At 65.2% G+C, this 56,656-nt stretch carries 51 protein-coding genes, 1 other RNA gene and 1 pseudogene; 37 read left to right on the top strand and 16 right to left on the bottom strand.

Annotation, left to right across the window (positions count from 1 at the left end):
• Positions 1-32: 32 nt before the first annotated feature.
• The 4 genes and pseudogenes from XpruCFBP8353_RS24655 to XpruCFBP8353_RS16885 form a co-directional block, all read left to right on the top strand.
• Positions 33-314 (top strand): annotated as a pseudogene (locus XpruCFBP8353_RS24655) (hypothetical protein); the annotation flags it as partial.
• A gap of 269 nt (positions 315-583) precedes the next feature.
• Positions 584-1,084 (top strand): TspO/MBR family protein, encoded by a 501-nt coding sequence (locus XpruCFBP8353_RS16895; protein ID WP_101364225.1) that lies wholly within the window; start codon positions 584-586, stop codon positions 1,082-1,084.
• 587 nt (positions 1,085-1,671) lie between these two features.
• Positions 1,672-4,179, top strand: a complete 2,508-nt coding sequence (gene thrA, locus XpruCFBP8353_RS16890; RefSeq protein ID WP_101364224.1) for a bifunctional aspartate kinase/homoserine dehydrogenase I — start codon at positions 1,672-1,674, stop codon at positions 4,177-4,179.
• A 26-nt stretch (positions 4,180-4,205) separates the two neighbouring features.
• Positions 4,206-5,189: a homoserine kinase gene (locus XpruCFBP8353_RS16885; protein WP_101364249.1), complete on the top strand. Its 984-nt coding sequence runs from the start codon at positions 4,206-4,208 to the stop codon at positions 5,187-5,189.
• Positions 5,190-5,263: 74 nt separating this feature from the next.
• Here the strand turns inward: XpruCFBP8353_RS16885 and XpruCFBP8353_RS16880 are convergent, their stop codons facing one another.
• Positions 5,264-5,578, bottom strand: a complete 315-nt coding sequence (locus XpruCFBP8353_RS16880; RefSeq protein WP_101364248.1) for an EthD family reductase — start codon at positions 5,576-5,578, stop codon at positions 5,264-5,266.
• Positions 5,579-5,733: 155 nt separating this feature from the next.
• Here XpruCFBP8353_RS16880 and thrC point away from each other — a divergent pair, with 155 nt between their 5' ends.
• A complete protein-coding gene (gene thrC, locus XpruCFBP8353_RS16875; protein ID WP_207759655.1) occupies positions 5,734-7,044 on the top strand; it encodes a threonine synthase in 1,311 nt (436 codons plus the stop codon).
• A gap of 102 nt (positions 7,045-7,146) precedes the next feature.
• A complete protein-coding gene (locus XpruCFBP8353_RS16870) occupies positions 7,147-7,887 on the top strand; it encodes a murein L,D-transpeptidase catalytic domain family protein (RefSeq protein ID WP_101364223.1) in 741 nt (246 codons plus the stop codon).
• Positions 7,888-8,274: 387 nt separating this feature from the next.
• Here the strand turns inward: XpruCFBP8353_RS16870 and XpruCFBP8353_RS16865 are convergent, their stop codons facing one another.
• Positions 8,275-8,940: a Crp/Fnr family transcriptional regulator gene (locus tag XpruCFBP8353_RS16865; RefSeq protein ID WP_207759656.1), complete on the bottom strand. Its 666-nt coding sequence runs from the start codon at positions 8,938-8,940 to the stop codon at positions 8,275-8,277.
• Between the two features lie 202 nt (positions 8,941-9,142).
• Between XpruCFBP8353_RS16865 and hisS the strand changes: the two genes are divergently transcribed.
• The 11 genes from hisS (at position 9,143) to XpruCFBP8353_RS16810 (ending at position 20,288) form a co-directional block, all read left to right on the top strand.
• On the top strand, positions 9,143-10,552 hold the full coding sequence (gene hisS, locus XpruCFBP8353_RS16860) for a histidine--tRNA ligase (RefSeq protein ID WP_101364221.1): 1,410 nt from the start codon (positions 9,143-9,145) through the stop codon (positions 10,550-10,552).
• 472 nt (positions 10,553-11,024) lie between these two features.
• A complete protein-coding gene (locus tag XpruCFBP8353_RS16855; protein ID WP_101364220.1) occupies positions 11,025-11,351 on the top strand; it encodes a YerC/YecD family TrpR-related protein in 327 nt (108 codons plus the stop codon).
• A 9-nt stretch (positions 11,352-11,360) separates the two neighbouring features.
• Positions 11,361-12,275 carry an ATP phosphoribosyltransferase gene (gene hisG, locus XpruCFBP8353_RS16850; protein WP_064508804.1) on the top strand — a complete coding sequence of 305 codons (915 nt, stop codon included), beginning with the start codon at positions 11,361-11,363 and terminating at the stop codon, positions 12,273-12,275.
• Positions 12,272-13,567 (top strand): histidinol dehydrogenase, encoded by a 1,296-nt coding sequence (gene hisD, locus XpruCFBP8353_RS16845; protein WP_101364219.1) that lies wholly within the window; start codon positions 12,272-12,274, stop codon positions 13,565-13,567. The genes hisG and hisD overlap by 4 nt, the downstream gene beginning before the upstream one ends.
• On the top strand, positions 13,564-14,655 hold the full coding sequence (gene hisC, locus XpruCFBP8353_RS16840; RefSeq protein ID WP_101364218.1) for a histidinol-phosphate transaminase: 1,092 nt from the start codon (positions 13,564-13,566) through the stop codon (positions 14,653-14,655). The genes hisD and hisC overlap by 4 nt, the downstream gene beginning before the upstream one ends.
• On the top strand, positions 14,652-15,779 hold the full coding sequence (gene hisB, locus XpruCFBP8353_RS16835) for a bifunctional histidinol-phosphatase/imidazoleglycerol-phosphate dehydratase HisB (RefSeq protein WP_101364217.1): 1,128 nt from the start codon (positions 14,652-14,654) through the stop codon (positions 15,777-15,779). The genes hisC and hisB overlap by 4 nt, the downstream gene beginning before the upstream one ends.
• Positions 15,776-16,378: an imidazole glycerol phosphate synthase subunit HisH gene (hisH, locus tag XpruCFBP8353_RS16830; RefSeq protein ID WP_101364216.1), complete on the top strand. Its 603-nt coding sequence runs from the start codon at positions 15,776-15,778 to the stop codon at positions 16,376-16,378. The genes hisB and hisH overlap by 4 nt, the downstream gene beginning before the upstream one ends.
• Positions 16,375-17,109 carry a 1-(5-phosphoribosyl)-5-[(5-phosphoribosylamino)methylideneamino]imidazole-4-carboxamide isomerase gene (gene hisA, locus XpruCFBP8353_RS16825; RefSeq protein ID WP_101364215.1) on the top strand — a complete coding sequence of 245 codons (735 nt, stop codon included), beginning with the start codon at positions 16,375-16,377 and terminating at the stop codon, positions 17,107-17,109. Before hisH ends, hisA begins: the two co-directional genes overlap by 4 nt.
• Positions 17,103-17,879, top strand: a complete 777-nt coding sequence (gene hisF, locus XpruCFBP8353_RS16820; protein ID WP_101364214.1) for an imidazole glycerol phosphate synthase subunit HisF — start codon at positions 17,103-17,105, stop codon at positions 17,877-17,879. The genes hisA and hisF overlap by 7 nt, the downstream gene beginning before the upstream one ends.
• Positions 17,869-18,489, top strand: a complete 621-nt coding sequence (hisIE, locus tag XpruCFBP8353_RS16815; protein ID WP_101364213.1) for a bifunctional phosphoribosyl-AMP cyclohydrolase/phosphoribosyl-ATP diphosphatase HisIE — start codon at positions 17,869-17,871, stop codon at positions 18,487-18,489. The genes hisF and hisIE overlap by 11 nt, the downstream gene beginning before the upstream one ends.
• 212 nt (positions 18,490-18,701) lie before the next feature.
• The gene (locus XpruCFBP8353_RS16810; protein WP_101364212.1) at positions 18,702-20,288 is read left to right on the top strand and encodes a calcineurin-like phosphoesterase C-terminal domain-containing protein; all 1,587 of its coding nucleotides are present in this window, start codon (positions 18,702-18,704) and stop codon (positions 20,286-20,288) included.
• Positions 20,289-20,710: 422 nt separating this feature from the next.
• Here XpruCFBP8353_RS16810 and XpruCFBP8353_RS16805 read toward each other — a convergent pair whose 3' ends face one another.
• From XpruCFBP8353_RS16805 to XpruCFBP8353_RS16780, 6 genes are all read right to left on the bottom strand, one after another.
• Positions 20,711-21,781: a C13 family peptidase gene (locus XpruCFBP8353_RS16805; protein ID WP_101364211.1), complete on the bottom strand. Its 1,071-nt coding sequence runs from the start codon at positions 21,779-21,781 to the stop codon at positions 20,711-20,713.
• A gap of 184 nt (positions 21,782-21,965) precedes the next feature.
• Complete coding sequence (gene mtnC, locus XpruCFBP8353_RS16800) at positions 21,966-22,664, bottom strand: acireductone synthase (protein WP_101364210.1); 699 nt, start codon at positions 22,662-22,664, stop codon at positions 21,966-21,968.
• A 2-nt stretch (positions 22,665-22,666) separates the two neighbouring features.
• The gene (locus XpruCFBP8353_RS16795; RefSeq protein ID WP_101364209.1) at positions 22,667-23,233 is read right to left on the bottom strand and encodes a 1,2-dihydroxy-3-keto-5-methylthiopentene dioxygenase; all 567 of its coding nucleotides are present in this window, start codon (positions 23,231-23,233) and stop codon (positions 22,667-22,669) included.
• 35 nt (positions 23,234-23,268) lie between these two features.
• Positions 23,269-23,922 (bottom strand): methylthioribulose 1-phosphate dehydratase, encoded by a 654-nt coding sequence (locus XpruCFBP8353_RS16790; protein WP_101364208.1) that lies wholly within the window; start codon positions 23,920-23,922, stop codon positions 23,269-23,271.
• An 89-nt stretch (positions 23,923-24,011) separates the two neighbouring features.
• A complete protein-coding gene (locus XpruCFBP8353_RS16785; RefSeq protein ID WP_101364207.1) occupies positions 24,012-25,442 on the bottom strand; it encodes an amino acid permease in 1,431 nt (476 codons plus the stop codon).
• A 76-nt stretch (positions 25,443-25,518) separates the two neighbouring features.
• Positions 25,519-26,991: an amino acid permease gene (locus tag XpruCFBP8353_RS16780; protein WP_046962536.1), complete on the bottom strand. Its 1,473-nt coding sequence runs from the start codon at positions 26,989-26,991 to the stop codon at positions 25,519-25,521.
• A gap of 176 nt (positions 26,992-27,167) precedes the next feature.
• On the opposite strand from XpruCFBP8353_RS16780, the gene XpruCFBP8353_RS16775 reads away from it, so the two are divergent.
• Positions 27,168-27,716, top strand: a complete 549-nt coding sequence (locus XpruCFBP8353_RS16775; RefSeq protein ID WP_101364205.1) for an NUDIX hydrolase — start codon at positions 27,168-27,170, stop codon at positions 27,714-27,716.
• A gap of 188 nt (positions 27,717-27,904) precedes the next feature.
• Here XpruCFBP8353_RS16775 and serA read toward each other — a convergent pair whose 3' ends face one another.
• Positions 27,905-29,146 (bottom strand): phosphoglycerate dehydrogenase, encoded by a 1,242-nt coding sequence (serA, locus tag XpruCFBP8353_RS16770; protein WP_101364204.1) that lies wholly within the window; start codon positions 29,144-29,146, stop codon positions 27,905-27,907.
• Between the two features lie 209 nt (positions 29,147-29,355).
• On the opposite strand from serA, the gene XpruCFBP8353_RS16765 reads away from it, so the two are divergent.
• The 3 genes from XpruCFBP8353_RS16765 to XpruCFBP8353_RS16755 are packed head-to-tail and all read left to right on the top strand — an operon-like array spanning position 29,356 to position 32,955.
• The gene (locus XpruCFBP8353_RS16765; protein ID WP_101364203.1) at positions 29,356-30,774 is read left to right on the top strand and encodes an FAD-binding oxidoreductase; all 1,419 of its coding nucleotides are present in this window, start codon (positions 29,356-29,358) and stop codon (positions 30,772-30,774) included.
• A 34-nt stretch (positions 30,775-30,808) separates the two neighbouring features.
• Positions 30,809-31,108, top strand: coding sequence for a DUF2388 domain-containing protein (locus XpruCFBP8353_RS16760; protein ID WP_101364202.1), 300 nt, complete (start codon positions 30,809-30,811; stop codon positions 31,106-31,108).
• The gene (locus XpruCFBP8353_RS16755) at positions 31,105-32,955 is read left to right on the top strand and encodes a DUF7844 domain-containing protein (protein ID WP_101364201.1); all 1,851 of its coding nucleotides are present in this window, start codon (positions 31,105-31,107) and stop codon (positions 32,953-32,955) included. The genes XpruCFBP8353_RS16760 and XpruCFBP8353_RS16755 overlap by 4 nt, the downstream gene beginning before the upstream one ends.
• 228 nt (positions 32,956-33,183) lie before the next feature.
• On the opposite strand, the gene XpruCFBP8353_RS16750 is transcribed toward XpruCFBP8353_RS16755, so the two are convergent.
• The 5 genes from XpruCFBP8353_RS16750 to XpruCFBP8353_RS16725 all read right to left on the bottom strand — a co-directional run bounded on the left by XpruCFBP8353_RS16750 (position 33,184) and on the right by XpruCFBP8353_RS16725 (position 36,871).
• On the bottom strand, positions 33,184-33,570 hold the full coding sequence (locus XpruCFBP8353_RS16750) for a hypothetical protein (protein WP_101364200.1): 387 nt from the start codon (positions 33,568-33,570) through the stop codon (positions 33,184-33,186).
• Positions 33,570-34,136: an elongation factor P-like protein YeiP gene (yeiP, locus tag XpruCFBP8353_RS16745; protein WP_005993551.1), complete on the bottom strand. Its 567-nt coding sequence runs from the start codon at positions 34,134-34,136 to the stop codon at positions 33,570-33,572. The genes XpruCFBP8353_RS16750 and yeiP overlap by 1 nt, the downstream gene beginning before the upstream one ends.
• Before the next feature lie 135 nt (positions 34,137-34,271).
• Positions 34,272-35,042 carry an SDR family NAD(P)-dependent oxidoreductase gene (locus XpruCFBP8353_RS16735; RefSeq protein ID WP_101364199.1) on the bottom strand — a complete coding sequence of 257 codons (771 nt, stop codon included), beginning with the start codon at positions 35,040-35,042 and terminating at the stop codon, positions 34,272-34,274.
• A gap of 138 nt (positions 35,043-35,180) precedes the next feature.
• Positions 35,181-36,077: a hydroxymethylglutaryl-CoA lyase gene (locus tag XpruCFBP8353_RS16730; protein WP_101364198.1), complete on the bottom strand. Its 897-nt coding sequence runs from the start codon at positions 36,075-36,077 to the stop codon at positions 35,181-35,183.
• A complete protein-coding gene (locus XpruCFBP8353_RS16725; protein ID WP_101364246.1) occupies positions 36,074-36,871 on the bottom strand; it encodes an enoyl-CoA hydratase-related protein in 798 nt (265 codons plus the stop codon). Before XpruCFBP8353_RS16725 ends, XpruCFBP8353_RS16730 begins: the two co-directional genes overlap by 4 nt.
• 116 nt (positions 36,872-36,987) lie before the next feature.
• Between XpruCFBP8353_RS16725 and XpruCFBP8353_RS16720 the strand changes: the two genes are divergently transcribed.
• The 14 genes from XpruCFBP8353_RS16720 to recJ all read left to right on the top strand — a co-directional run bounded on the left by XpruCFBP8353_RS16720 (position 36,988) and on the right by recJ (position 51,409).
• Complete coding sequence (locus tag XpruCFBP8353_RS16720) at positions 36,988-37,236, top strand: FeoA family protein (RefSeq protein WP_010367126.1); 249 nt, start codon at positions 36,988-36,990, stop codon at positions 37,234-37,236.
• Positions 37,233-39,092, top strand: a complete 1,860-nt coding sequence (gene feoB / locus XpruCFBP8353_RS16715; protein ID WP_101364197.1) for a ferrous iron transporter B — start codon at positions 37,233-37,235, stop codon at positions 39,090-39,092. Before XpruCFBP8353_RS16720 ends, feoB begins: the two co-directional genes overlap by 4 nt.
• A gap of 1 nt (position 39,093) precedes the next feature.
• Entirely contained in the window at positions 39,094-39,348 is a 255-nt protein-coding gene (locus XpruCFBP8353_RS16710) for a DUF6587 family protein (RefSeq protein ID WP_101364196.1), read from the top strand.
• Between the two features lie 59 nt (positions 39,349-39,407).
• Positions 39,408-39,908 carry a hypothetical protein gene (locus XpruCFBP8353_RS16705; protein WP_101364195.1) on the top strand — a complete coding sequence of 167 codons (501 nt, stop codon included), beginning with the start codon at positions 39,408-39,410 and terminating at the stop codon, positions 39,906-39,908.
• Between the two features lie 59 nt (positions 39,909-39,967).
• Positions 39,968-40,043, top strand: a non-coding RNA gene (locus XpruCFBP8353_RS16700) — sX9 sRNA.
• A gap of 92 nt (positions 40,044-40,135) precedes the next feature.
• Entirely contained in the window at positions 40,136-41,338 is a 1,203-nt protein-coding gene (locus tag XpruCFBP8353_RS16695; RefSeq protein WP_101364194.1) for an aminotransferase-like domain-containing protein, read from the top strand.
• Positions 41,335-42,054, top strand: a complete 720-nt coding sequence (locus XpruCFBP8353_RS16690; protein WP_101364193.1) for an MOSC domain-containing protein — start codon at positions 41,335-41,337, stop codon at positions 42,052-42,054. The genes XpruCFBP8353_RS16695 and XpruCFBP8353_RS16690 overlap by 4 nt, the downstream gene beginning before the upstream one ends.
• Before the next feature lie 410 nt (positions 42,055-42,464).
• On the top strand, positions 42,465-43,181 hold the full coding sequence (gene dapB / locus XpruCFBP8353_RS16685; RefSeq protein WP_101364192.1) for a 4-hydroxy-tetrahydrodipicolinate reductase: 717 nt from the start codon (positions 42,465-42,467) through the stop codon (positions 43,179-43,181).
• A 239-nt stretch (positions 43,182-43,420) separates the two neighbouring features.
• The gene (carA, locus tag XpruCFBP8353_RS16680) at positions 43,421-44,554 is read left to right on the top strand and encodes a glutamine-hydrolyzing carbamoyl-phosphate synthase small subunit (protein ID WP_101364191.1); all 1,134 of its coding nucleotides are present in this window, start codon (positions 43,421-43,423) and stop codon (positions 44,552-44,554) included.
• Positions 44,551-44,907 (top strand): hypothetical protein, encoded by a 357-nt coding sequence (locus XpruCFBP8353_RS16675; protein WP_101364190.1) that lies wholly within the window; start codon positions 44,551-44,553, stop codon positions 44,905-44,907. Before carA ends, XpruCFBP8353_RS16675 begins: the two co-directional genes overlap by 4 nt.
• A 113-nt stretch (positions 44,908-45,020) precedes the next feature.
• Positions 45,021-48,263 (top strand): carbamoyl-phosphate synthase large subunit, encoded by a 3,243-nt coding sequence (gene carB / locus XpruCFBP8353_RS16670; RefSeq protein WP_101364189.1) that lies wholly within the window; start codon positions 45,021-45,023, stop codon positions 48,261-48,263.
• An 8-nt stretch (positions 48,264-48,271) separates the two neighbouring features.
• On the top strand, positions 48,272-48,736 hold the full coding sequence (gene greA / locus XpruCFBP8353_RS16665; RefSeq protein WP_010367104.1) for a transcription elongation factor GreA: 465 nt from the start codon (positions 48,272-48,274) through the stop codon (positions 48,734-48,736).
• Between the two features lie 16 nt (positions 48,737-48,752).
• Entirely contained in the window at positions 48,753-49,673 is a 921-nt protein-coding gene (locus XpruCFBP8353_RS16660) for a phosphoglycerate mutase (RefSeq protein WP_101364188.1), read from the top strand.
• The gene (recJ, locus tag XpruCFBP8353_RS16655; protein ID WP_101364187.1) at positions 49,670-51,409 is read left to right on the top strand and encodes a single-stranded-DNA-specific exonuclease RecJ; all 1,740 of its coding nucleotides are present in this window, start codon (positions 49,670-49,672) and stop codon (positions 51,407-51,409) included. The genes XpruCFBP8353_RS16660 and recJ overlap by 4 nt, the downstream gene beginning before the upstream one ends.
• 296 nt (positions 51,410-51,705) lie before the next feature.
• On the opposite strand, the gene XpruCFBP8353_RS16645 is transcribed toward recJ, so the two are convergent.
• Together XpruCFBP8353_RS16645 and XpruCFBP8353_RS16640 are read right to left on the bottom strand one after the other, a co-directional pair.
• Complete coding sequence (locus XpruCFBP8353_RS16645; protein WP_101364245.1) at positions 51,706-52,743, bottom strand: DUF1176 domain-containing protein; 1,038 nt, start codon at positions 52,741-52,743, stop codon at positions 51,706-51,708.
• A gap of 99 nt (positions 52,744-52,842) precedes the next feature.
• Positions 52,843-54,057 (bottom strand): acyltransferase family protein, encoded by a 1,215-nt coding sequence (locus XpruCFBP8353_RS16640; RefSeq protein WP_101364185.1) that lies wholly within the window; start codon positions 54,055-54,057, stop codon positions 52,843-52,845.
• Positions 54,058-54,216: 159 nt separating this feature from the next.
• Between XpruCFBP8353_RS16640 and XpruCFBP8353_RS16635 the strand changes: the two genes are divergently transcribed.
• Both XpruCFBP8353_RS16635 and prfB read left to right on the top strand, forming a co-directional pair.
• Complete coding sequence (locus XpruCFBP8353_RS16635; RefSeq protein WP_101364184.1) at positions 54,217-55,164, top strand: LytTR family DNA-binding domain-containing protein; 948 nt, start codon at positions 54,217-54,219, stop codon at positions 55,162-55,164.
• A 241-nt stretch (positions 55,165-55,405) separates the two neighbouring features.
• Positions 55,406-56,531 (top strand): peptide chain release factor 2 gene (gene prfB / locus XpruCFBP8353_RS16630; RefSeq protein WP_101364183.1). Its coding sequence is split into 2 segments (ribosomal slippage): positions 55,406-55,480 and positions 55,482-56,531, totalling 1,125 coding nucleotides; the frame shifts between segments, so codons are not numbered across the junction.
• The last annotated feature ends 125 nt before the right edge of the window (positions 56,532-56,656 follow it).

The following is a 56,656-nucleotide window of genomic DNA, read 5'->3' as shown; positions in this document are numbered from 1 at the left end:
GGCCCTGACCGCCAGCATGACCTACAGCAAGCCGCAGCATCAGCGGCAGCGCACTCAACGGCATCGGCGCACAGGGCGGCCTGAGCGGCCGTATCCGCCAGACCGCAGCAACGGTCGGCAGCCAGGCCGTGGCCGGCCGGGCCGCTGGCAGCGCCGGCAGCATCCGCGTTGCGACAGGCACCACCAGCAGCACCGGCACGCAAATCGGTGCCACGCTGGCCACCTCGGGCGGCATCGTCGCCATGTCGGTCGCACCGGTGATGTCCCGGAATAACGGGGTCAGGTTAACTTGTCAGTCGACGGTGTTCGGTTCGCGTGGCCGATGAGCAGGCATGACGCCCGCAAAAAGGGGGGCGAAGTGCCTGCGCTGGCTAGGTTAGCTAAGCATCTGGCCAAGTGACGACATCCCCCGATTTTGAGTAACGCATATGTCTGGAGTCCAATTCCCTATCCCGAGGAGATTGGACATGACGGCACGAATCCGTACGGTGTTAGCTGAGCGCGGACTCGCTTAAGTGCGTAGTCACGGCTTGCACAGAAGCTCTGCCACGCTGACGAACGCGGATCACAGGCCAAAGCAGTCATGACCCAAGGACGTTCAAAAAAGTCGCAATGGTTCGGCCTTCTGGGTTGGTTGGTGCTTTGCTATGCCGTCGCTGGGCTGGGCGCAATGGCATCGATCCAGGCGGCCAGCTTTTATGCGCTGCTGCAGCGGCCGGCGTGGGCGCCGCCGGGGTGGTTGTTCGGACCGGTGTGGACTGTGTTGTACGGGATGATGGCGGTGTCGGTCTGGTTGGTGTGGCGTCGCGGCGGCTGGACGGGGACGCGTCCGGCGCTGGGCCTGTTCGTGCTGCAGCTGATGCTCAATGGTGTGTGGAGCTGGCTGTTCTTCGCGTGGCAGTTGGGGGCATGGGCATTCGCGGACATCGTGGCGCTGTGGCTGGTGCTGGCTGGAACGATTGCCGTATTCGCGAAGCGGCAGGCGCTGGCGGCGTGGCTCTTGGTGCCGTATCTGGCGTGGGTGAGCTTCGCGGCGGCGCTCAACTTTTCGGTCTGGCAACTCAATCCCCAGGTACTCGGCTGATCTCCGCTGCTGATCTTGGTGGCCCGTACTCACCGGCGCGGCAGTAGCGACGATCTGTTGCTTGGTGCGAAGTCTGTTGCTTGATGCGAACTGATGCCGGCAGCGAAGCGACGCCTCGCCCGCAAGCGATCTAGTCAGTTGTATCGCGTCATCTGAGCGCATGACACTACCAATCGAGGTTCGAAACCTGCGCAGGACGACTCTCCAAAGTCGCTCCAAAAGTTTCCATAGCAATCAATTGCTTGCGCGCGCGATGCTTAAATCCCTGAGCAGCAAGGTTTTCTGTTCCGCGCCCCGAGCGCGTGCGCCTGCCCATTCACGCAATGCTTGACAGGCCTCGGCCCTGTGATGTCTTTTGCATGCATGGATAACGCCTCCGCCAGTGTTTCGCTTCTCTGCCAGCCGCACCTGCGGCCGGGTGCGGGCGTGGCCGGCATTATCACCACCATTACCACCGTCACCATTCGCCCGGTGCGGCCCGTCGTCTTCGCGTAACTTCCGAAAACAACGGCCCCGCACCCGGATCAGGATGCGGGGGCTTTCCTCCCTCATCTGATGCGGACGGGGCCTCCCAACGAGGTCTGTCGATGTCATCGCTCGCCGTTTCGCCCAAACCCGCCGCTGTTGCCGCCTCTTCCGCACGCACGGTCGTGCACAAATTCGGCGGCACTTCGGTGGCCGATGCAGAGCGTTATCGGCATGTGGCGCAGCTGCTGCTGGCACGCGACGAGACGGTGCAGGTCACCGTGGTCTCGGCGATGAAAGGTGTCACCGATGCCTTGATCGAGCTGGCCGAACTGGCCGCACAGGATCGGCCAGAGTGGCGCGAGCGCTGGCATGAAACGCGCGCGCGCCATCGCGGTGCGGCCGTGGCCTTGCTCGGCGAACATTCGGGGCCAACGGTGGAATGGCTGGACGCACGCTTCGAGCATCTGGCGCAGATCCTGGGTGCTTTGGCGGTGATCGGCGAGCTGCCGCGCGAGGTGCTCGACCGTGTGCAGGGCCTGGGCGAGGTGTATTCGGCGCAACTGCTTGGCGATCACTTCCGCGCCATCGGCGAAGACTGCGCGGTGTTGGATGCGCGCGATGTGCTGGTGGTCAATCGCGGCGAACTCGGTGTGGATGTGGACTGGGACGCCAGCGCGCAGCGCCTTGCAACCTGGCGCCAGGCGCATCCGCAGACGCGTGTGGTGGTCACCGGTTTCGTGGCGCGCGACCGTGCCGACCGCATCACCACGCTGGGGCGCAACGGCAGCGATTATTCCGGCGCGATCTTCGCGGCCTTGTTCGATGCCGATGAGCTGCACATCTGGACCGATGTCGACGGCGTGCTGTCGGCCGACCCGCGTGTGGTGCCCGAGGCGGTGCAGCTGGAAACCTTGAGCTACGACGAGGCCTGCGAGCTGGCGTACTTCGGTGCCAAGGTGGTGCATCCGCAGACGATGTCGCCGGCGATCGAGCGCGGCTTGCCGATCATCATCCGCAACACCTTCCAGCCCGAGCACCCGGGCACGCGTATCACCGCCAGCAGTGCAGTGAGCGGGCCGATCAAGGGGCTGACGCTGAGCCCCGGCCTGGCCGTGCTGAACCTGGAAGGCACCGGATTGATCGGCGTGCCCGGCACCGCCGAGCGTGTGTTTGCGGCGTTGCGCACGGCGCAGGTATCGGTGGTGATGATCTCGCAGGGCTCGTCGGAGCATTCGATCTGCTGCGTGGTCAAACAGCACGAGTCCGAGCGCGCACGCAACGCCTTGCTGCAGGCGTTTGCGCATGAGCTCACGGTTGGCCAGGTGCAGCGCGTGCAGCTGACCACCGGCATCAGCGTGTTGGCGGCGGTCGGCGATGGCATGGCCGGCCAGCCGGGTGTGGCAGCGCGGCTGTTCGAGTCCCTGGGGCGTGCGCAGGTCAATATCCTGGCGATTGCGCAGGGTTCTTCCGAACGCAACATCTCGGTGGCGATTGATGCAGCGCATGCGACCAAGGCCTTGCGCGCGGCGCACGCCGGCTTCTGGCTCTCGCCGCAGACGTTCTCGGTGGGCGTGATCGGCCCGGGGAACGTGGGCGCGGCCTTGCTGGATCAGTTGCGCATCGCGCAACCGCAGTTGCTGGGCAAGGCCAATCTGGATCTGCGGCTGCGGGCGGTGGTGTCACGCGGGCGCATGTTGCTGGATGAGCGCGGCCTGGTCGGCGATTGGCGGCAGGCGTTCGCCGCCGCAACGGAAGCCACGGATCTGGAGCGCTTCACCGAGCATCTGCTGTCGGCGCATCTGCCGCATGCGGTGATCATCGACTGCAGCGGCAGTGCCGAGGTCGCCGAGCGCTATGCGAGCTGGCTGGCGGCCGGCATCCATGTGGTGACGCCGAACAAACAGGCGGGTTCCGGCCCGCTGGCCCGTTATGAGGCCATCCGCGCAGCAGCCGACGCCAGCGGTGCGCGCTTCCGTTACGAAGCCACCGTGGGCGCTGGCTTGCCGGTCATCACCACGCTGCGCGATCTGGTCGATACCGGCGATACGGTCACCTCGATCGAAGGCATCTTCTCCGGCACGCTGGCCTGGCTGTTCAACAAATACGACGGCAGCGTGCCGTTCGCCGAGCTGGTGACGCAGGCGCGTGGCATGGGCTATACCGAGCCGGACCCGCGCGATGATCTGTCGGGTGTGGATGTGGCGCGCAAGCTGGTGATCCTGGCGCGCGAAGCCGGGCGCGCCATCAGCCTGGAAGACGTGCAGGTCGAAAGCCTGGTGCCTGAAGCATTGCGCCAAGCCAGCGTGGACGATTTCATGGCGCGCCTGCCGGAGGTGGATGCGGCGTTCGCGCAGCGTCTTGCCGAAGCGCATGCGCGCGGCAACGTGCTGCGTTACGTGGCGCAGCTGCCGCCGGACCGCGCGCCCAGCGTGGGCCTGGTCGAGCTGCCGGCCGATCATGCATTCGCCAATCTGCGTTTGACCGACAACGTGGTGCAGTTCACCACGCGTCGCTACTGCGAGAACCCGTTGGTGGTGCAGGGCCCGGGCGCGGGGCCGGAAGTGACCGCGGCAGGCGTCTTCGCCGATCTGCTGCGCGTGGCGGCAGGCGAGGGCGCGCGGCTGTGACGCAGGCTGTCGTCAGCCCGGCCGGCGTGAGCCAAGCAACTGCGGCTCAGGCGTGCGGCAGCGATCGCGCTTCTCTCGGCAAACACGGCCTGCACGAAGCGCGCGCCTTCGCGCCGGCATCGGTTGCGAATGTCGCGGTGGGATTCGATCTGCTCGGCTACCCGATTGATGGCGTCGGCGACACCGTCATCGTGCGTCGCATCGAAGAGCCGCTGGTACGCATCGCTGCGATTCGCGGTACGACCGTCGCGCTGCCACTGGCTGCCGAACGCAATACCGCAGGCGCGGCGTTGATGTCGCTGCGTGCTGCCTTGCAGCTGCCTTACGGTTTTGAAATCGAGATCGACAAAGGCATTGCGCTTAGCTCGGGCATGGGTGGGTCTGCTGCGTCGTGCGTGGCGGCATTGGTTGCAGCCAATGCGCTGCTGGCGTCGCCGCTGGACCACCACCAGCTCTACCAACACGCGCTCGATGGCGAAGCGGTAGCCAGTGGCAGCCGACATGGCGACAACCTGGGGCCACTGTTCTTGGGCGGCCTGGTGCTGTGCACGCTGGAGCGTCTGGTGCCAATCGCAGTGCCGGCAGCGTGGCATAGCCTGCTGGTGCATCCGGATGCAGTGCTGGAAACGCGACGCGCGCGTGAGGCTCTGGCTGGCAATTATCAGTTGCGCGAATTCGTCGCGCAGAGCACCAATCTTGCGTTGGTGTTGGCAGGTTGCCACGCCGACGATGCAGGCCTGGTACGTGCAGGCCTGCGCGATGTGCTGGTCGAACCGCGTCGCGCACCATTGATCGCTGGCTTCGCCGAGGCCAAACAGGCAGCGCTGGACCACGACGCCCTCGGTGCCAGCATTTCCGGCGCCGGGCCCAGCGTGTTTGCCTGGTTCGAATCGCGTGCCGCGGCAGACGCTGCGGCACCGGCAGTGCAAGCAGGGTTTGCTGCAGCAGGATTCGATAGCCAGGCATGGGTGTCGCCCATCGCAAGTCCTGCGGCGCGGTTGCTCGGATGAATCAGCACGCACGCAATGGCAATACGGCGCAGGCAGCGAGCAGCAGGTCTGGCCTGCAGCGCGCCACACGCCATTCAGTCGACCACGACCTCGCTGATCTGCATCACCGGGGTCAGGTCGGTGTAGTTGGCGATGTCGCCCAGAATTTCCGCTGCGTGCGGGCCGAAGCTGGCGTTGAAGGTCTCGACCGACTCGCAAAAGATATGGCACATGCCGATAAAGGCCGGGGGGCTACCGGCATCGCCGCCGCTGATGCCTTTGTCCACGGTGTACTTCAAACAGGCCGCGCCCATGCGCGCGCTCACCAGCGGCATGTGCGTGTCGCGGTAGTAGGTGTGGTCGAAACGGGCACCGTCGCGGTAGGGGTACATCACGCTGACCTTGATCATCTGCCGACTCCACGGAAAGGTGCGCGCAGCATAGCGCCGCGCCATCGACCGTGGGCAACCATTCGCCGGACCGCCGCCGCGTCGCCAGACCCGGCCACACCGCACGCCGCACACCTTGTCGTGGGCAACGCCCAGCCTTCGCTTTATCTGGAGTCATGCTGATGTTTATTTCCACCCGTGGCGCTGCGCCCGCCGCAAGCCTGAGCCAAGCCATTGCCGCCGGGCTGGCGCCCGACGGCGGCCTGTACGTGCCGCAGACCCTGCCGCCCGCACGTACGCTGGTTGCGGGCGCCGGCCTGGCCGCCACCGCCACCGCGCTGTTGCAGCCGTTCTTCGAGGGCGATGCGCTGGCGGCCGAGCTGCCGGCGATCTGTGCTGAAGCCTTCGACTTCCCGGCGCCGTTGGTGGCGTTGGGCACGCCCGGCGATTACGCGCTGGAGCTGTTTCATGGGCCCACCGCCGCGTTCAAGGATTTCGGCGCGCGCTTTCTGGCCGCCTGCCTGACCCGGTTGCGTCGTGCCGAAGACCGCCCACTCACCATCCTGGTCGCCACCTCCGGCGACACCGGTGCAGCCGTGGCCGCCGCATTTCATCGCCAGCCCGGTTTGCGCGTGGTGGTGCTGTATCCGGACGGCCGCGTGTCGCCGCGGCAGGCGCATCAGTTGGGGTGTTTCGGCGACAACATCCAGGCGTTGCGTGTGGCCGGCTCGTTCGACGACTGCCAGGCGATGGTCAAGCAGGCTTTGAACGATGCCGCGTTGCAGACGCAGGTGCCGCTCAGCTCGGCCAATAGCATCAGCCTGGGCCGGCTGCTGCCACAGATGAGTTATTACGCGCATGCTGCGCTGCAGCACCATGCGGCCTCGGGCGACGTGCTCAATCTGGTGGTGCCGACCGGCAACCTGGGCAACGGGCTGGCGGCGATCATCGCGCGCGCGCTCGGGGTACCGCTGGGCCGCATCGCGCTGGCATCCAACGCCAACCATGTCTTGCCAGACTATTTCGCTGGCGACGCGTACGCGCCGCAGCCCAGCGTGGCCACGCTGGCCAATGCGATGGACGTGGGGGCGCCGAGCAATTTCGAGCGCTTGCGTTGGCTCTACAACGGCGACGATGCCGCCTTGCGTGAGGAATTCCGAGCGTTGTCGGTGGACGATGCGGCAATTCGCCACACCGTGCAGCAGCGCTTCGCGCGTTACGGCGAGGTGCATTGCCCGCATACCGCCACTGCGGTACATGTGCTCGAGCAACTGCGCGCCGAAGGCGCGGAGGGCGGCACCGGCGATTGGGCGGTGGCGGCGACGGCGCATCCGGCCAAATTCGAAGCCGTGGTGGAGCCGTTGATCGGCCGGACGGTGGAGGTTCCGCCGGCGCTGGCAGCGCTGCTGCAGCGTCCGGCACATGCCGAAGCACTGGCGCCGGACTACGCAGCCTTTCGGCAGCGTCTGCTTGCGGATGCGGCCTGACCCAACGCGTTCAGGCACTCGGGGTTGGAAAGTGGCCCGCATGGGGCTATTTCTAGGTAGGTGCGGCCCCGCTGTGGCGCCGCGTCTGCTGTGGGTTGTTGCATGTCTTATCGAATGATCGCCGCCGCCGCGTTATGCGGATGGGCAGCGGCTGGTGCGGCCAGTGCGGCCGATGCCTCGTCCGGGTCTGCGGCCTCGCCGCTGGGTGCGCCGCGTGTGGGTCTGGTCGATGCCCTGGCGCGTCAGGCGCCGTCGCTCGATCGCCAGGTCCTGGCGCTGGCCACCGAAGCGTTGCAGTGCGCGCGCCAGCGCCAGCAGGTGGGTGCCGAGCGGGTGCTTAGCGTCATCGACTACAGCCGCCCTTCCACCGAGCGCCGCCTATGGGTATTCGATCTCGACAAGCAGCGTCTGTTGTTTCGGGAATGGGTCGCGCACGGGCGCAATACCGGCGAGAACCTGGCGGCGAAGTTTTCCAATAACGATGGCAGCTTCCAGTCCAGCCTGGGCGCATTCACCGCGCAGGAGTCCTACACCGGCCAAAACGGCTACTCATTACGGCTCAAGGGCCTCGAGCCGGGCTTCAACGATCACGCACGCGACCGCGCCATCGTCATCCACGGCGCGCCCTATGTGAGCGAAGCCATCATCCGCACTCAGGGCCGGCTTGGCCGTAGTCTGGGCTGCCCAGCCGTCCGGCCGGCGGTGGCCAAGCAGTTGATCGACACACTGCGCGACGGTGCGTTTGTGTTCGCCTATTACCCGGATCGTGCCTGGCTGCGGCAATCGCGGCTGCTGAGCAGCGGCTGCGGTGGGGCGGTTGCGCGTGCGGTGGCTGGGCGCTGAGTGATTGCGGGCAAGGTGCCTGGCGTAGGAGTGCGATCAGCCTGCGGCACAGCGTTGCCTTCGACGTGATCGGAAGTCGCTGCGCGAATACCGGCAAGCAGACTGCATGCATACCTTTGGAGCGGCTACCAAAACGACGTCGTCGTCAGGCGGGCGTGGCTGGTGTTCAGTGCGGAGTGTGCCACTGGTCCACTGCAGTTCTTCGCGCCATCTCTGCCCAGCTGACGACTGCCCGCCAGGTTGTGTGAGCTGTTTTCGTGAGCGGTGCCGAGCGACACCGACACCGATGGGTGCGTAGTCATGCGTGATAGTGCCTGGTTGATTCCGTACCGACTGCTTGGGCAATGCACCGACGCATCAACCCACCCGACCAATCACCCGCCAACCTCACACCGTATCGCCGGCCAGGCTGCGCAACGCCGCGTCATCCAGGATCTGTACCAGGTGCAGTTGCGGCAGCGCGATCAGCTGCTGTTGCCGGAGTTTGGTGAAGGTGCGGCTCACCGTTTCCACGGTCAGCCCCAGATGGTCGGCGATGTCGCTGCGGCTCATCGGCAGCGCCACAGTGTCGCCGCCGGCGCCGGGCTGGGTGGAGCGGGCAGCCAGTCGCAGCAGGAAATGCGCCAGCCGTTCGCTGGGTTGCAGGCGTGCCAGCAGCAGACCGGTGTCCTGCGCCGCGGCCAGTTCCATGCTGGCGCGCTGCAGCAGCTTGCGTTCCAGCTGCGGATAGCGCTCGCGGAGATGGCGCATCTGCGCCATCGGCGTGCGACACACGCGGCTGTCGACGATGGCTTCGATATCGTGGCGGTGTTGCGCGGTTTCGGTGAGTCCGACGTAGTCGCCGGGCAGGACGAAGCCGGTGATCTGGCGGCGCCCGTCGGCCAGTGTGCGCACCATGCGCAACGCGCCGGAGGTCACCGTATAGACGTTGTGCCGGGTCTCGCCCGAACGCACCAGGGTGCTGCCAGGCGTGTAGGTCGCAGTGTGGGTCACCTGATCCAGCGCATCCATTTCCTGCGCCGACAGTGCCGCGCAGATGGCCCGGCCGCGCACCGCGCAGAGCGCGCAATCGGAGCTGGACGTGTCGCTGGCGGATGCCGAGCCGGGCGCCGGGCAGGTCACGCTGGGGTCGGAAAGCTGCCGGTACATGGGCCACGCACTGCTGGGACGCATTGAATGATACGCCATGCGGTCAGCGCGCCTGGCAGCCGGTAGAATTGTGCGTTCGCCACATTGTCCTGCAGGAGTTTCGCTCGTGATCAAGCCCCGTACGCCGCCCGGCATCATGGAATTGCTGCCGCGCGAGCAGATCGCGTTCCAGCGCATGCTGGACGTCATCCGCCGCAATTACGAGCGGTTCGGGTTCCTGCCGGTCGAGACCCCGGTGTTCGAGCTGTCCGACGTGCTGCTTACCAAGTCCGGCGGCGAGACCGAGCGCCAGGTGTACTTCGTGCAGTCCACCGGCGCGCTGGCCAATGCCGCTGCGGCGGCCGACGAGGGTGCCGAGAGCAGTGGCCTGCCGGAGCTGGCGCTGCGCTTTGATCTCACCGTGCCGCTAGCCCGCTATGTGGCCGAGCACGAACACGATCTCAGCTTTCCGTTCCGTCGTTATCAGATGCAGCGCGTGTATCGCGGCGAGCGCGCGCAGCGCGGACGTTTCCGCGAGTTCTACCAGTGCGATATCGATGTGATCGGCAAGGATGCGCTGAGCATCCGTTACGACGCCGAAGTGCTGGCGGTGATTCATGCGGTGTTCGCCGAGTTGGGTATCGGCGATTTCAAGGTGCAGTTGAACAACCGCAAACTGCTGCGCGGCTTTTTCGAAAGTCTGGGCGTGGCCGAAGGCGAGTTGCAGCTGGCCGTGTTGCGCGAGGTCGACAAGATCGACAAGCGTGGTGCCGATTACGTGCGCGACACGCTGGTGGGCGAGGGCTTCGGTATCGCCGCCGAGCAGGTCGGCAAGATCCTGGACTTCGTGGCGGTGCGCTCCAACGGGCATGCCGATGCGCTGGCACAGTTGCAGGCGCTGGAAGCCTCGGCAGGCGCGAGCGCGACGCTGGGCGAGGGCATTGCCGAATTGCGCGAGGTGCTGGAACTGGTCAGGGCATTGGGCGTGCCGGAGACGGCGTACTGCCTGAACTTCTCGATCGCGCGCGGGCTGGATTACTACACCGGCACCGTCTACGAAACCACGCTGACCGATCACCCGCAGATCGGCTCGATCTGCTCGGGCGGCCGCTACGAGAGCCTGGCCAGCCACTACACCAAGTCCAGGCTGCCGGGCGTGGGCATCTCGATCGGCCTGACCCGCCTGTTCTGGCAGCTGCGCGAGGCCGGCCTGATCCAGGGCATCGCCGAAAGCAGCGTGCAGGCCATGGTGGCGCTGATGGATGAAACCCGCCTTGACGACGCGCTGGATATCGCGCGCCGCCTGCGTATCGGCGGCATCAACACCGAAGTGCAGATGGAGCCGAAGAAGATCGGCAAGCAGTTCCAGTACGCCGCCCGCGCGGGCATCCGCTTCGTGGTGCTGGCCGGCGACGACGAGCTGGCGCGCGGCGTGGTGGCGGTCAAGGATCTCGTGCGTGAGCAGCAGTTCGATGTGGCGCGCGAGGAGTTGGCGAGCACCTTGCTGGTAGAGCTGGAGCAGGCCAAGGTGATGTGAGCGGCGTTGCCGCCCCTCATCCGCCCTGGCGGGCCCCTTCTCCCGCCGGGCGGGAGAAGGGGGAGGGCTGGCTTGGACGAGCTGCGCCCATTAGCCGCTGAGTGGGAAGTCAGTGATGTGGCGCGCGAGGAGTTGGCGAGCACCTTGCTGGTAGAGCTGGAGCAGGCCAAGGTGATGTGAGCGGCGTTGCCGCCCCTCATCCGCCCTGGCGGGCACCTTCTCCCGCCGGGCGGGAGAAGGGGGGAGGGCTGGCTTGGACGAGCTGCGCCATTAGACGCTGAGTGGGAAGTCAGTTGAGAGTCCAAACTCGAGCAGTCATGTCCTTCTCCCGTTGACGGGAGAAGGTGGCGCGCAGCGCCGGATGAGGGGCGTTCCGCCGCCTCAGCCCCGATAAGCACTCAGACACCGCATCCAGCCGGTGACAATCCAGGTCGTTTGCGTTAATGTACTAACACGCTATTACATTAACGCAATGAAACAACGACCCGCCCCCCGCGAAACCACTGATGTCACCGCCTCCCTCAAGATGCTGGCCGATGCCCTGGCGTGCCTCAAAGAACCTGCCGCGGTGGAGGCCTTTCTGCGCGACCTGTGCACGCCTGCCGAGCTGGAAGCCATGGCCGACCGCTGGCGGGTGGTGCCGTTGCTGATCAAGGGCGTGCCGTACCGCGAAATCCATGAGCTGACCCAGGTCAGCGTGACCACCATCGGGCGCGTTGCGCGCACCCTGGACCACGGCGCCGGCGGCTATGCCGCGGCCCTGCGCGAGCAAGCCGCGCGCCCTGTCGAATCCCACTGAGAGAACAAGATGAGTGCTTCCACGGCAGCGCCGGCACGTGACCGGTTGCGTATTGCCATCCAGAAAAACGGCCGCCTGGCCGAGCCGGCGCGCAGCCTGCTGGCCGCCTGCGGGCTGAGCTGGCGGCAGAGCCGCGACAAATTGTTCTGCTATGGCGAATCGCTGCCGGTGGACCTGCTGCTGGTGCGCGACGACGACATCCCGGGCCTGATCGCCGATGGCGTCTGCGACCTGGGCATCGTGGGGCAGAACGAGCTGGACGAGCAGGCATCGGCGCGTCGCCGCGCGGGCTTGCCGGCCGCGTACCACGCGGTGCGCGGGGTCGGTTTCGGCCAGTGCCGGTTGATGCTCGCGGTGCCGGAAGAGTGGGACTGGCAGGGCGTGGCGCAACTGGCCGGCAAGCGCATCGCCACCAGCTATCCGGCGATCCTGGCCGACTGGCTGGAGCGGCAGGGCATCGACGCGGCGGTGGTGGAGCTGTCCGGCTCGGTGGAGATCGCCCCGCGCCTGGGCACCGCCGATCTGATCTGCGATCTGGTGTCCAGCGGCGCCACCCTGGCCGCCAACCAGCTCAAGCCGGTCGAGCTGGTGATGGAGAGCGAAGCGGTGCTGGCCGGTGCGGTGCGCGAGCCGGCCGACGCACGCGCCGCGCTGCTGGCGATGCTGCTGCGGCGCATGGACGGCGTGCTCAAGCTGCGCGACAGCAAGCTGCTGATGTTCCGCGCTGAACACGGCAACGTGGATGCGCTGCGTCGTCTGCTGCCCGATGCAGAGCCGCTGGTGCAGCTGCCCGACGATGGCAACGGCGCGCTGCGGTTGCAGACCATGTGCCATGGCGCGGTGACCTGGCAACGCTTGGAAGAACTCGAACGCGCAGGTGCGCAAGGCTTGATGGTGTTGACGGTGGAGCGCTCGCTGGCATGAACATTCTCGATTGGTCCCAACTCGACAGCACCGCACGGACCGCCACGTTGACCCGCCCGGTGCAGACCGTGGCCACGCAAACGCGCGATGCGGTCGCCGCATTGATTGCCGACGTACGCACGCGCGGCGATGCGGCGTTGCGCGAGATCACCGCGCGCTTCGATGGCGTGTCGCTGGAGCGCTTCGCAGTCAGCGAGGCCGAACTCGCCGCCGCTGAAGCGGCTGTGGCGCCGGAATTGCGCCAGGCCATGCAGGATGCGGTGGCACGCATCGACACCTTCCACCGCGCCGGTATGAGCGAGGGGTATGCGGTGGAGACCGCGCCGGGCGTGGTGTGCGAAAAGATCGTGCGGCCGATTGGCCGTGTGGGTTTATACGTGCCCGCCGGCAGTGCGCCGCTGCCGTCGACTGCATTGATGCTCGGTGTGCCGGCGCGTCTTGCCGGATGCCGCGAGGTGGTGTTGTGCACGCCGCCACGCAAGGACGGCAGCGTGGATCCGGCGGTGCTGGTCGCCGCGCAGCTGACCGGCGTGCGCCGCGTGTTCAAGCTCGGCGGTGCGCAGGCGATTGCGGCAATGGCGTATGGCACCGAGTCGGTGCCCAGCTGCGACAAGTTGTTCGGCCCGGGCAACAGTTATGTCACCGAAGCCAAGCAGCAGGTGGCGCAATCCGGTGCGGCGGCGATCGACATGCCGGCCGGCCCTTCCGAGGTGTTGGTGATCGCCGATGCTGGTGCGCAAGCGGCGTTCGTCGCTGCAGACTTGTTGTCGCAGGCCGAACACGGCCCGGATTCGCAGGTGCTGCTGCTGTCCGACAGCGACGTGTTGATCGATGCGGTGCAGGCGCAGCTGGAGGTGCAACTGGCGCAACTCTCGCGTGCCGACATCGCTCGGCAAGCGCTGGCGCAATCGCGCTTGATCAAGGTGCAGACGCTGGATGAGGCATTTTCGATCAGCAACCGTTACGCGCCGGAGCATCTGATTCTTGCGCTGCGCGAACCGCGCGCGTGGCTGGCACAGGTCGAAGCAGCAGGCTCGGTGTTTCTTGGCGATTACACGCCTGAAGCGCTGGGCGATTACTGCAGCGGCACCAATCACGTGCTGCCGACCAGCGGTGCGGCGCGTGCATACAGCGGCGTCAGCGTGGCCAGCTTTCAGAACATGGTTAGCGTGCAGGCGGCCAGCAAGGCCGGCATCGACGGCATCGGCGAGTGCGCGTTGATACTCGCGCGCGCAGAAGGATTGGATGCGCACGCCAATGCAGTGGCACTGCGGATGGGAGTGGCGGCATGAGCGCGTCATCGGTCCTGGATCTGGTGCGCGAAGATCTGCGGGCATTCGCGGGGTATTCGTCGGCGCGTACCAGCACATTGCAGGGCGATGTGTGGCTGAACGCCAACGAGTCGGCGTGGGGCAATCCGGCCGACCCCGGCGCGAGCACACGGCGCTATCCCGACCCACAACCCAAGGGTCTGCGCAGCGCGCTTGCGGCGCTGTACGGCTGCGCGCCGGAGCAGCTGTTGATCGGCCGCGGCAGCGACGAGGCGATCGACTTGCTGGTGCGCGGCCTGTGCGTGCCCGAGCGCGATGCGGTAGTGGTCACGCCGCCGGTATTCGGCATGTATGCCGTGTGCGCACGGCTGCAGAACGCGCCGTTGGTGGAAGTGCCGCTGGTCGATGGGCCAGATGGGTTTCACGCGGATATCCCGGCAATTGTGGCGGCGGCGCTGACCTCGAATGCCAAGTTGGTGTTCCTTTGCTCGCCCTCCAATCCTGCCGGTTCGGCGATCGCATTGGACCAGATCGAACACACCTTGCAGGCATTGCAGGGCAGGGCGCTGGTGGTGGTGGACGAAGCGTATGGCGAATTTTCCGATGTGCCCTCGGCCGTCGGTTTGCTCGCGCGTTACGACAATCTCGCGGTGCTGCGCACGCTCTCCAAGGCGCATGCATTGGCGGCCGCGCGCATCGGCACCTTGATCGCCAACGCCGAGTTGATCGCCTTGCTGCGTCGCTGCCAGGCACCGTATCCGGTGCCGACGCCGTGCGCGGCGATGGCCGAACAGGCCTTGTCTGCGCCAGCGCTGGAGGTCACCCACCGCCGTATCGCTGAGGTGCGTAGCGAGCGCGAGCGCGTGCACAAGGCGCTTGTGCAGCTGGCCGGTGTGCGTCAGGTCTATCCCTCGCAAGGCAACTTCCTGTTGGTGCGTTTCGACGATGCCGAAGCCGCATTCCAGGCGCTGCTGGAGGCCGGTGTGGTGGTGCGCGATCAACGCGCAGTCCCGCGCTTGTCCGATGCACTGCGCATCACCCTGGGGACGCACGAACAGAACGAGCGCGTGTTGAACGCGCTGCAACGCACGCAGGAGGCCGCCGCATGACCCCGATTCTTTTTGTCGACCGCGACGGCACGCTGATTACTGAGCCGGCGGATTACCAGATCGACACGTACGAAAAACTGCGCTTGGTCGATAACGTCATTCCGGCGATGCTCAAGCTGCGCGATGCCGGCTACCAGTTCGTCATCGTCAGCAATCAGGATGGGTTGGGCAGCGAGAGCTATCCGCGTGCCTCCTTTGACGGCCCGAACAACCTGATGCTGCAGATCTTCGCCAGCCAGGGCATCGCATTCCGCGAAGTGCTGATCGATTGCAGCTGGCCGGCAGACAATGCGCCCACGCGCAAGCCAGGCGTCGGTCTGATGGTGCCGTATCTGCAGGACCGCACCATCGACTGGGCGCGCTCGGCCATGGTGGGCGACCGCATGACCGATATCCAGTTCGCGCAGAACCTCAATATCCGCGGGTTTCAGCTGCGCACCGACGAGTTCGGCGGCGAGTGGGACTGGCCCGGCATCGCGCACGAGCTGGCCGATGCGCCGCGCCGCGCGGTGGTTCAGCGCAACACCAAGGAAACCAAGATCCGCATCGAACTGGATCTGGATCGCGTCGCCGAGCCGAAGACTGCCACCGGCCTGCCGTTCTTCGACCACATGCTGGAACAGATCGGCAAGCATGGCGGCTTTGCGCTGGACATCCGCGCCGAAGGCGACTTGCATATCGATGAGCACCACACGATCGAAGACACCGGCCTTGCGCTGGGTCAGGCGTTGCGCGAGGCGTTGGGCGACAAGCGCGGTATCGGCCGGTACGGGTTCGATCCGGAAACCAGCCCATGGCGCGTCGCTGGCGACACGGCGCAGCATGGTTTTACATTGCCGATGGACGAAACCATCGCCAGCGCCGCGCTGGATTTCAGTGGCCGGCCGTATTTCGTCTTCGACGGCGAGTTCAAGCGCGAACGCGTCGGCGATATGCCCACCGAACTGGTGCCACATTTCTTCCGCTCCATCTGCGATGCATCCGGCTTGAACCTGCATCTGACTGTGCGCGGCGAGAACGATCACCACAAGGTGGAAGCCTGCTTCAAGGCGTTGGCGCGTGCACTGCGTCAGGCGATTCGCCGTGAGGGCACCGCATTGCCCACCACCAAGGGCGCGCTATGACCGATGTTGCGCTGATCGATGCCGGTGGCGCCAATCTGGGCTCGGTGCGCTATGCATTGGAGCGACTGGGCGTTGAGGCACGCGTGGTGCGCGATGCGGCCGGCTTGCAGGGCGCGCAGCGGGTGATACTGCCTGGTGTTGGCGCTGCGCCAGAAGCGATGTCGCGGTTGCGCGCGCAGGGCTTGGTCGAACCGCTGCGCGAGCTGCAGGTGCCGTTGATCGGTATCTGCCTGGGCATGCAGCTGTTGTTCGAACATTCCGAAGAAGGCGATGTCGAGTGCCTGGGTCTGCTGCCGGGCATTGTCCGCCACATGACGCCTGCGCTTGGTATTCGTGTGCCGCATATGGGCTGGAATCAGCTGGTGCCGATGCGCGAATCCGCGTTGCTAGCCGGCTTGCCGGAGCGCGCCAGTGCGTATTTCGTGCATGGTTACGCGGCGCCGGTAACGGCCGACACCGTGGCTGCGTGCGATCACGGCGGCCTGTTTACTGCCATCGTGCAGAACGGCCTGCGCTGCGGCGCGCAGTGCCACCCAGAGCGCTCCGCCGACACCGGTGCACGCATCCTGCGCAATTTTCTTGAGATGAGCTTCCCATGAGTTTCACGGTCTACCCGGCGCTGGATATCCGTAACGGCCGCGTGGTGCGCTTGCTGCAAGGCGATTACGCGCGCGAGACGCAGTATGGCGACGATGTACTGCCGCGTGCGCAGGCATTTGCGCAGGCCGGTGCGCAGTGGATGCATCTGGTCGATCTGGATGCAGCAAAGGCGGGCGGCTACACACTGGCCACCACGCTTGGCGAGATCGCGCGCAGCACCGGCTTGCAGGTGCAGACCGGTGGTGGCGTGCGTTCGCGCGACGATGTAGCGCGTATCCTGGATGCAGGCGCCGCACGCGTGGTGATCGGCTCGTTGGCGGTACGCGATAGCGAGATGGTGATCGCGTGGCTGCAGGAATTCGGGGCCGATCGCCTGACCATTGCGCTAGACACGCGCCAGGACGCCAATGGCATCTGGCAGTTGCCGGTGCACGGCTGGACCGAAACCGCAGACGCCACATTGGATCAGTTGGCCGTGCGTTACGCGCAAGCCGGGCTGCAGCATCTGCTGTGCACCGACATTGCCCGCGACGGCATGTTGTCCGGACCCAACATGGCGCTGTACGCGCACTTGCGTTCGCTGACGCCGCAGCTGCAGGTACAGGTCTCCGGCGGCGCGCGCAATCTGGCTGATGTCGTCGCCGCCAAGGCTGCAGGCTGCGCCGGCATCGTGCTCGGCAAAGCCTTGCTCGAAGGGCATCTGAATCTCAACGAGGCACTGGCATGCTGAGCCGTCGCATCATTCCGTGCCTGGACGTGCGCGATGGGCGCGTGGTCAAGGGCGTCAAGTTCCGCGACCACATCGACATGGGCGACATCGTCGAACTGGCATTGCGCTACCGCGCGCAGGGCGCCGACGAGCTGGTGTTCTACGACATCGGCGCCAGTCCGGAGGGGCGCTCGGTCGACTACACCTGGGTCGAGCGCGTGGCGCGGTTGATCGATATTCCGTTCTGTGTGGCCGGTGGTATTGGCGATGTGGAAACGGCGCGTGCGGTGCTATACGCCGGCGCCGACAAGATTTCGATCAACTCGCCTGCACTCGGCCGCCCACAGCTGATCTCCGAACTGGCCGACGCGTTCGGGGTGCAGTGCGTGGTGGTCGGCATTGATTCGATTCGTGAAGACGATGGGCAGTGGCGCGTGCGCCGCTACACCGGCGACCCCAGCAAGACCCAGGCGCTGCCGATGCGCACGCTGGATTGGGTGGCTGAAGCGCAGCGGCTGGGTGCGGGCGAAATCGTGCTCAATTGCATGGACAACGATGGCGTGCGCCACGGTTACGATATCGCCCAGTTGCGGCAGGTGCGCGCGTTATGCCGCGTGCCGTTGATCGCCTCCGGTGGTGCGGGCGACATGCAGCACTTTGCCGATGTGTTCGATCAGGCCGATGTGGACGGCGCACTGGCGGCCAGCGTATTTCACAGCGGTGCGATTCCGATCCCGGAACTCAAGCAATTCTTGCGCGCGCAACAGATCGAGGTACGCGATGGGCAGTAACGAAGTGGTAGCGGGCGACGGACTCGCAGCGCTGGATTGGAGCAAGGGCGACGGCCTGTTGCCGGTGATCGTGCAGGACGCCGACAACCTGCGCGTGCTGATGCTGGGCTACATGAATGCCGAAGCGTTGGCCGTCACCCAACAGCGCGGTGACGTCACCTTCTTCAGCCGCAGCAAGCAGCGCCTGTGGACCAAGGGCGAGAGTTCGGGGAATGTGTTGCGCCTGGTGTCGATCGAGACCGACTGCGATGCCGATACGCTGCTGGTGCAGGCACGCCCCCATGGCCCCACCTGTCATTTGGGCCGCACCAGCTGTTTCCCCAGTGCGCCTGGGCAGTTCTTGGGCAGCCTGGATGCGTTGGTGGCCGAGCGTGAGCGCGAACGCCCGCATGGTAGCTACACCACCAAATTGTTTGAGCAAGGCATCCGCCGCATTGCGCAGAAGGTGGGCGAGGAGGGCGTGGAAACCGCGCTGGCCGGCGTGGTGCAGGGCGATGCGGAATTGCTCGGCGAATCGGCCGATCTGCTGTATCACCTGATCGTGCTGCTGCGCGCACGTGGGTTGGGTCTTGGCGATGCGGTGGCGTTGCTGGAATCGCGGCACAAGTGAGCTGATCTGGCAGGCGTGCGTCTCTGCCAGACATGCGTCCTTGTAGGAGTGGCCCTGGCTGCAATGAAACGTCACTGATGGCGCCTTTGCGGGTAGGGCCGTTGCTGTGATGGTCAGTCGCTGCGATAGCCGCGCATTTTCCGCCTGCCGACGGCAGCGTGCGCCTGGCTGCCAAGGGTACAATTTCCGCTGATTCTTGCGCGGGAAAACGCATGCAACCTCGCTTCGTTTTGATTGCACTGGGCTTGCTCGCGGGAAGCGCATACGCGCGCGACACCACGGTCGATGGCATCGTCTATGAAGAACGCGACGGGCGCGCCGGCCGCAGCGCCGATGAGCCGGGCGTTGCCGATGTGGCTGTTTCCAATGGCGAGCAGATCGTGCGTACCGATGCGCAGGGCCGCTACCGCTTGCCGGTGCGCGATGGGCAGACGGTGTTCGTGATCAAGCCGGGCGACCGCCGCTTCGTGCCCGCCGCCGACGGCTTGCCGGCGTTTTGGCGCCACTACGCACCTAACGGTTCTGCCAACCACAAATACCCCGCCATTGCAGCGACAGGCCGTCATACACACAACTGGGATTTCGCGCTGACCCCGCGTGCGCGCGCCGCAGCCGATGGCTTTCAGATGCTGGTGTTTGCCGACAGCCAGACCGCCAGCCTTGCCGACGTCGGCTACTACCAGCGCGATATCGTGGCACCGATCATCGGCAAGACCACGGCGCGGCTGGGCACTACGCTGGGCGATATCGTCAGTGACGATCTGAGCCTGTATCCGGCCTTGAACAAGGTCACGACGCAGCTGGGCGTGCCGTGGTTCCATGTGCCGGGCAATCACGATCTCAATCTCGACGCGCACGACGATGCGCAGTCGCTCGACAGCTGGCACGCGGTCTACGGCCCGGACACCTATGCGGTGGAAGAAGCCAACGCCAGCTTCGTGTTTCTGGATGATGTGATCTACACGCCCGGCGGCAAACAAGCCTATATCGGTGGCCTGCGCGAAGATCAATTCGCGTTCCTGCAGAAGTATCTGGCGCAGCTGCCACGCGACCGGCTAGTGGTGCTCGGCATGCATATCCATCTGTTCGATGCGGCGCCTGGGCAGGAGACCTTCCGGCATGCCGATCGCCGTCGCCTGTTCGCATTGCTGAAAGCGTTTCCGCATGTGTTGGTGCTCAGTGGCCATAGCCACACGCAGCGCCAGGTGGAGCATGGTGCAGACGAAGGCTGGCAGGGTGCGCGCCCGCTGCACGAATACAACGTGGGCGCGGCCTGCGGTGCATTCTGGTCGGGCGCCAAGGATGCCGACGGGATTCCCGACGCGACCATGAGCGATGGCACTCCCAATGGCTATGCAGTGCTGCAGGTTGCCCCTAGCGGCGACTACACGTTGGCCTATCACGCCGCGCGCGCGGCCAATGATGCGCAGTTGCTGCTGCATGCGCCCAAGGTGCTGCGCAAGGGTGCGTATGCGGCGTGGGGCATCTACGCCAATGTGTTCATGGGCCAGGACGATACCGTCGTTGAGATGCGCATCGACAACGGTGTCTGGCAGCCGATGAAGCGGGTAGAGCGTGCCGATCCGCGCGTGCTGGCAGAGAACGTGCGCGACGATGCGGCCGACGCGCTGCGTGGTTACGACCGCTCGCCGGAGGCCACGCCGTCGACGCATCTATGGCGCGGCGCATTGCCGACCACTCTGTCGGTGGGCGAGCACACCGTCCAGGTGCGCGCGACCCTGCCGACCGGGCAATACAGCGCCAGTACCGTGTATCGCCTGCAAACCGCTGCGCCTTGAGTCCGCTGGCAAAATCGACTGTATCGGCCGTCAGGCAGGCGTGGCCGGTACTCGTTGCGGCATGTCACTTGTCCACCGCGGTTGCCGAGCGACGCCGACTTCCGCCTGATGCGTGCACGCGAAGGTTTGTCAGCCGCTCCTGGTGCAGCGGTAGTGGCCTGCGTCCTCGCGCGATCCAGCTCGGTCGGATGCGTTGCTGCGGCATCGCAGCGCTGAAGCGTTACGTCGGCTTTGCCGCGTGATCCTGATCGCCACAAACACAAACGCCTCCACGAGGGAGGCGTTTTGGGATCCGGGCTGGCAGGCGTTGGCGCGCTGGCGAAGATCGGTGCTGGCTGGCGAGTTGCTGGCTGGCCGGGCGAGTCTAGCGATCCCGTACTAGTGTTGGCGAAATGAGAATTAGTCTCATAAATTCACTGGGGCTATCGAGTAGATGCGGCAGGCGCACGCGGCGGCTTGGACGGCGAGCTCTCTGCTTCCACTGCCTTTGGGCGCTTCGCATCATCTACCGCCGCATCGCCGGACTGACGGGTTGAATCGACCTGCGGGTCAGTATCAGCATCCACAGGCGGATATGGATACACAACCGCCGGCCCGAGATGCACACCGGCACGCCAACGTGCCAGCACCGGGGCGACGCGCTTGCCCAGAGACTGCTGCGGCAATGACGGCAACTCCCCTTCCTGTTTCTCGCGTGCGGTGATCGCGCCTTTGGCGATGTCGAATGCGGCCAGCGGGTCGTCGCTCTGGTTCATTGCATCGATCAACCACGCCTGCCCGAAATAGGTGGCGTTGGACGTGTTGCCGCAGCCAAACGAGGGCCGGTCGGCACGCGCGGCAGTGAGGATCAGCGTCTGCGGCGAGCGCAGCGCGGGAATGAAGCCGCCCGAGTAGCAGGCCGACAGCACGATGATGCGATTGTCGATGCCGGCATCGTCCAGCGCCTGACGCAGATCCTGCGGGCTGATGAAATCCTCTTCCTTGTCGTCCACCTGTACATACAGGCTGTGGTCTTCCGTACCGTGCGTGGTGACGAACAACAGCAGCGCATCTTCCTTGCGATCCATACGCTTGCCGATCGCAGCTAGCGTGTCGTACAGATTGTCGTAGGTGGCCAATGGTGCGTACGGATGCTCGCCCAGATTGTCCGGGTTGTTGACCAGGGTGACCACGCGCCCGCGCGCGTCGAAGCGTTGTTCGAACAGCTGCTTGAGGTACAGCGTCTCGTTGCGGAACACATCGTCGCCGGCATCGCCAGCAAAGCCGACGACGTATAGATCGGTGACGCCAGGGCGCTGCGGCTGCAGTGCTTTCAATGCGTTCGCAAGCGCGGCCTGATCAACCGGATCCACCTCGTTCTGGCCAGCTGCGGCCTGAGCCGGCAATGCAGCACCGGCCTCTGGATGGCAGCCGGCCATCAGCGCAACGACGACGATCAGCAGTGAGCAGCGCCGCAACAAGGCATTTGGTCCGAACGGGAAATGCAGCGACATGGAAACTGCCGAGGTCCAAGGGGAAGCGGGGGGCGTCCGAGCACATTGATCGCACCGCAGACCATCATCCCGTCAGGTAGATGCATGCGGCGCGTTCAGAGCTGGAACGTGCCGGCGGCTCACATCGTGCTAAATATCGGCCACGCCCACCCAACGGTGAGCGCGGTCGGTGCGCTGAGCGTGCTTAAAAGACCAGCTGGCTAAAACTCTCCACGCGCTGGTGGCTGCCGACATCATCGGCCGAGCGCGGCGTGGGGTAGTCCTCACGGCGGTCCAGCAGCGCGGTGCGCATCCCCGTGCGTTTGGCCGCATCGAGCTCTTCGATCACGTCCGACAGGAACAGGATCTCCGACGCCGGTACACCGATGCGCTCGGCAATACGGCGGTAGCTGGCCGCTTCCCGCTTGGATCCAACTTCGGTATCGAACCAGTCGGTCACCAGCCCGCTCAAATCGCCGGCATCGCTATGCGCGAAAAACAACTTCTGCGCCGGCACCGAGCCTGACGAATACACGTACAGCGGAATGCCCGCCGCGTGCCAGGCCTGCAGCTGGATCGCTGCATCGGCATACATGTGCGCGGTGAAGTCGGCAGTCTTGTAGCCATCACCCCAGATCAAGCCCTGCAAGGCCTTGAGCGCGGTGTGCTTGCGGTCCTCGTCGATCCAGGTCTGCAGCGTGGTGATCAGCAGCTCGTCCGGCACATCCTCGCCGATTTCATCGGCTACCTGGTTGAGCCAGTGGCGCACCTGTGGATGATTGCCGTGCTCGCGTACGTAAGCGGGCATGGCGCGGCGCGCATACGGGAACAACACGTCCTTGACGAACGAAATGCTGCTGGTCGTACCTTCGATATCGGTGAGGATCGCTTGCGGTCGTGTCATCGTCAGCTGGCCTTGTGAGGTTTCTCGGGGGCGTAGCGGGGGAATTGTTTGGCGATTTCGGTGCCGGTGAAGTGGCCGACCCAGCCGTCCGGCTCGGTGAAGAAGCGGATCGCCACGAAGTGCGGCTCCGGCCCCATGTCGAACCAGTGCAGGGTGCTGTCAGGTACCGCGATCAGATCGTCCTTGACGCATTCGATTTCATAGACCTTGGCATCCACGTGCAGCGTGAACAGGCCCGAGCCGGCGACGAAGAACCGCACTTCGTCTTCCTTGTGGAAGTGCTCGTCCAGAAACTTGGCGCGCATTTCTTCGCGCTTGGGGTTGTCCGGCGCGATGCTGACCACGTCCACGGTCTTGAAGCCGCGCTCTGCGCTGATGCGGTCGATGTCGGCGCGGTAGGCAGCCATCACCTGCTCGGGCGTGGCGCCGGGTTCGACCGGCTGGCTGGCTTTCCAGCGCTCGAAGGTCACGCCGATCTTGACCAGCTCGGCGGCGATCGCCTCGCCGTCGCGGCTGTCGAATTCCGGGGTGGTCGGGTTGGTGTCGGCAAAGATACGCAGTCGGCTCATGGCGGTCTGGCTCACGAATGGGGGGCGGACGGTACTCAGCGCGTGCCGCGCAGTTTCAGCAGTTCGAGCTCGCAATGCAGCAGGAATTCGAACGCTTCCAGATGGCGGCGTGCCTCGGCCATGTTGCGGCCCCAGGCATACAGGCCGTGTCCTTCGATGAGATACCCCCACATGCTCTGTTTGTCCAGCAAGGCGTCGACCTGCGCGGCCAGCACCTGCATGTCCTGGGTGTTGGCGAACACCGGCACGTCCACCGCGGTGTCGTGGGTGGTATTGCCTTCGAAGGCCTTGAGCAGTTCGTAGCCTTCCAGGCGGATCACGCCGCTGCCTGCATACAGGCGGGACGCGATCGTCTGCACCGGCGAATGCGTGTGCAACACGCAGCCGATCTCCGGGAACCGGCGATACAGCTGGGTGTGCAGCAGGGTCTCGGCGGACGGGCGCAACGGGCGGCCAACGGCCTGGCCATCGAAGTCCACCACCATGATGTCTTCTTCGACCAGGCGGCCCTTGTCGCGGCCGGAGACGGTGATGGCGGCGTGCTGTTCGTCCAGGCGATGGGAAAAATTGCTGCTGGTCGCGGGTGTCCAGCCGGCATGCGCCAGCTCGCGGATATTGGCGATCAGCACATGCGCCAGCTCGTGCAGACGTGCAGCGCTATAGGGCAGGGGGGCAGTAGTCGCATTCATGGACCTATTCTACTGCGCCCCCGGTGTCCGGGCAGGTGCAGCGCAGCAGGTGTGTTCCTGCCGCGCCAGACCGCGGACCATGCGCAGGCTCAGCGTCCGTCGTGCAGACGGCTGTGGCGATAGCCGTAGCCGAAGTAGATGACCAACCCGACCAGCGTCCACAGGCCCATCAGCATCCAGTTGTGCAGCGTCATCGCCGACAGCAGCGCAAGACAGCTCAACACGCCAGCACTGCAAATCAACCAGGCGGCTGGCATGCGAAACGGACGCGGCAGTTCCGGATGGGTGCGACGCAGGATCAACACGCCGGCGCAGACCGCCGCGAAGGCGATCAGCGTACCCATCGACGTCAGCTCGCCCAGCACATCCAGCGGAAACACCGCTGCCAGCAGCGCGATGCCCACACCCGTGATGACGGTATTGATATGCGGGGTACGGTACTTGGGATGGATGCGGGTGAAGATCGACGGCAACAGCCCGTCGCGCGCGATGATCATGAAGATGCGCGGCTGCCCGATGATCATCACCAGCACCACCGACGACAGCCCGATCAACGCGCCCACTTCGACAATCACACGCAACCAGGCCAACTGCGGATGCGCCGCGACCGCGGTCACCACCGGTTCGTCGGTGCCGAGCAAGGTATACGGCACCAGCCCGGTCATCACCGCCGCCATGGCGATGTAGAGCACGGTGCAGATCACCAGCGAGAGGATCATGCCGATCGGCAGATCGCGTTGCGGGCGGTGCGATTCCTGCGCCGCCACCGACACTGCTTCGAAGCCGATATAGGCGAAAAACACCATCGCCGCGCCGCGCAGCACGCCTTCCATGCCGTACTTGCCTGGGCCTTCGTTGGCCGGAATGAACGGGTGCCAGTTAGCGGTGTCCACGTATTTCCAGCCCACCGCGATCACCAGCAAGATCAGGCCGGTCTTGAGGATCACCATGGCCATGTTCATTGCCGACGACTTGCGGATGCCGACATAGCACAGCCAGGTCAACAGCAGCACGATGCCGGCTGCAGGCAGGTTGGCGATCGCCCCGGTGGGTTGCAGCTTGCCGTCAAGCGGCGCGCTGACGAACGCGGCCGGCAAGTGAATGCCGAAGTGTTCGAGCAAGCTCAGGAAATAACCGGTCCAGCTGACCGCCACTGCCGAGGCCGACACGCCGTATTCCAACACCAGCATCCAGCCGATGAACCACGCAGCCAGCTCGCCGAAGGTGGCGTAGGTGTAGGTGTAGGCGCTGCCGGAGACCGGCACCATCGCGGCGAATTCGGCATAGGCCATGGCGCAGAACGCGCAGCACACTGCTGCGAGCACGAACGAGAGCATGATCGCCGGGCCGGCATGATCGGCCGCTGCCTGGCCGGTAATGACGAAGATGCCGCCGCCGATCACTGCGCCGATGCCCAGGGCGGTCAGCCCCCAGGGGCCGAGCGCGCGTTGCAGGCCCAGCCCGTCGGCCGCCTCATGGCTGGCGTGCGGGTGTTTGGTGGCCCAAAGTTGTTTGAACATGAAGCGGTTCCGGCTTGGCGCTACGCGCGATCATTGAACGAGAAGACCGGCGCTGCGCGCCGGTCTCGAGGGAAAGTCAGGCCCGCTTGGCCAGGCGGCTATGGTGGATGCCGTAGCCAAAGTAGATAAACAGGCCAATCACTGTCCAGCCCACGAACACCTTCCAATGTTCCTGGAAGGCCTGAAAGAACAGGAACAGACAGGCCAGCGCGCCAAGCGGGCAGATCACCATCGCCAGCGGCACCCGGAAAGGACGCGGCAGATCGGGCTTGGTGAAACGCAGCACCATCACGCCGGCGCACACGGTGGCGAAGGCGAGCAGGGTGCCCATCGAGACGAGTTCGCCCAGCACATTCAACGGGATCACCCCCGCCAGCAACGCGGCGACCACGCCGACGAAGAGCGTGCCGACGTAAGGCGTGCGGAATTTCGGGTGCACCTTGCCGAACAGTTTGGGCATCAACCCATCCTTGGCCATGGTGTAGAAGATGCGCGGCTGCGCCATCAGCATCACCAGCACCACCGAGGACAGGCCGGCGATTGCGCCGATCTCCACCGCAGTCTTGAGCCAGCTCAATTGCGGGTGGGCTTCCAGCGCGGTGGCCACTGGCTTGGCGGTGCCGAGCTGGGTATACGGGAGCAAACCGGTCAACACCGCGCAGACGATGATGTAGATGACGGTACAGATCGCCAACGACACCAGGATCCCGATCGGCATGTTCTTCTGCGGGTCCTTGGTCTCGCCGGCGGAAGTGGAGACCGCGTCGAAACCGATATAGGAGAAGAACACGATGGAGGCCGCGCGGAACACGCCGTCCCAGCCAAACTGCCCCGGCCCGGTGTTCTCCGGAATGAAGGGGTGCCAGTTTGCCGGGTCGATGTAGGCGATGCCGAAGCCGACGAACAGGCAGATCACCACGACCTTGATCGCCACCACGATCGCGTTGGCGAATGCCGATTGGGTGACGCCCACGTAGCACAGCATGCTCACCGCGCCGACGATCAAGACGGCCGGCAGGTTGACGAGATTGCCGGAGCTGACAAAGCCGTGGCCGTCCCAGGCCAATGGCGCGCCCGCCAGTTCTGCCGGGAACGGCAATCCGAGCGTGCCGGTCAGGAAGCTGATGAGGTAGGCGGACCAACCGACCGCGACGCTGGCGCCGGCAAACAGGTACTCCAGCACCAGGCACCAGCCGATGAACCAGGCGATGCCTTCGCCGAGCGTGGCGTATGAATACGAATAGGCGCTGCCAGAGACCGGCATCATTGCGGCGAATTCGGCGTAGCACAGGCCGGCAAAGGCGCAGGCGATGCCGGCAAACACGAACGACAGCATCACCGCAGGGCCGGCGTGATTGGCCGCAGCCTGGCCGGTCAGCACGAAGATGCCGGCGCCGATCACCGCGCCGATGCCGAGCATGATCAGGTGCTTGGCTGTGAGGGTCCGCTGCAGCGTGGCTTCGCCTTGCAGGCTGCCTTCGACCGGTTCGCCCGCATCGACATGGCCAGCGGGCTCGATCGGTTTGACCCTCAACAGAGACTTCAGCATTCGGTACATCCCTAAGTGGCAAAGCTAGGCGCAGACGCCCGGACGAAGGTGGTGTGACGCATCCCGGCGGGACAGGCAAGCGGCCTACCTTGCCAAAGCTACACGCTCACGACAAGCGCGTACGCAGCATGAATGGCGATAATGGTCGCTGATACCTGCGCAACCGAGAACGACAGATGGTGGATACAAGCCTGCGGCAGCACCTGGCTGCCTACCGCGCCCGCTTTCCGGACGAGGCCGACGTGGTCGACCAGTTCGTGCAGCTGCTGGACGATGCCACCGATCCGTTCGTGCGCGAGCGTGTCGAAGGTCATTTCACCGGCTCGGCCTGGGTGGTCAGCGCCGACGGCAGCCGCACGCTGCTGACCCATCACCGCAAGCTGCAGCGCTGGTTGCAGCTGGGCGGTCACGCCGACGGCGAGCGAGATCTGGCGCAGGTGGCCTTGCGCGAAGCCGAAGAAGAGTCCGGTCTGGCCGGTTTGTGGTTGGCAGACGCCGCGTTGTTCGATCTGGACCGCCACTGGATCCCCGCGCGCGGCGAGGTGGCCGGGCACTGGCATTACGACGCGCGCTATGTGGTGGTCGCGGGTGCGGATGAGACCTTCAAGGTCAGCGAAGAGTCGCTCGCGTTGGCCTGGCGCCTGATCGCCGAGCTGCTGGCCGAGCCGGAGCTGGATCCGTCGATGCGGCGCATGGCCGAGAAGTGGATGGCCCGAGGCGTGTGATGGGTGCTGAGGTGCGCGCCCTCATCCGCCCTGCGGGCACCTTCTCCCGCAAGCGGGAGAAGGGAGCAACCGGAGAAGGGAGCAAACCGGAGAACGGAGCAAACCGGAGAACGGCGACCTGCACTGCCTTCTCCCGCGTGCGGGAGAAGGTGGCGCAAAGCGCCGGATGAGGGCCGCTCATGCACCAATCAATACAAGATCCGCGTCCGCAAGGTCCCTTCGATCAGGGCCAGGCCTTCCTTCAGCGCGGTGGCCTGCGCTTCGCTGGCGCTGACGTCGATCACCACGTAGCCGACCTTGGCGTCGGTACGCAGGAACTGGCCGTCGATGTTGACGTTGTGGCGCGAGAACAGCTCGTTGATCTTGGACAGCACGCCCGGCACGTTGCGGTGGATGTGCAGCAGCCGCAGGCTGTCGGGGTGCTCGGGCAGGGTGACCTCGGGGAAATTCACCGCCGACAGGGTGCTGCCGTTGTCGCTGTAGCGCACCAGCTTGGCGGCCACTTCGATGCCGATATTGTCCTGCGCTTCCAGCGTGCTGCCGCCCACGTGCGGGGTCAGGATCACGTTGTCGTGTGCGGTCAGCGGCGATTCGAAGACATCGCCATTGCCCTTGGGCTCGACCGGGAACACGTCCACCGCCGCACCGCCGATCTGGCCGGAGGTGAGCGCCGCATCCAGCGCGTCGATATCGATGACGGTGCCGCGCGAGGCGTTGATCAGATGCGCGCCGGGCTTCATGCGGGCGATTTCAGCCGCGCCGATCATGTCCTTGGTGGACGCAGTCTCCGGCACATGCAGGGTCACCACGTCCGAGCGTGCCAGCAGGTCGTCCAGATCGATTGCGGCGCGCGCGTTGCCGAGCGACAGCTTGGTTTCGATGTCGTGGAAGATCACCTGCATGCCCAACGATTCGGCCAGCACGCCCACCTGGGTGCCGATATGGCCGTAGCCGACGATGCCCAGCACCTTGCCGCGCGTTTCATGGCTGCCGGTGGCCGATTTGGACCATCCGCCGCGATGGCATTGCGCATTCTTCTGCGGGATGCCACGCAGCAACAGGATCGCTTCGGCGATGACCAGTTCGGCCACGCTGCGGGTGTTGGAGTAGGGCGCGTTGAACACTGGGATGCCGGCCAGTTCGGCCGCATCCAGATCCACCTGATTGGTGCCGATGCAGAAGCAGCCGACCGCGATCAGGCGCTTGGCGTGCGCCAGCACCTCGGCGCTCAGCTGGGTGCGCGAGCGGATGCCCACGATATGCGCGTCGGCGATGCGGGCGATCAACTCGTCTTCCGGCAGCGATTTGGCATGCAGTTCGATCTGCGAATAGCCGGCGGCGCGGAACACATCCACGGCGGTCGAACTGATGCCTTCCAGCAACAGCACGCGGATGTCCTGCTTGGGAAACGAAGTTCTCTTCGGTGACATGGGGGGAGCGCAACGCAGCAATCGGGTCGGCAACTATGCCAGATGGGGTGCGTGATGGGGTGGTCGCGACGCTGTGTTCGCACCGGCGAAGCCGTTGCAGCGCAACGGTTTCAGCTGAATCCAACGTTGCGTTGGCCATGATTGCACCGGCTAGACGGGGCAGGCTGGCGCTGGCACGCTGTGCGGTTCCTGCCGCAGCGCCGTGTGCCATGACCGATCCCCGCATTCTTTCGTTGCAACACGCCGTGCCTGCGTTGCGTTTGAAGACCGACCCGGCCGACCTGGAACATTACGGCCGCGACTGGACACGGCGCTGGACGCCGAATCCGCTCGCAATCGCCTTGCCCGGCTCGGTGGAAGAAGTGCAGGCAGTCATGCGTTGGGCAAACGCGCAAGGCGTGGCGGTGGTGCCGTCGGGCGGGCGCACGGGGTTATCTGGCGGCGCAGTGGCGGCCAACGGCGAACTGGTGCTGAGCCTGGAGCGTTTGAACAAGCCGCTGGATTTCAACACGGTGGATCGCATGCTCACCGTGCAGGCCGGCATGCCACTGGAAGCGGTGCACAACGCCGCACGCGAGCATGGGCTGGTGTATCCGGTGGATTTTGCGGCGCGCGGCTCGTGCTCGATCGGCGGCAATATCGCCACCAATGCGGGCGGTATTCGGGTAATCCGTTACGGCAATACGCGCGAATGGGTGGCTGGGTTAAAGGTGGTCACCGGTGGCGGGGAGTTGCTCGAACTCAACAACGCGCTGGTGAAGAATTCCAGTGGCTACGACTTCCGCCATCTGATGATCGGCTCCGAAGGCACGCTTGGCATCGTGGTCGAAGCCACGCTGCGGCTGACCGACCCGCCGCCGCCCAGCAACGTGATGCTGCTGGCGCTGCCTTCGTTTGACGTGTTGATGCAGGTGTTCGCTGCGTTTCGCGCGCAGCTGCGCCTGGAAGCCTTCGAATTCTTCACCGATCGCGCGTTGGAGCATGTGCTTGCGCACGGCGCGCAGGCGCCGTTCGCCGAGGTTCACCCGTATTACGTGGTGACCGAATTCGCCGCAGGCGACGAGGCGCAAGAGGCGGCCGCGATGGCGGCTTTCGAGACCTGCATGGAGCAGGGCTGGGTCAGCGATGGCGTGATCAGCCAGAGCGATGCCCAGGCCGCCCAGCTGTGGCGCCTGCGCGAAGGCATCACGGAAGCGTTGGCGCGTTATACGCCGTACAAGAACGATGTGTCGGTGCGCATCTCGGCGATGCCCGCATTCCTGGCCGAAACCCAGGCCTTGCTCAGCGAGGCGTATCCGCACTTCGATGTGGTGTGGTTCGGGCATATCGGCGACGGCAATCTGCACATCAACGTGCTCAAACCCGATGGCACCAGCCAGGCAGATTTCGTTGCGGCCTGCGATCAGGTGACCAAGTTGCTGGCGCAGGCCCTGCAGCGTTTCGATGGCAGTATTTCCGCCGAACACGGCATCGGTCTGGTCAAGAAGGCCTACCTGTGGAGTACGCGCTCTGCCGAAGAAATCGCCTTGATGCGTGGCATCAAGCATGTGCTCGATCCGCATCTTTTGCTGAATCCCGGCAAGCTGTTCGAGATGGGCGACGTGCCTGCCGCCACGCCCGCCGGTTAGTCTTCCACGACCTTCACACGGAATAGATCAGCCCATGATGCGCTCCCTCGTGTTTTGCGCTTTGACGCTGCTGCCGCTTGCAGCATTCGCATCCAGTCTGGCCGGTACCTCGGCAGGCGCGTCGTCGGCCGGTTCGTCCAATTCTTCCGGCAGCAGTTCCGGCGACGACAAGGTGGTGGCCGACGCTCGCGAAGATGCGGCTGGTTTTGTCGCCAGCGGTGGCATCATCCGCGGCGCGCGTCTGGAAGCGGCGTTGGTGCAGTTGCGTAGCCGTAGCGATGCGGCGCGGCTGTCCAGCGACCTGGAACTGGCGCAGTCCATCCTGGCCCAGTGAGCCTACGCCGGCGGTGCGGTTGGCTGCTGCTGGCCACCTTGATCGCACCGCAGGCGCAGGCCGAATTGTTGGCCGAGATTGTTCCGTCGGACTTGCCTCCGGCGGAGATCCAAGCAAGTAACGCACTGGTGCAGCAGGTCGCGCAGCGACTGCCGCAGGGCTGGACGCAGCGGCTAACCGCACCGATCCAGTTGCAATGGCGCACCGATCTACCAGCGCAGGTACATGGGCGTGCAATCGGCAATCGTGTCCTGCTTGATCGCGCGCTGCTACAGGCGTGGAGTGCGCAGTCCGACGACGCACGTTCCGATCGCACCGCAGCGGCCACGCGCGCGGCGATGGCTGCGCTCATACACGAACTGGCCCATGTGCTCGATCGCGGCGCAGATAGCGCGTTGTCGCGTGATCCGCGTCTGCGCGATCTTGCCGGCTGGCAGGTGCGGCCGTGGCGGGTGGGGCGCAGCGCAAATCAGTTCAGCGACCGCAGCCCGGACGATTACGAGCGCCGCAGCCCGGCCGAGTTCGTCGCGGTCAATCTTGAGCATTACGTGCTGGACGCAGACTACGCGTGCCGGCGCCCTGCACTGGCAGCCTGGTTTGCGCAGCGCATCGGTACGCCGCAGGGCGCTGTGCCATGCGAGACCGCGCTGCCGTATCTGCAGGCCGACAACGACGCCGGTGCGATGTCGTTGCTGACGCTGGATCCGGCACGCGTGTACGCGGTGGACTATCTGCTCGCCGAGGGCAACGAGCAGCCGATGAGCCGCTGGGGCCATAGCATGCTGCGCCTGGTGATCTGCGCCCCCGGCCGTGCACCGGGCCCCGCATGCCGGCTGGATTTGCAGTATCACCGCGTGCTGTCGTTCCGCGCATTCGTGGGTGATGTACAGATTTCCAGCTGGCGTGGACTCACCGGTTCGTATCCATCGCGGCTGTTCGTGCTGCCGTTGAATCAGGTGGTGGACGAATACACCAAGGTGGAATTGCGTGCCTTGTCGTCTGTGCCGCTGACCCTGACGCCCGATGAGATCGCCGCGCTGCTGACGCGTGCCGCGCAGGTGCATTGGAGTTACGACGGGCGCTATTATTTCATCGGCAACAACTGCGCGGTGGAAACCTTCAAGTTGTTACACGATGGGGTGCCACGTCTGGCTGCGGCCAATTTGGCGTCAATCACGCCGCGCGGCGTGCGGCAACGCTTGCAGCGCGCCGGCATTGCCGACATGCAGGTATTGGACGATCCTGCTCAGGCGATCCGCCAGGGCTATTACTTCGAATCGGCGGCCGCGCATTACCAGGCCATGTTCGATGTGCTTCGGCGAGGCATCGCGGTGCCGCAAACAACAGTTGCGCAGTGGCTGGATGCTGCGCCTGATGCACGGGCGCAATGGTTCGATCGTGGTGGGCTGCGCGAAACTGCGGCGGCATTGTTGCTGGAACAGGCGGCAGTGCGCCGCCAGGAATTGCTGGCGCGCGATGCGCTCAAACGCCTGCTGCAACCCGGCGTGGTGGCGCGCGAAACGGTGCAGGGGCAGCTGCAATCGCTGTTCGCGCGCGAAGCGCAGCTCAGCCACCCGGCGCTACTGTTGGGTAGTAAGGGTTACGGCTTGCCGCAGGCAAGCGAGCGGCAACAGCTGAGCGCACGTGTGGCGCAGGAAAGCGAGGTGCTGGTCGGTGGCTGGAAACAGCTACAGCAACTGGGACGCCAGCAATTGCCGGCCGATGTGCGCGTTGGATTGGAGCAGGGCGAGGCGAATGTGGAGCGTTTGCGCGCGCGATTGCGTGTGCTTGCGGGCGGTGATGCGGCCGCCGACAAAACGCAAGCGGATATGCGCATCCCTCCATAGGCGCAATAGCAACCTTGCCGGCCCCTCTCCCGTTGGGAGAGGGGGTGTGGTGAGGGCAGGGGCGGCCAGCATTCTTTGCATTGCCCAGGCCTCATTTCGGGTGAGGCAGGCCACGGTCTCATGGCGAGAAAAGGAAGTGCTGCAGTCTGCAGCTGTAAGTTCTGATTGCTCTGCGCCTCGCAGGAGCACCCACCGCATCAGCGTGCAGCTGACATACCAGACGACACCTCAGCCGGCTGGTTGCAGATCCGCTTGCTTCGCATACTGACGCAGCCATTCGCTGACATGCGCGTCGTTGCGGTACTGCTGCATCAACTTGGCCAGGCGCGCCGGTGCCGGTGTGCAGAACTGCGCCACGGCCACTTCGATTTCATGCCGGCGGTCGGCGTCGTAGGGTTCTTCGCCGGCGAAGTGCTCGCAGGTGTCGTAATCGTCCACCAGCTTGCGCACATCCTCCGGCATGCCGCACAGGCCTGCCGGATGCTGCAGCCATTCGTCTTCCACCTTGGGATCGGTACAGGCCACCGGCGCAGGCGTTGCGGCCTGCGTCGGTGCCTGTTGCGCGCTGCAAGCCACCAGCACACCCAAGGTCATGACAACGGCGAACCGACGCATCAGTCGGCGCGACCGGCAAATTCGCCCGTGGTGGTGTTGACCAGCACGCGTTCGCCGTTGGTGATGTACTCGGGCACCATGATTTCCATGCCGGTGTTGAGCTTGGCCGGCTTGGGCCGCTTGGTGGCAGTGCCGCCCTTCAATTCCGGCGGGGTTTCCACCACTTCCAGCGTCACCGTCTGCGGCAGTTGCACGGCCACCGGCTGGTCGTCGATCACTTGCACATAGATGCCGGTCAGGCCATCGGTGATGTAGCCGGCATCAGTGCCGATCACATCGGCATCCAGCGTGTACGGGGTGAAGTCTTCGTCGTCCATGAACACGAACGCTTCGCCGTCCTTGTACGAGAACGTCGACAGCCGGCGCAGCAGTTCGACTTCGGGCAGGTTGTCGTCGGCATCGAAGCTGGCGTCGGTTTTCACCCCGCCCGGCACGCTGTACATGATGAAACGGAAGCGCACATTGCCGCCGCGGCCCTGCGGCGAGCTGCGCTCGATGTCGCGGATCTGGTAAATGCCGCCGTTGTATTCGACGACGTTGCCTTTCTTGATGTCGTTGGCTTTCATGGGAATCGGGAGTTGGGAATGGGGAATGGGGAATGGGGAATCGGGAATCGGGAATCGGGAATCGGAAAAGCCGGATACGGGGTGCTGAGAATAGGGCGCCGTGACGATTCCCCATGCTCGATTTCCCATTTCCGGCTACTTGGGTGCCAGCCGCACGCCACCGTCCAGGCGAATGGTTTCGCCGTTGAGGTAGCGGTTGCGCAGGATGAAGGCGACGGTGTCGGCGTACTCGTCCGGCTGGCCGAGGCGTGAGGGGAACGGGATGGAGGCGGCAAGCGATTGCTGCACTGTCTCGGGCATGCCGTCGACCATCGGAGTCCAGAACACGCCCGGTGCGATCGTCATCACGCGGATGCCGAAGCGCGCCAGCTCGCGTGCCATCGGCAAGGTCATGCCGACCACGCCACCCTTGCTGGCCGCGTACGCTGCTTGGCCGATCTGGCCTTCGAACGCGGCCACCGAGGCGGTGTTGACGATCACGCCGCGCTCGCCGTCGCCGCCGGCGGCGTTGTGTTGCATCACATCGGCCGCAGCCTTGGCCACATTGAAGCTGCCGACCAGATTCACCAGCACGGTGTTGCGGAAGGTGGCCAACGGCATCGGCGCTTCCTTGCCCAGCACGCGGCCGGCGCCCAGGATGCCGGCACAATTCACGACCAGGTTGAGCCCGCCCAACGCCTGCGCGGCCTGCGCGACATTGGCGGCCACCTGCGCTTCGTCGGTGACATCGGTGGCGACGTAATGCGCGTTGCCGGCACCGAGGAGTGCCAGCGCTGCGTCGGCCTTGTCGGCGTTGACGTCGAACAGCGCGACCTTGCCGCCGTCGGCAACCAGACGCTGTGCAACAGCCAGGCCGAGGCCGGATACGCCGCCGGTGACGATGGCAAGGACAGAAGATGGCTGCATGCGTTAGTTCCTTGAAAAGCGTTGAAGGCCGATGGACACCGGCGAGCGAACGATCGGCGAAGCGGTCGGCAATTCTAGCCCAAGCCCCTGCGCGACCGCGGAGGTGGGCGGTGCGGGATTGCTGGGAAAAGTGACACCTCAGCCAGTAGCAGCCAGCGCCTTGCCGACCTTGCTGCCGGTGTCGCGGCCAAGCAGTTGCGCGAGCCAGCGGCCGGTGCGGGCGAGGGCGGGCAGATCGATGCCGGTGGGCATGCCCAGCCCCTGCAGCAGATACACCACGTCTTCGCTGGCCACATTGCCGCTGGCGCCCTTGGCATACGGGCAGCCGCCCGCGCCGGACACCGCCGCATCCACCACGCGCACGCCTTGCTCCAGACAGGCCGTGATATTGGCCAGCGCCTGCCCGTAGGTATCGTGGAAATGCACTGCCAACGCCTGCATCGGTACGGCTTGCGCCACCGCGGCCAGCATCTGGCGCGCCTTGAGCGGGGTGCCCACGCCAATGGTGTCGCCGAGCGAGATTTCATAGCAGCCGAGCGCGTGCAGACGTTGCGCGACATCGACCACGTCGGCCACCGGGACGTCGCCTTGATACGGACAGCCCAGCACGGTGGACACGTAACCGCGCACGCGCACGCCATCGCGCGCGGCTTGCTGCAGGATCGGCCGAAACCGTTCGATCGATTCATCGATGCCGGCATTGGTATTGGTGCGATTGAACGCCTCCGACGCTGCGGTGAACACCGCCACTTCCTGCGCGCCGGCGGCGCGCGCGCGCGCGTAGCCCTGCAGGTTCGGCACCAGCACCGGGTAGGCAATGCGGGGCACCTGCGTGATGCCGGCGAAGACCTCGGCAGCGTCGGCCAGCTGCGGCACCCAACGCGGGCTGACGAAGCTGGTCGCTTCGATGGTGTGTAGCCCGGTGGCCGAGAGTTGATCGATCAAGGCGATCTTGTCGGCCGTGGCGATCGGTTGTGCTTCGTTTTGCAGGCCATCGCGCGGGCCGACTTCGACGATGCGGACGAAGTCGCTCACGCCATGCTCTCCGGCACCCAGGCGGCGGTGCGCTTGTCGAGAAACGCACCCAGGCCTTCCTGGCCCTCGGGTGAGACGCGCAAGCGGGCGATCAACGCCGCGTTGGCGGCATCGATGGCATCGCGGTCGGCAGGTGGCAGCACCGAGCGCACCAGTACCTTGGCACTGCTGGTGGCCAGCGGCGCCGCGGTCATCAACAGGCGAACCTGTCGCTCCACGGCGACATCCAGCTGATCGGCGGCGACCAATTGATGCAGCAGCCCCAGCAACTGTGCGGTGCCGGCATCGAAGATCTCGGCGGTGGCGAACCAGCGCCGCGCCTGGCGCGCGCCGATTGCTGCAACCACATAGGGTGAAATGACCGCCGGCAGCAGGCCGAGCTTGCTCTCGGTCAGCCCGAAGCGCGCCTCGGTACAGCCGATGGCGATATCGCAACACGCCACCAAGCCGACACCGCCACCGAACGCTGCGCCGTTGACGCGCGCGATGGTCGGCTTGGGCAGTTCATCCAGGGTGCGCATCAGCTGCGCCAGCGCCAGTGCGTCGGCGGCGTTCTCGGCTTCGCTGGCGGTCGCCATGCCGCGCATCCAGTTCAGGTCTGCGCCGGCCGAAAAGGCAGCGCCGGCGCCGGTCAGCACGACCACGCGGATCTGGGCTGCCTGGCCAGCCTGGCGTAACGCGTCGGTAAGCGCTGCGATCAGCGTCGCGTCGAACGCGTTGTGCACCGCGGGGCGGTGCAATCGCAAGGTGCGGACCGCTCCCTGGTCCTCCACGATCAAGCCAGTGTCCTGCATTGCGTAGAAGTCCATGAATGGGATGCGAACCATGATAGCGGGCCGGGTCGCCGGAGCCATGACGCGGTGCGTCGATGCTAGAATTGAGAACCATTCCTAACAATCAGGCCGTCTTTGTGACGCTGTCCGACATGCCTTTGCATCGCGCCGCCATCGTGGACTCCGTGGAGGATCGTCTCCCCAACGACACGATCGCCCGGCGCTTGCGGGAGTTGGGGTTTGTCGCAGGCGAAGAAGTCACGGTGCTGGCCACCGGGCCAGTCGGTCGCGAACCGCTATTGGTGCAGGTCGGCTACACGCGGTTTGCCCTGCGGCGCAGCGAGGCCGCGCGCGTGCAGGTGCGCGAAGCCGGAGTGTCGGCATGAGCGCGGCAGTGGTTCCCTTGCGTCTGGCATTGGTGGGTAACCCCAATAGCGGCAAGACTGCGCTGTTCAACCAGCTGACCGGCAGCCGGCAGAAGGTGGCCAATTACACCGGCGTCACCGTCGAGCGTAAGGAAGGACACTTCCGTGCGCCGTCCGGGCGCGACTTCGCGGTACTGGATCTGCCCGGCGCCTACAGCCTGCAACCGGCGAGCCTGGACGAGGCGATCACCCGCGACCTGTGCCGCGGTTTTTATCCCGGCGAGCCGGCACCGGACGTACTGGTCTACGTGATGGACGCGACCAATCTGCGCCTGCATCTGCGCTTTGCGCTGGAGCTGCGCGAACTCGGCCGGCCGATGATCGTGGCGTTGAACATGATGGACGCCGCGCAGCGCCGCGGCATCGTCATCGATCTGCCGGCGCTGGAGCAGGCGCTCGGCGTGCCGGTGGTTGAAACGGTCGCGGTGCGTCGCGGCGGTGCCAAGGTCCTGGTCGAACGACTCGATACGCAGGCGGCACGTCTGGCGGCGCCCATCGCCAGCCCACCGGCCGACGGCAACTACCACGCGCTGGTGCGGCAGATCCTCAGCGCAGCCGTGACCATGCCGACCCGCACCTCGCGCGTGGACGATACGCTGGACCGCTGGTTGCTGCATCCGATCTGGGGCCTGGTCACGCTGGCGGTGGTGATGTTCCTGATCTTCCAGGCGGTGTATGCCTGGGCCGCGCCGGTGATGGACCTGATCGACGGCGGCACCGCCGCGCTGGGCCAGTGGGTGGGCGCCACCTTGCCGGAAGGTCCGCTCAACAGCCTGCTCAAGGATGGCGTGATCGCTGGCCTTGGCGGGGTGATCGTGTTCCTGCCGCAGATCCTGATCCTGTTCGCTTTCATCCTGGCATTGGAAGAATCCGGCTACCTGCCGCGTGCCGCCTTCCTGCTCGATCGCATGATGTCCGCGGCCGGTCTGTCTGGGCGCTCGTTCATTCCGCTGTTGTCGAGCTTTGCCTGTGCGGTGCCGGGCATCATGTCCACGCGCAGCATCCAGGACCCGCGCGACCGGCTTGCGACCATCATGGTCGCGCCGTTGATGACCTGTTCGGCGCGGCTGCCGGTGTATGCATTGCTCATTGGCGCCTTTATTCCGCAGAAGACGGTGTGGGGCATCTTCAATCAGCAGGGGTTGGTGCTGTTCGGACTGTATGCCGCGGCTATCCTCAGTGCGCTGCTGGTGTCGTGGACGATGAAGAAGTGGCGGCGCGACAAAAGCGAGCATCCGCTGATGCTGGAGCTGCCGTCCTATCGTGTGCCGCAGGTGCGCGATCTGGCGCTGGGGCTATGGGAGCGCGCATGGATCTTCCTCAAGCGCGTGGGCGGCATCATTCTTGCGCTGACCATTCTGCTGTGGTTCCTGCTCTCGTTCCCGGCGGCGCCGGCCAATGCCACCTTGCCGGCGATCGACTACAGCTTCGCAGGCCGTATCGGCCATGCAATGGCGGTGTTCTTCGCACCGCTGGGCTTCAACTGGCAGATCTGTATTGCGCTGATTCCCGGCCTGGCCGCGCGCGAAGTAGCGGTGGCTTCGCTGGCCACCGTGTACGCACTGTCTGCTGCCGACGACGATGCGGCAGCGCAGGCATTGTCGCCGCTGATCAGCGATGGATGGTCGCTGGCCACCGCGCTGTCGCTGCTGGTCTGGTACATCTACGCACCGATGTGCATCTCCACGTTGGCCACGATCAAGCGCGAAACCAACTCGTGGAAGCAGATGACCATCAGCGCGGTGTACCTGTTCGCGCTGGCCTATCTGGCCTCGCTGGTGACTTACCAGCTGGCTGTGCTGCTGGGAGCCGGTTGAGATGACGCTTTCGCTCACGTTGCAATACCTGGTGATCGCCATCGCCGTGCTGGTCAGCCTGTGGGTGGTGATGAAGAAACAGTTCCCCACTGTGCTGCGCCGCCTGCGCGGTTCGCTTGCGCTTGGTCTGTTGCGCCGCGGGCGACCTGCATGGATGCAGGCGCTTGGGCGCCGCGTTGCACCTCCCGCCACACAAAACGCATCGGCCTGCGGCGGCTGCGACAGCTGCGGCCCGACACCGCCGCGTCGTCACTGATATCCGCAGCGTCGGCTACACTTGCGCGGCCGCAGGACGCGGCGGAACAGGGGGCGGTGATGCGTTTGCTGGTGTTGTTGGCGGCTCTGGCGGCCGTTGCCGGTGTTTATCAGTACGGTGGCAATGCGCTCGACGAGAAGCAGGTGCGCGATTTCTATGCCGCGCACGACAAGGCGATGTTGAGTCAGGATGGCGAGGCGCTCTGCGCGATGACTGCACCGGACTTTGAAATGGTGGTGCTGTACCGCATGGATACGCATCAGAAGCGGCAGACCGCCAACCGCGAGAAATATTGCAAGTCCAATGGCGAATGGGCGCAAGTGCTGCGGCAGATGAGCCACGTGGCCAACCCGGAAGAGCTGATCGACTACAAGCAGTCGATCACCAAGATCGACATTGCCGCGGACGAACAATCGGCCATGGTTGAAACGCGCGCCACGCTCGGCCTGCCCGGCTTGCGCATGACCTTCCGCACGCGCGACAAGGTGATCCGTAAGCGCTGGAAGACGCTGATCGCCCGTAGCGAAGGCACCGCCTGGGTTGGCCCGGCATATCAGTAGGCGCAGCGAACACATCCGCTGCGCAGGTCGGTGTGGGCACGGCCGGTGCTCGGTGCGGCATGGGTCAGTCGGTCGGTCCGGTTCCTGTCCGCTGTCCACGCCAGCCTGACAGCCGCGCGCTACGTTGTGTTCGCCGCTCCATACCGGCGGTGAGCCAGGCAAGCGGCGGAACGTCCGTCGCTGCACTGCACAGCACCGCAGCCACTGGCGTTCGCTATGCTTGCGCCATGACAACCTCCTTCCAGATCTCCCGACGTGCGCAGGCGCTGACCAGTTCGGCGATTCGCGAAATCCTCAAGGTGACCGAGCGGCCGGAGGTGATTTCCTTCGCCGGCGGGTTACCTTCGCCAGCCACTTTCCCGGTGGAGCGCATGCGCGCTGCCAGCGATCAGGTGCTGCGCGATGCGCCGCAGGCGGCGCTGCAATACGGCCCGACCGAAGGCTATGCGCCGCTGCGCGAGTGGGTGGCCGCGCGGCTGAGTCGCGATGGCGCCAGCATCCGGCCCAGCCAGGTGCTGATTACCACTGGTTCACAACAGGGCCTGGACCTGCTCGGCAAGGTCTTCATCGACGAAGGCAGCAAGGTGCTGGTGGAAACGCCGAGCTATCTGGGTGCATTGCAGGCGTTTTCGCTGTTCCAGCCGGCATTCGTCGGCATGCCCTCGGATGAGGACGGCGTGGTGGTGGATGCGCTGGATCCGGCGCTGCTGGCCGATGCGCGGTTTCTGTATTGCCTGCCGAATTTTCAGAACCCCACAGGCCGGCGCTTGCCGTTGGCGCGTCGCCAGACGCTGGTCGCGCGCGCGGCCGAGGCTGGCGTGCCGATCGTCGAAGACGACCCGTACGGCGAGCTGTACTACAGCGGGCAGCCGTTGCCGAGTCTGTTGTCGATGAACCCAGAAGGCGTCATCTACATGGGGTCCTTTTCCAAGGTGCTCGCACCCGGTTTGCGGCTGGGCTATGTGGTGGCGCCCGAAGCGGTGTTGGGCAAGCTGATCCAGGCCAAGCAGGCAGCCGATCTGCACACCCCGTCATTCACGCAGCGCGTGGTGTACCAGACGCTGCAGGACGATTTTCTTGAGACCCATATCCCGCAGATCCGTGCGCTGTATGCGCGCCAATGCGACCTGATGCTGGAGGCCCTGGATCGGCATTTCCCGGCGCAGGTGCAATGGAATCGCCCGGAGGGCGGCATGTTTTTGTGGGTGACGCTGCCACCTGGGCTGGATGGCACCGCGTTGCTGGCGCGCGCCATCGCGCGCAATGTTGCGTTCGTGCCGGGCGCGCCGTTCTTCGCCACCTTGCCGCAGACCAATACGCTGCGCCTGTCGTTTGTCACTGTGCCCGGCGAGAAGATCGATGCCGGCATCCAGGTGCTGGGCGAGCTGCTGCGCGAGGCGCTGGACGAGTTGCCAGGGCAGGGCGCGTGACAGCGGCCACGGCGGAGCAGTGCGTGCCGATCGCCATCGTGATCGACAGCGTTGCGATCGGCAGCGCACGCGACTTCACCCGTCCCGGTAGCCGCAGTGCGATCGATAAGCGCGCGCTGCAGGGTGCGGTGAGGGTGGGTGTCGAAGGCCTGGAAGGCGACGAGCAAGGCGACCGGCGCGTGCATGGTGGGCCGGACAAGGCCATCCATCATTACCCGCGCGATCACTACGCCGCCTGGCGCGATGAACTTGGCCCGCACGTCCTGCTGGAGGCCGCCGGTGCCTTCGGCGAAAACCTCAGCAGTGTCGGCCTGACCGAAGCCGACGTCTGTCTCGGCGATCGCTTCGCGTTGGGCACCGCGGTGGTGGAGGTGTCGCAGTTGCGGCAACCGTGCTGGAAGTTGTCGGACCGGTTCGGTGTGCGCGAGTTGGCGCGGCGCGTGCAGGAAACCGGCCGCACCGGTTGGTACTACCGCGTGCGGCAGCCGGGTAGCGTTGCGGCCGGCGACCTGCTGACCCTGAAAGCGCGCCCGCATCCACGGTGGCCGCTGTCGCGCCTGCAACAGGTGCTATATGCACGCCAGGTCGATGTTTCCGCCGTCACTGCAGTGCTGCAGCTGCCGTTGGTTCCGTCGTGGCGCGCGCTGTTCGAACGCCGCCTGCAGCGCAGCGAAGTGGAGAGCTGGAGCAAGCGGCTGGATGGCATCCACGATTAAGAGCGGATGCCAGCCTGTGGCGTGACCACCACGCGCGGGGGCGTGGTGGAAATCCTGCTGTGCCAGTCCCGTGCGGCGGTCCTGTTCGGTGATCGCACCGGCTAATGGCTGTTCGCGTCGTTTCACGGGCGTTCCAGAAGCAACTGGCACCAGGCTATTGCGTCGCCGAACGTGCGCACCATCGCTTCGACGTCGGCATGTGTCACGCATACGTCTGCGCTTCGCCGCTCCGTCAGCATCGGTCCCGGAGCCGCTCGCTACATGTTATTGCCCGTTGCCAAACCCACTAACAACATACCCCTGCAACTGCACATCGCGCGCAGCGCACCACTGCAACGACGAATCCCCAATCGCAACACCCCAATCCCGGCTATCGTGTACCACCCATCTCTCCAAGCCAGCCTGCCACCATGACAACCTCAGCTGTGAAAGTTCTGATCCACGGCGCCTCTGGGCGGATGGGCAAGGCGTTGCTGCGATTGGCTGCCGAAGACGAGACCTTGCAGGTGGTTGGCGCCGTGGTGGGCCGCTCGCCATCGCAACGCGTGGTTGACGGCGTGCCGTTTTTCGCCGCCAGCGAACTCGGCGGCGCGCCTGCGTTCGATGTGGCCATCGACTTCAGTTTGCCGCAGGGCTTCGCGCCGATCCTGGCGCTGTGCGCGCAGCGCGGTAAGCCGCTGGTGTCTGGCACCACCGGGCTGGACGAGGCGCAGCGTGGAGCACTGCGCGATGCCGCCCAACACATCCCGTTGGTGTGGGCCTCCAACTTCAGCCTGGGCGTTGCGGTGCTGACCGAGTTGGTGGAGCGTGCCGCCGGCACCTTGCCGGGGTGGGATTGCGACATCATCGAAGCGCATCACGTGCACAAGCAGGATGCGCCATCCGGGACCGCACTGACGTTGGGCGAGGCGGCCACCGGTAGCGGCGCGCAGCCGCGCTATGTCAGCCTGCGCGCTGGCGACATCGTCGGCGAACACACCGTGCAGTTCACGGGGTTGGGCGAGCGGGTCGAACTGGTGCATCGCGCGACCAACCGCGACATCTTCGCGCGCGGTGCGTTGCATGCCGCCAAGCGACTGATCGGCAAGCCGGCCGGCAGCTACCGGGTGCGCGATCTGGTGCTGTAAGCCGGCGCGCCACCGCGCATGCGCGGTAGCTGCACGTGGCGGCCTATTCATGCCCCAGCGTTGATACCGGTGCTGCATCGAACGCTCTTCAGGCTGGCATGCCGGGGCAGTTGCCTTTACAATTCTCGCTTGCCCGAACCAGCGTCGGACCGGTCCTCAGCACCGCGTCCGCGCTTTGTTGCAACCGGAATTTGGCCGGAAGCGCATCGGAGTCCCAGGCAGCCAGAGCGAGACCCCACGTGACCCAACCCGCAATCCTTGTCCTCGAAGACGGCACCGTGTTCGAGGGCGAATCCGTAGGCGCCAACGGGCTTTCCGTCGGCGAAGTGGTGTTCAACACCGCCATGACCGGTTACCAGGAAGTCCTGACCGATCCCTCCTACGCCCGCCAGATGGTCACGCTGACCTATCCGCATATCGGCAACACGGGCTTTACCGACCAGGACGACGAGGCCCGCAAGATCTGGGCCGCCGGCCTGATCGTGCGCGACGTGCCGCGCCGCCCCAGCAACTGGCGTAGCCAGGTGGCCTTGCCGGAGTGGCTGCAGGCCCGCGGTGTGGTGGCCATCTCCGGCATCGACACCCGCAAGTTGACCCGCCTGCTGCGGCAGAAGGGCGCCCAGAACGGTGCGCTGATGGCCGGCGAGATCGACGTCGAAAAAGCGCTGGAAGCTGCACGCAAGTTTCCCGGCCTGAAAGGCATGGATCTGGCCAAGGTGGTCTCGACCGAGAGCACTTACAGCTGGCAGGAAGGCTCGTTGGATCTCAATTCCGACACCTTCGTGCGCGCCGAGCTGAAGCACAAGGTTGTCGCTTACGATTACGGCGTCAAGCTCAACATCCTGCGCATGCTGGCCGACCGTGGTTGCGACGTCACCGTGGTGCCGGCGCAGACCCCGGTGGCCGAGGTGTTGGCGATGCAGCCGGACGGCGTGTTTCTGTCCAATGGCCCGGGCGACCCGGAGCCTTGCGATTACGCGATCGGTGCGATCAAGGAACTGATCGCGCAGAAGGTGCCGACCTTCGGTATCTGCCTGGGCCATCAGTTGCTGGCGCTGGCCGCCGGTGCCAAGACGCTGAAGATGGCCACTGGCCATCACGGTGCCAACCACCCGGTGCAGGATCTGGACGGCGGCCGGGTGATGATCACCTCGCAGAACCACGGGTTTGCAGTGGATGAACGCACCTTGCCGTCCAATGTGCGGGTGACCCACCGTTCGCTGTTCGATGGCACCAATCAGGGCATCGCGCTGACCGACGCACCGGCGTTTTCGTTCCAGGGCCACCCGGAAGCCTCGCCAGGCCCGCGCGATGTGGGGCCGTTGTTCGATCGGTTCGTGGAGTTGATGGCCAAGGATGCCAAGCGCGCATGAGCGCTCGTTTGATGGGTGTGCTGATCGTGCTGGTGGGGGTTGCCCTGACTTACTGGGGCGTCTGGATGCCGCTGGAGCAGGCACGCGCCGGTGCCGAGTCGATCACGCTGCACGGCGGCATGAAGCTGGCCTTGATGGTGCCGATGTGCTTCGTTTTCGGTGTCGGCTATGTGGCTGGCGGGGAATCCTTTCACCATCGCATGCAGAACACCGACCCGGACAAGGCGCGTCGCTGGGGCAAGACCTCCGCGATCGGCTGGCTGCTGATCCTGGGTAGCCTTGCCGCGTCCTTCGGACTGTATCAATGGCTTCAGCACACCCTGCACGGCCTCGGCTATGGATCTGCCGGATGAACCGGCTTTCGACTCCGCTGAGTCGATGCACTATCACGCCGCGTCGCGATGCGATCGCCGCGGCCACTCTTCCGCACTTGCGGCTCGCCGCATGTTCCTAATCGAGTAAAGAAATGCCAAAGCGCACCGACCTAAAAACCATTCTGATCATCGGCGCCGGCCCGATCGTCATCGGCCAGGCCTGCGAGTTCGACTACTCGGGCGCGCAGGCATGCAAAGCGCTGCGCGACGAGGGCTACCGCGTGGTGCTGGTCAACAGCAATCCGGCCACGATCATGACCGACCCGGACATGGCCGATGCGGTGTATATCGAGCCGATCAACTGGCAGACGGTCGAAAAGATCATCGCCAAGGAAAAGCCCGATGCCTTGCTGCCGACCATGGGCGGACAGACCGCGCTGAACTGCGCGCTGGATCTGGCCGACCACGGCGTGCTGGAGAAGCACAACGTCGAGCTGATCGGTGCCAAGCGCGAAGCCATCCGCATGGCCGAAGACCGCGAGCTGTTCCGCGTGGCGATGGGCGAGATCGGCCTGGATTGCCCGAAGGCCGCGGTTGCCCACACGCTGGAAGAAGCGCTGGAGATCCAGACCCGCGTCGGCTACCCGACCATCATCCGCCCCAGCTTCACCCTGGGCGGTAGCGGTGGCGGCATCGCCTACAACCGCGAAGAGCTGATCGACATTGTCGGCCGCGGCCTGGAACTGTCGCCGACCACCGAAGTACTGGTGGAAGAATCGGTGCTGGGCTGGAAAGAATTCGAGATGGAAGTGGTGCGCGACACCGCCGACAACTGCATCATCGTGTGCGCGATCGAAAACCTCGACCCGATGGGCGTGCACACCGGCGACTCGATCACCGTGGCGCCGGCGCAGACGCTCACCGACAAGGAATATCAGCGCCTGCGCGATGCCTCGATCGCGGTGCTGCGCAAGATCGGTGTGGACACGGGCGGCTCGAACGTGCAGTTCGGCATCAGCCCGACCACTGGCCGCGTCGTCGTCATCGAAATGAATCCGCGCGTGTCGCGTTCCTCGGCGCTGGCGTCCAAGGCCACTGGCTTCCCGATCGCCAAGGTCGCCGCCAAGTTGGCGGTGGGCTACACGCTGGACGAATTGAAGAACGAAATCACCGGCGGTCTGACCCCGGCCTCGTTCGAGCCGTCGATCGACTATGTGGTCACCAAGATTCCGCGCTTTGCGTTCGAGAAATTCCCGCAGGCCGATGCGCGTCTGACCACGCAGATGAAGTCGGTGGGCGAGGTGATGGCAATGGGCCGCACCTTCCAGGAATCGCTGCAGAAAGCGCTGCGCGGCCTGGAAACCGGCAAGATCGGCCTGGACCCCACCGGTCTGGACCTGAGCAGCGAAGACGACATCGCCGCGCTCAAGCGCGAGCTCAAGGCACCGGGCCCGGAGCGGTTGTTCTATGTGGCCGACGCCTTCCGCGCCGGCATGACGGTGGCCGATGTGTACGCGCTGTCCTTCATCGATCCCTGGTTCCTGGACCAGATCGAAGAAATCATCAGCCACGAACAGCAACTGGCCGATGACGGCATGGCCGCGCTGGATGCACCGCGCCTGCGCATGCTCAAGCGCGCTGGTTTCTCGGATGCGCGTCTGGCCGAGCTGATCGGCAGCAACGAAGAATCGGTGCGCACGTTGCGCCGTGCGCTGAAGGTGCGCCCGGTCTACAAGCGCGTGGATTCGTGCGCTGCCGAATTCGCCACCAGCACCGCCTACATGTATTCGACCTACGAGGACGAATGCGAAGCGCTGCCGACCGATCGCGACAAGATCATGATTCTTGGCGGTGGCCCCAACCGCATCGGTCAGGGCATCGAATTCGATTACTGCTGCGTGCACGCGGCGCTGGCGCTGCGCGATGATGGTTTCGAAACCATCATGGTCAACTGCAACCCGGAAACCGTCTCCACCGATTACGACACCTCCGACCGTCTGTATTTCGAGCCGCTGACGCTGGAAGACGTGCTGGAAATCGTCGAGCTGGAAAAACCCAAGGGCGTGATCGTGCAGTACGGCGGCCAGACCCCGCTGAAGCTGGCGCGTGCGCTGGAAGCCAACGGTGTGCCGGTGATCGGCACCTCGCCGGATTCGATCGACCTGGCCGAAGACCGCGAACGTTTCCAGCAGCTGGTCGACAAGCTGGGCCTGAAGCAGCCGCCCAATCGCATTGCCCGCAATGCCGAAGAAGCCTTGGTGCTGGCGCGCGAAATCGGCTACCCGCTGGTGGTGCGTCCGAGCTATGTGCTGGGCGGACGCGCGATGGAAATCGTGTACGGCGAATCCGATCTGGCGCGCTACGTGCGCGATGCGGTGAAGGTCTCCAACGATTCGCCGGTGCTGCTGGACCGCTTCCTCGACAACGCGGTGGAAGTGGACGTGGACATCATTGCCGACAAGGACGGCAACGTGCTGATCGGCGGGGTGATGGAACACATCGAAGAAGCCGGTGTGCATTCGGGCGATTCGTCGTGCTCGCTGCCGCCGTATTCGCTCTCGCCGCAGACCCAGGCCGAGCTGCGTCGCCAGGTGGTGATGCTGGCCGAAGGTTTGAACGTGGTCGGCCTGATGAACACTCAGTTTGCGGTGCAGGTCAACGAGGCTGGTGACGACATCGTGTATCTGCTGGAAGTGAACCCGCGTGCCTCGCGCACGGTGCCGTTCGTGTCCAAGGCGATCGGTCTGCCGCTGGCCAAGATTGCCGCACGGTGCATGGCCGGCAAGACGCTGGCCGAGCAGGGTGCCACCAAGGAAATCGTGCCGGACTACTACTCAGTGAAGGAAGCAATCTTCCCATTCGCCAAGTTCCAGGGCGTGGACCCGATCCTCGGGCCGGAGATGCGCTCCACCGGTGAAGTGATGGGTGTGGGCCGCAGCTTCAGCGCCGCGTTCGCGCGCGCGCAGGAAGCCGGCGGCATCAAGGCGCCGCCGCTGGGCAAGGCATTCGTATCGGTGCGTGACCCGGACAAGCAGCGCGTGCTGCCGGTGGCGCAGGCGCTGGTGGAACGCGGCTTCACGCTGGTGGCCACGCGCGGCACCGGTGCCTGGCTGCAGCAGAACGGGCTGAGCTGCGAGATCGTCAACAAGGTGGCCGAAGGCCGTCCGCACATCGTCGATTCGATCAAGAACGGCGAGATCGTCTACATCGTCAACACCACTGAAGGTCGCGCTGCCATTTCGGACTCGTTCTCGATCCGCCGCGAAGCGCTGCAGCATCGCGTGACCTATTCGACTACTGTCGCTGGCGCCAAGGCGCTGGTGCATTCGCTGGAATTCCGCGGCACCGGCCCTGTGTGGTCGCTGCAGGAACTGCACAAGGAGCTGGAAGCATGAGAGCACCCATGACATCGAAGGGCGCGCTGCGCCTGCGCGAAGAACTGGAACAGCTGAAGTCGGTCAAGCGCCCGGAGGTGATCAATGCGATCGCCGAAGCGCGTGCGCATGGCGACCTGAAGGAGAACGCCGAGTATCACGCCGCGCGCGAGCAGCAGAGCTTCATCGAAGGCCGTATCAAGCAGCTGGAAGGCGAGCTCTCGCACGCCGAGATCATCGACATCACCAAGTTGTCGGCCGGCAACAAGATCGTGTTCGGTGCCACGGTGACGTTGGCAGATACCGAGACCGACGAAGAGAAGCGCTACCAGATCGTTGGCGATCTGGAAGCGGACATCAAGATGGGCCTGATCGCGATCTCTTCGCCGCTGGCGCGTGCGCTGATCGGCAAGCTGGAAGGCGATTCGGTCACCATCGATGCGCCGGCCGGTCAGCGCGAGTACGAAGTCGTCAGCGTCGCCTACCTGGACTGACCGGCATTACCGCGCGATGACCACCGCCACGCTGTTGCTGCCGGAAAAACGCCGTCTGCCCGGAACCCTGTGCGACACCGTGGTGGCGCGTGCGCTTGCGCGCGCCGAGCAGCACACCGCCGATGCGGGTGAGGTGGCGCAATTGCAGCGCCATTTCAGCCTGACGCCGTCGCATTGGCCGGTGGCCGCGTTGACCCGCCAGTTGGATGCCGGCGATGCCGCCGGGGCCACCTGGGTGCGTGCCGATCCGGCCTATGTGGTGCCGGACATGCAGGGCGCGCGGTTGATGGGCTACGGCGAGGCGCTTGGCCCCACCGCCGAGGATCTGGCGGTGCTGCTGCCGATCCTCAAGCCGATGTTCGGTGATGCGGGATTTCTGCTGGATGCGCCCACGCCATCGCGTTGGTATCTGCGCTTGTCGCCGGATGCGAAATTGCCGGACTTTGCGCCGCCGGATGTCGCGATCGGCGACGACCTGTTCGAGCATCTGCCGGCCGGCGACAGCGGCCGCCGCTGGCGCGCCTTGCTGACCGAAGCGCAGGTGCTGTTGCATCAGCATCCCTGGAACGAAGGTCGCGTGGCCAGCGGCAAGCCGGCGATCAATTCCTTGTGGTTCTGGGGTGGCGGCGTGCTGCCGCATGCGGTGACTTCGCCGCATCGTCAGGTGCGCAGCCGCGAGTCGCTGCTGCGTGCGTTGGCGCTGGCGGCAGGCGCCGATGCGCAGGGCGAACAACGCGTGGACGCGCTGGTGGATCTGCGCCATCTGCGTTCCCTGCAGCAGTTCAGCGACGATGCGGTGGCGCCGCTGCTGGCGGCGATGGCGCGGGGCGAATTGGATCGGTTGGTCTTGGATTTTCAGGACGGCGAAAGCGTATCGCTCACGCATGCGCAGCGTTGGCGTTTCTGGCGCAAGCCGCGGGTACAGCTGGCGCAATGACCTCGAGTCCGCGGATCGTCCGGCGCCCCTCCGGGCAGGCCGGTAGTTGGCCCGAGACCATGTTGCCGCTGCTGCGCCGCATCTATGCCGCGCGCGGTGTCACCGACGCACAAGGCGCACAGCCGCGACTGGGCCAGTTGTTGTCTCCGGAGCTGCTGCACAACAGCGGCGTCGCTGCCGAGCTGCTGGCCGACGCGATTGCACAGCAGCGGCGCATTCTGGTGGTGGGCGATTTCGATTGCGATGGCGCAACCGCATGCGCGGTGGGTGTGCGCGGCCTACGCATGCTCGGTGCGCTGGATATCCATCACGCCGTGCCCAATCGCATGGTGCATGGCTATGGCCTGTCGCCTGCCCTGGTCGACGAGCTGGCGGCGCTGCAGCCGGATGTGCTGGTCACCGTCGATCACGGCATTGCCTGCCATGCCGGTGTCGCCGCAGCCAAGGCGCGCGGCTGGACAGTACTGGTCACCGACCACCATTTACCTGGCGAGGTGTTACCGCCCGCCGATGCGATCGTCGACCCGAACCTGGCCGAAGACACGTTCCCCAGCAAGACCCTGGCCGGGGTCGGTGTGATTTTTTACGTGTTGTTGGCGCTGCGGAAAGTGTTACGCGCACGCGGTGCCTTTGCCGAGCGCGCCGAGCCGGATCTGTCGGTGCTGCTGGATCTGGTCGCGGTCGGCACCGTCGCCGATCTGGTGCCGCTGGACACCAATAATCGTGCGCTGGTGTCGGCCGGCCTGCGGCGCCTGCGCGAGGGGAAGGGCTGCATCGGTTTGCGCGCCTTGATCGATGCCAGCGGCCGCGATGTGGCGCGACTGAGCGCCAGCGATATTGGATTTGCGCTCGGGCCGCGTCTCAATGCGGCCGGTCGGCTCGAGGACATGGCGCTGGGCATCGAACTGCTGCTCAGCGAGGATTGGAACCGCGCACGCGAGATCGCAGGCACGCTGGAAGAGATCAACGCCGAGCGCCGCGCGGTGCAGCAGTTGATGACCGACGATGCCGAGCAAGCCGTTACCAAAGTCGTGCTGGACGCGGACGGCGCATTGCCGATTGCCGCATGCCTGTTCGATGCCGAATGGCACCCAGGCGTCATCGGTCTGGTGGCGTCCAAACTCAAAGACCGCCTGCATCGTCCGGTGGTCGCGCTGGCACCGGCCGAGCCGGGCAGCAGCCAGTTGCGTGGCTCGGTGCGTTCGATTCCTGGCCTGCATATCCGCGACGTGCTGGCGGCAGTGGATGCGCGGCATCCCGGGCTGATCCAGAAGTTCGGTGGCCATGCGATGGCAGCCGGGTTGAGCATCGATCACGCCGCGCTGGCCGCGTTCGAGCAGGCCTTCCAGTCGCAGGTGACGGCGATGGTGGACGCTTCGCTGCTGCATGCCGAATTGCACAGCGACGGCGAACTGGCCGCGCACGAACTCGATCACGTGCATGCCGAAGCGCTGCGTGTGGCAGGGCCGTGGGGGCAGGGCTTTCCCGAGCCGCTGTTCGATGGTCAGTTCGAAGTGCTGCAGTACCGCGTGCTCAAGGAACGCCACCTTAAATTGACACTGCGTTGCGCTGGCCGCACGGAGCCGCTCAATGCCATTCACTTCAATGGCTGGCGCGGCAGCGAACCCACGCGCTTGGTGCGGTTGGCGTATCGGCTGGTCGCCGACGACTATCGCGGCGGCACGGCGGTGCAGTTGATCGTCGAGCATTGCGAGCCGGCGGCAGTCACCAGCTGATCTGCGGTGTTGGCGCGCTCGCTCCTCAGACGTTGTTATTCAGACAGCGCAAAGGGTATCGCTTGCCCTGACAAGCCCACCATCTCGACCGGACCTTGCCCGCTCACCGTCGCGGGACACGCCGTGAACCCGTCCATGAGTGCTGGTTGGCGGCATCCATGCCGCCAACGGTTCCACTATCGGTGAGGACACCACGCCAGACAGTTCCCTGGCGACCTGATTGAACGCTCTACACACCGACCAACTCGACTGGTCATTTCGCAAGGCAGCGCAGGCGCGCACTGCCTTGGCTTCGATCAAGGCGACGGCTTGACCTCGGTGACCAAGGTCGGCAGCTCCCACGCGCCGCCGGCAGCCACCAACCGGCACAGGCCGGAGGTGGATTTGGAGGTCGGCACAAAACGGCGGCCGTCCCAGGTCCAACTGGCCTGGCTATAGCAATCGCCCAAACCGCGGCCTTTTTGCGACGACAGCAGGGTGGAACCATCGATGTCGCTGGCCTGCGTGGTCACCAGAATTGGCGCGAACGGTGCACGTGCATTGACGACCCAAAACCCGGTGCCGACGTTGTACGCGCCCATCCAGCAATCGGTGGAGACCAGCAGCTTGTCATTGCTGAGCCGGGTGACGGTCAGCGGCTCCTGCGCATCGCCCGCTTGCAGTCCTTTGCATTCCTCATCGGCCGGCAAGCTGGCGCGCAAGGCCTGAAACAGCGCGGGCACTGTGCCAATGCGTGCGTCGCCGGCCTGCGCTGTGGGGAGTTTGACCATACGTACCTGCGGCACCGGCACTGCCGGCAACACCTTGCTCTCGTCGCGATCGCCCTTGCGCACCAACGCGCCGCGTGTGCCCAGCCGGCCCTGGAATTCGTCCATCTTCAGCAGTACCGCCGAGGCACCGCGGTCGGACAGCTGCCAGCGGCGGCCATCGTTACCTACCGCCACAATCGCGCTGCTGCCGCGTAGGGCAGTCAGCAGGGCGGCAACCTGTGCGTCACTCAAGGGCGCAGTGCCCTTGCTGCGATCCAGCGCCAGCTTGCCCAGATCGCGTTGATCGATCCGCAGCGTCAACGACGCCGGCATCTTGATCTCGTCGTACTGGCCAAGCATCAACTCCGCCGTCACTGCCTGCCCGGCGCCGGCCTTGCGGGTCAGTAGCACCGACACCGGCAAGTGCTCGCCTTCATCGGGCTGATATCCAGCGGCGCGGCAAGTGCGGGTGTTGTCGCAGGCGATGGTCCAGTCGTCGTGATCGAAGCTGATGCCGGTCACCGGATCGGCCAAGGCGGCGAGAGGGGCGAGTAAGACGGCGGTAGCGAGCCAGGTAAGGCGCATGTTGGTTCCGAAAGCATAGATACGGCACGCATCTTGCGTTGCCGCCGAGGTGTCGTCCAGTAAACGTGCGTTGGAAAGCAAATGTGCGTTTACTGGTTGTTACGACGCAACCGCTGCACCGCCGGCCTGGCGCGGCACAGCGTGCGTGCGCCCACGCAAGCCGAACAACGGCCGCAGCCAGCGCACCCGCCGGATCACGTACTCATGCAGCGCCAGACAGCCGATCACGGTGGCGGCGATCACCAGCGCTGGTTCCAGCCAGGCGTTCAACTGCAACGGCATCAGCCAATACAGCGCCACGATGATCAGGCTCTGATGCAGGATGTACCAGGGAAACACCGCTTCGGTGCAATACGGCAGCCAGCGGAACGGGCGGTTCAAATGCTGCTTCGCCCAGCCCAGCAGGGTCAATAGCGCCAGCCAGGTGTAAGCGGCGCGTGCGCCGTGTTCCAGTGTTTCCCACGGCAGGGCGGCCAGCACCTGCGGCACCTGCGCGGGCTGCACGTGCATGCCCAGATAGCGGATGCCCAACTCGGTCGTGATGGCCAGCACTGCGCTGACCAAGGTGAGCCAGCGCAATTGCACGGCCAGCTGCCAGAAGCGCGCGTTGCGTGCCAGCAGATAGCCCAATAGAAAAAGCGGGAACGATTCGGCATGCACGAACCAGTCGCCGACCAACGCATGGGTCGGTGGATGGCGCGGCATCATCCACATCACGCAGAACGCCTCCCACAGGATCGGCAGCACCAGCAAGGCCGGCACCACCATCGAAGAGGGAAGCGGCGGGAATGCCGGCAGCCGCAGCAGCTTTGTCAGCGACACCAGCGCCATCAAGGCCACGGTGTAGGGCAGCAGGTACGCCAGATACCACAGGTGATTCCAGGTGATGCCATGTTCCCAGCCATCGAAACTGCCGGCCGGCCACGGACGCACCTGCCAGTAGCGCAGCAGGAAGCTGCCGAAGCCGGTGGCGACCTTGCCGTTGCTGACGCCCTGGCAGTAGGCCTGCACTGCCACCACCACGAACATGCCGAACAGCAACGGCGGCAGCAATCGCCCGCAGCGACGCAATGCGAAGCGCCACGGCGTGGCCTGCGGCTGCGACAAGCCGATCGCGATGCCGGAGATCATGAACAACAACGGCATCCGCCAGCGATTGAGCACGATCATCGGCCACTGCAACCATTCGGCCGTGTGCACGCTCTTGAGGTGGAAATCCCAGTCGGCCACATAGGCCATGCCCACGTGGTAGAGGATCAGCAGGGCGAAAGCGAAGACGCGCAAGGCATCGATATCGTGGCGGCGCTCGGTCATGGTTGGCGGCTGGTGGCGGAGTGGATGCATCCTGCCCAGCGGCCCGCTCCATTGGGAGCAGCAGGGGTGGAAAACCCGGCCCGCAGTGACCAGTCGTGCTCACCCAGGGACGAATAGGGGCGGCAGGGATGGCGGTTTCGCGATGTAGCGCAGGCCTCTATGATCGGCACCTGCCAACCGCGGACGTGTGCAATGCAATCGAGAGGGCCGCGCCCGCCAATCATCCACGACAGAGCCGGCCGCGCTGCCACACGCTGGGCCGTGGTGATCTGGTCGTTGGTGTTCTACCTGAGTGCGCTGGGCAATGTCTGGACTGCCTGGCTTGCCGCGCGCCGCGATGGTCAACCCATCGAGGTGTGGCAGGTGCTGAGCTGGGAACTGAGTAGCGCCACGGCCGCGCTCATGCTGTTGCCGGCAGTGGTGTGGCTCTGCGCACGCTGGCCGCTGCATGCCGATGCCTGGGTGCGACGCTTGCCCGCGTATGTGACCGCTGCACTGGCCTGGTGGCTGCTGCATGTCGCCGGCATGGTCGTGCTGCGCATGCTGGTCTACGCACTGGCCGGCGCGCACTACGATTTCGGTGGCTGGCTGCAGTGGGTCTACGAGCTGTCCAAGGATCTGCGCACCTTTGCGCTGCTGGTGGCGGTACAGCACACACTGGCCTGGTACGCACGGCGCCGTCAGGGCGAGGCGCATCTGCTCGTCGCACCTGACGACGGTCCGCCAGTAGAGCCGCTGGATCGCCCGGAGCGATTTCTGGTGCGCAAGTTGGGGCGCGATTTCCTGGTGGCCACCGCCGATATCGAGTGGATCCAAGCCTCTGGCAATTACGTCAACCTGCATGTGCGCGGTCACGATTACCCGCTGCGCAGCACGATGGCGGCGATCGAGGCCAAACTGGACCCGGCCGTGTTCGTGCGCATCCATCGCAGCTATCTGGTCAATCTGGGCCAGGTGCAAGCGATTGAACCAAGCGATTCAGGCGATGCCCGCGTGCATCTGCGCGATGCCACCGTGCTGCCATGCAGTCGCAGCCACCTGTCCGGCTTGCGTGCGCATGCGGGGCAGGGCGCTGCGGTGCCCAAGACCGACGCATTGATGGCGTAAGCCCGCTGCGACGGCCCCGCCCGTCTGGTCCCGAATGCGTCCTAGCCGCTTTGCACGGTCGGTCGCGGTTGCGGCGACAGCGGTGCGCGATGGTGGAGCGCTTGCGGCGCCTGCGGTCGAGCACGGCAGCCAGGCGCCTGAGCACTAGTAGGTGCTGCAGCGTGCGCGGCCACAGTTTCGTTGCGTTTCGCCGCCGCCGCCCGCTTGCTAAACTAGCCAGCTTGTTTGCCGGAAGTCCGTCATGATCGAAACCAATCCGATCCGCCAGCGCATCACCGATCTCAGCGATCGCGTGCTCTCGCTCAGGGGGTATCTTTGACTACGACGCCAAGAAAGAGCGTCTAGAGGAAGTCAGCCGGGAGCTCGAGAGCCCCGATGTGTGGAACGACGCCGAGCGCGCGCAGGCCCTGGGCCGCGAGCGTTCGCTGCTGGAAAAGACCGTGATCGGCATTGCCGATGTGCTGTCGGGTCTGGCCGATGCGGGCGACCTGCTGGAGCTGGCCGAAAGCGAACAGGACGAAGACACTGCGGTGGCGGTGATCGCCGATCTGGACAAATACCAGGCGCATGTCGAGAAGCTGGAATTCCAGCGCATGTTCTCCGGCCAGATGGACGGTGCCAACGCGTTCGTCGACATCCAGGCCGGTGCCGGCGGCACCGAGGCGCAGGATTGGGCCGAAATCCTGCTGCGCATGTACCTGCGCTGGGCCGAGTCGCGCGGCTGGAAAACCGAGCTGATGGAAGTCTCCGGTGGCGAAGTGGCGGGCATCAAGTCGGCCACCGTGCGCATCGAAGGCGAGTACGCCTACGGCTGGTTGAAGACCGAGATCGGCGTGCACCGGCTGGTGCGCAAATCGCCGTTCGACTCGGATAACCGCCGGCACACCAGCTTCACCTCGGTGTTCGTCTCGCCGGAAGTGGACGACAACATCGAGATCGACATCAACCCGGCCGACCTGCGCACCGACGTGTATCGCTCCTCCGGCGCCGGTGGTCAGCACGTCAACAAGACCGAATCGGCAGTGCGTATCACGCACATTCCGACCAACACCGTGGTCGCCTGCCAGACCGGCCGCAGCCAGCACCAGAACCGCGACAACGCGATGAAGATGCTGGCGGCCAAGTTGTACGAGCTGGAAGTGCAGAAGCGCAACGTCGAGCGCGACGCGCTGGAGGCCACCAAGTCCGACATCGGCTGGGGCAGCCAGATCCGCAACTACGTGCTCGACCAGAGTCGCATCAAGGATCTGCGCACCGGCATCGAACGCAGCGACACGCAGAAAGTGCTGGACGGCGACCTGGACGAATTCGTCGAGGCCAGCCTCAAGGCCGGTCTGGCGGCAGGCTCCAAACGCCTGGATGCCTGACCGCCGCGCCAGGCGGCTGTCGCGACGGCCGCCTGGCGCAGCGCTGCAGTGCCTGTGACGCAGCGGTGGTAATGCGCTGCGGCTCCCGGTGACACGGTTAACGCGTACCTTCGGCACACCGTCAT

This window comes from Xanthomonas prunicola (assembly GCF_002846205.1).
Classification (GTDB): Bacteria; Pseudomonadota; Gammaproteobacteria; order Xanthomonadales; family Xanthomonadaceae; genus Xanthomonas; species Xanthomonas prunicola.
Note: the sequence above shows the minus strand (reverse complement) of the source record. Positions and strands in the feature narration are given on the sequence as shown.

Bases quoted from the DNA above. Each gene is read 5' to 3' on its own strand.
- XpruCFBP8353_RS16705 (WP_101364195.1), top strand. From the start codon at position 39,408: ATGCGTTTGCTGGTGTTGTTGGCGGCTCTGGCGGCCGTTGCCGGTGTT.
- thrA (WP_101364224.1), top strand. From the start codon at position 1,672: ATGTCATCGCTCGCCGTTTCGCCCAAACCCGCCGCTGTTGCCGCCTCT.
- XpruCFBP8353_RS16640 (WP_101364185.1), bottom strand. From the start codon at position 54,057: ATGACCGAGCGCCGCCACGATATCGATGCCTTGCGCGTCTTCGCTTTC.
- XpruCFBP8353_RS16880 (WP_101364248.1), bottom strand. From the start codon at position 5,578: ATGATCAAGGTCAGCGTGATGTACCCCTACCGCGACGGTGCCCGTTTC.
- yeiP (WP_005993551.1), bottom strand. From the start codon at position 34,136: ATGAAAGCCAACGACATCAAGAAAGGCAACGTCGTCGAATACAACGGC.
- hisC (WP_101364218.1), top strand. From the start codon at position 13,564: ATGAGCGCGTCATCGGTCCTGGATCTGGTGCGCGAAGATCTGCGGGCA.
- carB (WP_101364189.1), top strand. From the start codon at position 45,021: ATGCCAAAGCGCACCGACCTAAAAACCATTCTGATCATCGGCGCCGGC.
- XpruCFBP8353_RS16775 (WP_101364205.1), top strand. From the start codon at position 27,168: ATGGTGGATACAAGCCTGCGGCAGCACCTGGCTGCCTACCGCGCCCGC.
- XpruCFBP8353_RS16675 (WP_101364190.1), top strand. From the start codon at position 44,551: ATGAGCGCTCGTTTGATGGGTGTGCTGATCGTGCTGGTGGGGGTTGCC.
- hisG (WP_064508804.1), top strand. From the start codon at position 11,361: ATGAGTGCTTCCACGGCAGCGCCGGCACGTGACCGGTTGCGTATTGCC.
- recJ (WP_101364187.1), top strand. From the start codon at position 49,670: ATGACCTCGAGTCCGCGGATCGTCCGGCGCCCCTCCGGGCAGGCCGGT.
- hisH (WP_101364216.1), top strand. From the start codon at position 15,776: ATGACCGATGTTGCGCTGATCGATGCCGGTGGCGCCAATCTGGGCTCG.
- XpruCFBP8353_RS16795 (WP_101364209.1), bottom strand. From the start codon at position 23,233: ATGAGCCGACTGCGTATCTTTGCCGACACCAACCCGACCACCCCGGAA.
- XpruCFBP8353_RS16735 (WP_101364199.1), bottom strand. From the start codon at position 35,042: ATGCAGCCATCTTCTGTCCTTGCCATCGTCACCGGCGGCGTATCCGGC.
- mtnC (WP_101364210.1), bottom strand. From the start codon at position 22,664: ATGACACGACCGCAAGCGATCCTCACCGATATCGAAGGTACGACCAGC.
- XpruCFBP8353_RS16805 (WP_101364211.1), bottom strand. From the start codon at position 21,781: ATGTCGCTGCATTTCCCGTTCGGACCAAATGCCTTGTTGCGGCGCTGC.
- XpruCFBP8353_RS16645 (WP_101364245.1), bottom strand. From the start codon at position 52,743: ATGCGCCTTACCTGGCTCGCTACCGCCGTCTTACTCGCCCCTCTCGCC.
- thrC (WP_207759655.1), top strand. From the start codon at position 5,734: ATGCTGATGTTTATTTCCACCCGTGGCGCTGCGCCCGCCGCAAGCCTG.
- hisIE (WP_101364213.1), top strand. From the start codon at position 17,869: ATGGGCAGTAACGAAGTGGTAGCGGGCGACGGACTCGCAGCGCTGGAT.
- XpruCFBP8353_RS16760 (WP_101364202.1), top strand. From the start codon at position 30,809: ATGATGCGCTCCCTCGTGTTTTGCGCTTTGACGCTGCTGCCGCTTGCA.
- dapB (WP_101364192.1), top strand. From the start codon at position 42,465: ATGACAACCTCAGCTGTGAAAGTTCTGATCCACGGCGCCTCTGGGCGG.
- XpruCFBP8353_RS16765 (WP_101364203.1), top strand. From the start codon at position 29,356: ATGACCGATCCCCGCATTCTTTCGTTGCAACACGCCGTGCCTGCGTTG.
- hisA (WP_101364215.1), top strand. From the start codon at position 16,375: ATGAGTTTCACGGTCTACCCGGCGCTGGATATCCGTAACGGCCGCGTG.
- XpruCFBP8353_RS16895 (WP_101364225.1), top strand. From the start codon at position 584: ATGACCCAAGGACGTTCAAAAAAGTCGCAATGGTTCGGCCTTCTGGGT.
- hisF (WP_101364214.1), top strand. From the start codon at position 17,103: ATGCTGAGCCGTCGCATCATTCCGTGCCTGGACGTGCGCGATGGGCGC.
- XpruCFBP8353_RS16855 (WP_101364220.1), top strand. From the start codon at position 11,025: ATGAAACAACGACCCGCCCCCCGCGAAACCACTGATGTCACCGCCTCC.
- XpruCFBP8353_RS16790 (WP_101364208.1), bottom strand. From the start codon at position 23,922: ATGAATGCGACTACTGCCCCCCTGCCCTATAGCGCTGCACGTCTGCAC.
- feoB (WP_101364197.1), top strand. From the start codon at position 37,233: ATGAGCGCGGCAGTGGTTCCCTTGCGTCTGGCATTGGTGGGTAACCCC.
- XpruCFBP8353_RS16785 (WP_101364207.1), bottom strand. From the start codon at position 25,442: ATGTTCAAACAACTTTGGGCCACCAAACACCCGCACGCCAGCCATGAG.
- greA (WP_010367104.1), top strand. From the start codon at position 48,272: ATGACATCGAAGGGCGCGCTGCGCCTGCGCGAAGAACTGGAACAGCTG.
- XpruCFBP8353_RS16870 (WP_101364223.1), top strand. From the start codon at position 7,147: ATGTCTTATCGAATGATCGCCGCCGCCGCGTTATGCGGATGGGCAGCG.
- hisD (WP_101364219.1), top strand. From the start codon at position 12,272: ATGAACATTCTCGATTGGTCCCAACTCGACAGCACCGCACGGACCGCC.
- hisB (WP_101364217.1), top strand. From the start codon at position 14,652: ATGACCCCGATTCTTTTTGTCGACCGCGACGGCACGCTGATTACTGAG.
- XpruCFBP8353_RS16695 (WP_101364194.1), top strand. From the start codon at position 40,136: ATGACAACCTCCTTCCAGATCTCCCGACGTGCGCAGGCGCTGACCAGT.
- XpruCFBP8353_RS16780 (WP_046962536.1), bottom strand. From the start codon at position 26,991: ATGCTGAAGTCTCTGTTGAGGGTCAAACCGATCGAGCCCGCTGGCCAT.
- XpruCFBP8353_RS16710 (WP_101364196.1), top strand. From the start codon at position 39,094: ATGACGCTTTCGCTCACGTTGCAATACCTGGTGATCGCCATCGCCGTG.
- serA (WP_101364204.1), bottom strand. From the start codon at position 29,146: ATGTCACCGAAGAGAACTTCGTTTCCCAAGCAGGACATCCGCGTGCTG.
- XpruCFBP8353_RS16810 (WP_101364212.1), top strand. From the start codon at position 18,702: ATGCAACCTCGCTTCGTTTTGATTGCACTGGGCTTGCTCGCGGGAAGC.
- XpruCFBP8353_RS16725 (WP_101364246.1), bottom strand. From the start codon at position 36,871: ATGCAGGACACTGGCTTGATCGTGGAGGACCAGGGAGCGGTCCGCACC.
- XpruCFBP8353_RS16660 (WP_101364188.1), top strand. From the start codon at position 48,753: ATGACCACCGCCACGCTGTTGCTGCCGGAAAAACGCCGTCTGCCCGGA.
- XpruCFBP8353_RS16635 (WP_101364184.1), top strand. From the start codon at position 54,217: ATGATCGGCACCTGCCAACCGCGGACGTGTGCAATGCAATCGAGAGGG.
- XpruCFBP8353_RS16750 (WP_101364200.1), bottom strand. From the start codon at position 33,570: ATGCGTCGGTTCGCCGTTGTCATGACCTTGGGTGTGCTGGTGGCTTGC.